Genomic DNA, 54811 nt, shown 5'->3' on the forward strand with positions numbered 1-54811 from the left:
CCGCCGGTTCCGACCGAGACCTGCGCGGGCGTGTAATCGAGCCCGTGGTCGCGTTTCATCTTGGCGCAGACCGCCTGTTTCAGCTCGATGATCCCGTCGGGGGCGGTGTATTTGGTCTTGCCTGCGGCAATAGCGGCGACGGCGGCGTCCTTGATGTTCTGCGGTGTGTCGAAGTCCGGCTCTCCCGCGCTGAGGCCGATCACGTCGCGTCCGGCGGCCTTGAGTTCGGCCGCCTTGGCCGTCATCGCGATGGTGGGCGAGGGTTTGACGCGAGACAATGTCGCAGACAGGAAACTCATGGGCGGCCTCGGTTTGTATCTTGTGCGCGACTGTCATAGGGTGCGCCCGAATTGGGATCAAGCGATATGGAAACGGCAAAGGAGCATGCAATGAGCGATGACAACAACTGGTTCGGACCGGATGCAGCTACCTTTGGGGACCGCGTTGCAGGCGCGCGCGAAGCCGCGGGCATGACACAAACGCAGCTGGCGCGTCGGCTGGGGGTCAAGAAGGCGACGATCATGGGGTGGGAGGACGATGTGTCAGAACCCCGTGCCAACAAGCTGTCAATGCTGGCGGGCATGTTGAACGTGTCGATCAAGTGGCTTTTGACCGGTGAAGGCGAGGGCGCGGATGTGCCGGGCGAACCGGTCGATGCCTCGTCTGATCTGGCGGAAGTTCTGGCGGATCTGCGCGCGTTGCGCGGCTCGATGCGGGAAAACGCCGAGCGCGCCGCGCGCCTGGAAAAACGCCTGCGTCAGTTGGCGGGGTCCGTTGAATGACCGAAACGCGCGAGAACCGCATCAGGCGGATGAAAATGCGCTCGATGCGGCGCGGGATCAAGGAGATGGACCTGATCCTGTCGGCCTATGCGGATCGCAACCTGCCCGGGATGGACGGTGTGGCGCTGGATCTGTACGACGCGCTGCTGCATGAGAACGATCAGGACCTGTATCAATGGGTCACGGGGCAGGTGCCCGCGCCCGAGAAATATGGCGCATTGATCGGCGATATCGCGCAAACCTTTCAAAAATAGCGAAATTTTACCTTAACCGATTCTTCGGCTTTGCGGGTGCATCCTGTTTGCGCAGTTTGGCGAGTCGGAGAACGGGATGAGTATCGAAAGAAAGTTTACGGTATCGGAACACAAAAGCTTCATGGGCATCTATCTGGAGGCGCTGGCGCTGGTCGAGCGGCTTCACCGGTTGCTGCTGGACGTGATCAAGGACGAGTTCGAGCGGGTCGGGATTCTGGAGATCAACGCGGTACAGGCGCTGCTTCTGTTCAATATCGGCGATCACGAGGTGACGGCGGGCGAATTGAAAAGCCGCGGCTACTATCAGGGCAGCAATGTCAGCTATAACCTGAAGAAGCTGGTCGAAATGGGATACATGCACCACCAGCGGTGCGAGATCGACCGGCGCTCGGTCCGGGTCAGGCTGACACAGAAGGGGCGCAACATCCGTGATATCGTGTCGGAACTTTTTGCAAGGCATGCCGAGGGGTTGCAATCCAAAGGCGTTCTGGGGGCGGATGGGGTGGAAAACATCACCTCGTCCCTGCGCCGGGTCGAGCGGTACTGGACGGATCAGATCCGGTATATTTATTGATCATCGGGCCGGAGCGATGACAGGGTCAGACCTTGGAGTTCGCGCATGAGCTTGCGGGCCATGGTGGCCTCGAAATCCTCGAACCCCAGGGCGGATTCGACAAAGGCATCCGGGCCCAGAATGACCCAGGCCTCGTAATAGGCGATCAGTTCACCGACCTGCAACAGCCGCTTGTCGTCGATACCGGGGTCGTCGGCGCCGATGACCAGACCATTGATGGTCAGATTAGCATCGGCAAGGCCGTCTTTCACCTCGCGCGGGTGGGGGCCGATATTGTGTTTGCCATCGCCGGACAGATCCAGCGTTCGTTTCCAGCATGTTTCCTGCTGTGCCAGCAGGTCGGCGCCGAACAGCATGGCCGCGCCGACCGCCGTGCCGCTGGGGGCGGATGCGCGGCGGGTTGCGGCAAGGGTTGCAGTGATGCGCGCCAGATCATCGGCGCTGATTATATCGGTCCAGCCCTGCAGCAGGCGTTGATGGCCGGCTTCGCTCCATTCATAGATGGCCAGGCGCACCGGGGCCGACGGGTGTGACAGCAGGGCTTGCGTCACGCGGGGATGCTGCAACGCCCTGGCCAGCCCGTCGAGTTGCAGCCGGTATTCGCGGCTGTCGACCGAACCGGACACGTCGAGGCCGAGCGCCAGCGCCTGCCGACATTGCGCGGTGGCCTGCGAGGTCAGCAACATGAAAAGGCAGGCGGCGACGCGCAGGATCACTCGGCAACCCCTGAATTTGCCTGGCTGACGATCAGGCCGGACACCTCGCGCTCGAGCTTGCGCCGCATGGCCCTTTCGAAATCGTCGAACCCGTTGGCGATTTCCAGAAAGGCGGAAGGCCCCTTGAGCACGTTTTCACGATAGAAGGGGATCAGTTCGGTTGCCGCCTCGTAAGCGCCGCTCATGATGACGAGGCCGTTGACCACGACATTCTGGAACGGGAAATGCCGATAGGCTTCGGTCGGGCCGTAGCCGTCATTGTTGATCCCGTCGCCTGACACGTCGATGGTCTGGCGCTGGCATTTCGGCGCCCGCTGCAACAGGACAGCGCCGAAGCTGAGGGCATGGCCCATCGCAGTTGGGAAGATGCCCCCGGTCCTTTCCGACGCGGCAAGTATGGACGAGGCGGCATAAAGGTCTTCGGCGCCTCGGATGATCCGCCAGTCCAGCAATACGCGCTGGTTGAACCGCCCGTTCCATTCAAAGACGGCAAGCGCCACCGGCAGCGGGGCAGAGAGAAACGCATGTTCGACCTCGGGCGCGAGCAGGGCGGCGGCCAGCCCGTTGCGTTGCAGGGCATATTCGGCCTCGTCAACCGAGGAGGACACGTCAATCGCCAGCACCAGCGCAAGGCGACAATCCTGCGCCCTGAGAGGGCTTGCCAGCAAGGCAAACCCCAGTATCGCCAGCCAGCGGATCACCAGTGTCCCGTGTTTTCCATGCTGGCCCACGGCTCGGCCGGGTCAAGAGCCGTACCGTTCTGCAGCAGTTCGACCGAGATATTGTCGGGCGAGCGGACAAAGGCCATGCGCCCGTCGCGGGGCGGGCGGTTGATGGTCACGCCGTTATCCTGCAGGTGCTGGCAGGCGGCATAGATGTCATCGACGCCATAGGCCAGATGCCCGAAATGGCGGCTGTCGCTGGGCAGGGCGTCGTCGCCATCCCAGTTGTAGGTCAGCTCGATCGGGGCGTCTTCCTGGCCCGGCGGCGCCATAAAGACCAGCGTGAAACGCCCGTTCTCGTTTTCATATCTCCGGGTCTCCTTCAGGCCGAGCAATTCGTAGAAGGCCATGGATTTTTCCAGATCCTTCACGCGCACCATGGTGTGCAGATAGGTCAGCGCCATCGCGGTCATCCTTTGTCAGAAAGTCATCGCGTCCAAGCTTAGCGCGTCACGCCCGTTAGTCGAGGGTTCGGGCGCGGGAAACTCAAAAAGATCGTGCGGTAAATTTCCCGGACGATTGTACCTTATGTCGCCTTTCCGGGGGGTGGGATATCGATATATAGTGGTGGACGACTCATTTCACGAAAGGACGTGTCGATGCCGCTTTCCCCAGATCAACTGTCCGAGATCGAGGCGCAGCGCGCGCAGACGCAGCCGACCCGCCGGGTGGTCGCGCCGGGAATGGAAGAGCGGTTGTATTCCGCGCATCCGGTTCTGGATCACGGTTTTGTCCGGGTCATCGACTATATGGGCGATGATGCCGCGATCTGTCAGGCCGCGCGGGTGTCGTACGGCAAGGGCACCAAGTCGGTGCAGAATGACGAAGGGCTGATCCGGTACCTGATGCGGCACTGGCACTCGACGCCGTTCGAGATGTGCGAGATCAAGTTGCATGTCAAACTGCCCGTCTTTGTTGCGCGGCAGTGGATCCGCCACCGCACCGCCAACGTGAACGAGTATTCAGCGCGCTATTCGATTCTGGACCGCGAGTTCTATATCCCCGCGCCCGAGCATGTTGCGGCGCAGTCCGAGGTCAACAACCAGGGCCGGGGCGACACGTTGCAGGGCGAAGAGGCGGCGCGTGTGCTGGAGATTCTCAAGGCCGACAGCGCCCGCTGCTATGACAATTACGAGGCGATGATCGGGCAGGACGGCCAGCAGGGGCTGGCGCGCGAACTGGCGCGGATGAACCTGCCTGCCAACGTCTATACCCAGTGGTACTGGAAGGTGGACCTGCACAACCTGTTCCATTTCCTGCGTTTGCGGGCGGATGCTCATGCGCAGTATGAAATCCGGGTCTATGCCGAAACCATGTGCCAGATCGTGGCCGACTGGGTGCCGTTCGCCTATAAGGCGTTCGAGGATTACCGTCTGGGCGCGGTCAACCTGTCGGCGCAGATGGTCGATAGCCTGCGCCGGATGCTGAAGGGTGAGGACGTCACGCAGGAAAACTCGGGCCTGTCGGCCCGCGAATGGCGCGAGTTCGAGGCCGTCATCCGGGGCGACCAGGCCAGCCCGACCTGACCAGAGGCAGGGCGTTGCCTGTCCGGAGGATCGAGGTGTTTTGGGGGAATGGTCAACGGCCGTCAATTCAGCCGTTGTCCTTTTCTGTTCGCGCCGCGCGATGCGCGGAAGGTCGTTACAACGCTTTCAAATCAGAAGCCATCTGACGGCCGTCGCGTCCGTCCTGAAGCTCGTACGAAACTTTCTGATTGTCAGCGAGCCCTGTCAGGCCCGATCGTTCTACGGCCGAGATATGAACAAACACATCTTTGCCCCCTTCATCGGGCGCAATAAATCCATAGCCTTTGGTTGTATTAAACCACTTCACGGTGCCAGTTGGCATTTCCCGTGTCTCCTTCTCCTTGGTCGTTGCCCCGGAATTTGGGGCGAGTTCGGTCCACCCACCGTCAACTTACCGGAATGCAAAGACAAACCGGCAAAAAAGGCGGGTTTCACCTTTCTCACAATTGCATCTCATTGTAAAAAATCAAGAACAACACTCCGGTCAAAACCGGATTGTCTATTTTTTCAGCAAACCCGGTTTTTGGGGGAAAAATGCGGCTATATGGCCTCAAAACCTGTGACACGTGCCGTAAGGCATTGAAATCAATTCCGGAAATGGAATTTATTGACGTGCGCTCCGACGGCGTGCCAGCGGAAGTCATGGCGCGGGCGTTGGCGGAGTTCGGCGATGTTTTGCTCAACACCCGGTCGACGACCTGGCGCGGGCTGGACGAAAACGAACGCGCGAAACCGCCTGCAGAGTTGCTGGCGGCGCATCCGACGCTGATGAAACGGCCGCTGATCGAGAGTGACGGCGCGTTATATCTGGGCTGGACGGATAAAACCCGCGCCGCCCTTGGCGTTTCCTGAGCGGCTGATTATCTGCGGGTCCAGGCAACCGGAGGAAAGATATGCGAAACGCCGCCATGGTGCTGGGTGTCGTCGCCGGACTGATCGGCATGATCGTCGGGTTTTTCGGCTATGGCTATGTCACGCTGATCGAGCAGTTCGGCGAAATCGAGGGCGTGGCCGAGCAGGTGCAGAACGTCACCCTGATCCAGACCGTTTCGATCCTGTCGCCGATGCTGGCCATTGCGGGCGGGGCCATGGCGCGGGCGCGGGCGTTATGGGGTGGGGTGTTGTTGTTGCTGTCGGCGGGCGGGATGTATCACGCCTTTGGCTTCAACGCCTTCACGATGTTTCCCATCGCTTTTGCCGGTCTGGCCGGGGTGCTTGGGCTCGCCGCTGGTAAGCCGGACGAACCCAAGGCGCATTTCTAGACGTCAGGAGAGGCGCAGCACACGGTCAAGCGAAAGCGGACCGGCGCCCTTGATCACAAGAACCAGCAACAGGAATGTCCACATCACGCGCTGGTCGATCAGCGTCACAGTGTTGTCGAACAGGCTGCCGAGCTTGACGCCGTGGCCGGTGACGTCGACGATGGTCTGCACCCAGATAAAGCCGATCATGCCGATGGCCGACAGGCGGGTCAGCAGGCCGAGTACGACCAGTGCGGGCAGGACGAATTCGGCAACCGTACCGGCAAAGATGACGAGACGCTGAAAGATGTTCATCTGGGTGACGTCATAAAGAACCGCCTCGGCGGCTTTGGGGAAGATCTGGCCGAAGGCGCCCGCCGAGGGCGAAAAGATCGATCCGTCGATCTTGAGCATGGCCGAATTCCAGTAATAGAACAGCAGGACTGCGGCGAAAACGATCCGCGCCAGTGTCGGTGTCAGCATGTCCGACGCGCGGTCGAGCTTGCCAGAGACACTGTTGTGAAGGGTAATCAGTGCAGCAGTCATCATGTCAGCCTTTCGGTAGTCAAAGAAGCGATGGCGTTGCCCTGCAGGAGCAGGGTCAATGTGGCGCCCAGATCAAAGTCATCTGCCTTTGACAGGGCGTATTCATGGGCCTGGCCGATGGAGTGTCCGGCCATAAGCATCTCGATCCAGTCCGCGCCACCTGGCGGCAGCAAGTGAGGGGCCGGGTCGAACTCGGTGCGGGTGATCAGGATGTCCTGCGCGCCGGGTTGCGGTTTCGGGGCGCCGTCTTGGGTGTTGAAGCGCCAGATATCGTGCACCGGCCAGGGAGAGCGGAGCAGGACCATCGACGGGGCGAAGGTCAGCCGTGCGGAAAGCAGTTTCTCGGTGTCGATGGCAAGCGCCTCGGGCGGGATGGGTGTGCTGTCGGCGGCGTGGTAGGAACGGCGCAACGCCAGTTCCAGCCGCGCCACATCGGGGAGGTAGCCCAGATGCGACAGTTGCTCCATCCCTGCAAGGAAATCCGGGAAGGCCTTGCCATAATGCATCATCAGCGGCGAGCTGGGGGGATGTCTGCGCAGGAAGATACCCGCCAGCCCATCCATGTTCTGTGCGCCCAGAAGCTTGGCGATGACGGGAAAGGCCTGGTGCATCGCCTCGGTCAGAGACACGGCCACGTTGTTGCGATAAACGCTGAACCGGCGGCCCGCAGGCTGGTTGTGCGCATCGCTGAGGCCCTCGGGAACCGGTTGGGCGGCATCAAGGATCGCGTCGTGGAAAGTGGTTTGCGAGACACTCATGCCGGTATCCGTTCGAGCGCGGCTTGTGCGCGTTCGGCCTCGGCCCGCAGAACCGGCCAGTCGGGTACGTCGGTGTCCCATTCGATCAGGACGGGTTTGGGCCCGGACCGATCCAGCACATAGTCCAGCAGCGCCCAGACCGGGTCGACCACCTCGCGCCCGTGGCTGTCGATCAGCAGGGGTCTGCCGTGGTCGTCGTGATCCTCGTCATGGCCGCCGAGGTGGATTTCGCCCACCTGTTCAAGCGGGTAGGCTTCAATGTAACCCTGCGGCGAGAAATCGAGATTGGTGGCCGAGACAAAGACGTTGTTGACGTCCAGTAACAGGCCACAACCGGTGCGCCGGCTGATCTCGCGCAGGAAATCCGGTTCGGTCCAGGTGCTTTCATCAAAGGCCAGATAACTGGAAGGGTTTTCCAGCAGCATCTTGCGCCCGACCGTCTCTTGCAGCTGATCGATATGTTCGCAGACCCGCGCCAGCGTCGCATCTGTATAGGGCAAGGGCAGTAGATCGTTCAGGAAATGGCTGTCATGGGTGGACCAGGCCAGATGCTCGGAAAAGCTGGCAGGGTTGAGCCAGCCGACGAGGTGTTTCAGGCGGGCCAGGTGATCTGGGTCCAGGGGGCCTTCACCGCCGATGGAAAGGCCGACACCATGGACCGAAATCGGGAATTGTTCGGACAGGTGACGCAGTTGCGCCAAAGGGCGGCCACCGTCGCCCATGTAGTTCTCGGCATGAATTTCCAGCCACGCCACGGGGGCGGCCGCATCAAGGATCTGGGCAAAATGCTGGGGCTTGTACCCGACGCCCGGCGCCGCCGGCAGGCGGTTCGATCTGAGCGCATCATCCAACATCAGCCCGTCTCCTGTCTGATTGGAAAAGGGCGAGCATTGTCCATACCCGCCCTTTGGTGTTCGGCGTAGATTTATGCCGGCAGGTCGCGGTTTAGCGCTTCGAGCGAGCCTTTGCGGGCGCTGCCGTCGGCCTGTGCGGGCAGGTCGATGCCTTCGCAGGTGCCGGCGTCGACCAGAGTCCAGGCGTTGCCCTGATAGTCAACGGTCGAAGTTCCGGCGCAGGTGGTGCCGGGGCCCGCGGCGCAGTCGTTCTGACCCGCCAGAGAAACGCCATAGCACTTTTCCTTGGCTTGCGCGCTTGCGGTGGTGGCTGCACCGGAGATTGCGGCGGCAACGGCGCTTGCGATGACCAGGGTTTTTGCGGTGTTCGACATCTCGATTTTCCTCTTGATGACTTGGTTGGTTTGTTCGTGACACTGACAAAGGTAGGGGCTGGGTGCGCACAGTTAAATTCACGACCCCGTGTCTCACAGCCCCGTCAGCGAGTGTAACGCCGGCTTTGAGTCTAGTACATTGTTTTTTAAGGGTAATATGAATTATATTGCCCTTCCGGCCCGAAAAAAAGACCGGAAGGGCGGGGAATGTTACAGAAGATCGGGGGGCGTTGCGGCCCGCGACAGGTCTTTTGTTACATCTTCAAGTGACTGAACACTTGTCTGTTTTTCGCCAAGGCGGCGGACCGAGACCGTGCGCTCTTCGACTTCGCGGTGTCCGACGGCCAGAATGACCGGGACCTTGCCGACCGAATGTTCGCGAACCTTGTAGTTGATCTTTTCGTTGCGGATGTCGGCCTCGGCGCGCACGCCAGCCTTTTGCAGCCCGGCCACGACCTCGTTCACGTAATCATCGGCCTCGGAGGTGATCGAGGCGACGACGACCTGGCGCGGGGCCAGCCAGAAGGGCAGCTTGCCGGCGTGTTCCTCGATCAGGATGCCGATGAAACGCTCGAACGAGCCCAGCGTCGCGCGGTGCAGCATGACGGGGCGATGCTTGGCGCCATCGGCGCCGATATAGGTTGCATCCAGCCGTTCGGGCAACACGAAATCCACCTGGAATGTGCCGCATTGCCAGTCGCGCCCGATGGCATCCGTCAGCACGAATTCCAGCTTGGGGCCATAAAACGCGCCTTCGCCGGGGTTCAGTTCGGGTTCGATTCCGGCAGCGCGGGTGGCGGACAGAAGCGCCGCCTCGGCCTTGTCCCAGACCTCGTCCGATCCGGCGCGGGTTTCGGGGCGGTCGGAGAATTTCACCGAGAAATCCTCGAACCCCAGATCCTTGTAGATCACGCTGAGGAAGCGGATGAATTCGGCGGTTTCCGCCTCGATCTGCTCTTCGGTCGAGAAGATATGGGCGTCATCCTGCGTGAATCCGCGCACCCGCATGATGCCGTGCAGCGCGCCTGAAGGTTCGTAGCGGTTGCACGATCCGAACTCGGCCATGCGCAGCGGCAGGTCGCGATAGGATTTCAGGCCCTGCTTGAAGATCTCGACATGGCAGGGGCAGTTCATCGGTTTGAGGGCATTCACGGCCTTTTCGCGGGCATGTTCCTCGTCGACTTCGACGATGAACATGTTTTCCTGATACTTGTCCCAGTGGCCCGAGCGTTCCCACAGCTTGCGGTCGACGACCTGCGGCGTGTTCACCTCGACATAGCCGCCGCGGCGCTGCTGGCGGCGCATGTAGTCCTGCAACTGGGTGTAGATGGTCCAGCCGTTGGGGTGCCAGAAGATCTGGCCCGGCGCCTCTTCCTGCATGTGAAACAGGTCCATCTCGCGGCCCAGTTTGCGATGGTCGCGCTTTGCGGCCTCTTCCAGCATGTGCAGATGCGCCTTGAGCTTTTCCTTGCCGGTGAAGGCCACGCCATAGATGCGCTGCAGCATGGCGCGGCTGGAGTCGCCCCGCCAATAGGCGCCCGCAATGGACATCAGCTTGAAGGCGTCGCCCGGCAACTGGCCGGTATGCTGCAGGTGCGGACCACGGCAGAGATCCTGCCAATGGCCGTGCCAGTACATGCGCAGCGGTTCGTTGCCGGGAATGGCCTCGATCAGCTCGACCTTGTAGGGTTCGTTATTGGCCTTGTAGAACTCGATCGCACGCTCACGGTCCCAGATCTCGGTGGTGACCGGGTCGCGCTTGTTGATGATTTCCTTCATCTTTTTTTCGATCAGGCCGAGGTCTTCGGGAGTGAAGGGCTCAGCCCGGTCGAAATCGTAATACCAGCCGTTCTCGATCACGGGGCCAATGGTGACCTTGGTTGCGGGCCAGATTTCCTGCACCGCACGCGCCATGACATGGGCGAGGTCGTGGCGGATCAGCTCGTTGGCCTGCGCCTCGTCCTTGAGGGTGTGGATGGCGATGTCGGCGTCGGTCTCGATGGGCCATTGCAGGTCCCAGTGCCGGCCGTTCACCGTGGCCGAGATGGCCTTTTTCGCGAGCGAAGTCGAAATGTCGGCGGCGACCTGCGCGGGCGTGACGCCTGCGTCATAGGATCGTGCATTGCCATCGGGAAAGGTTAGGGAGACTGACTGTGAGTCCAGGGCCATATCGGCTCTCCTCGTCGGTTTGGCGCCCACTGAACGCCCGGTTGCGGGTTATTTGCGTTCGGGTCGTTTGGCAGGTGCCGGTGCCTGTGTCAAGGGCGGGAGCGAGGGGCGCTGCCCCTCGCGCTCCCCGGGGTATTTTGGACCAGAAAGAAGGCAGGGGCGATTGCGCTTGCGGGACCCGCGTGCATGATGCGGGCGATGAAGGAGACTGTTTGATGACGGCAACGAATTTTCTGGAGACGGAGCAGGGACGGCGGCTGGCCTATCACAAGACTGAGGGCGCGGGGCCGGTGATCGTTTTCCTGGGGGGCCTCAAGTCGGATATGGAGGGCACCAAGGCAGTGCATCTGGAGGCCTGGGCGAAGGCGCGCGGGCAGGCCTATCTGCGGTTCGACTATTCCGGTCACGGGGAAAGCTCGGGTCACTTCGAGGAAGGCTGTATCGGCGATTGGCACGAGGATACGGTGGCGGCGGTTTCGGCGCTGACCGATGGGCCGCTGATCGTGGTCGGCTCATCCATGGGAGGGTGGCAGGCATTGTTGCTGGCGCGGGCATGCCCCGGACGGATTGCCGGGATGGTCACCATCGCGGCGGCGCCGGATTTCACCGAGGATGGCTGGTGGGCGTCGTTTACCGACGATCAGAAAGCGGCCCTGGCTGCGTCGGGTCGGGTGGAGTTGCCGTCGGATTACATGGAGCCTTACGTGGTCACCCGGCGAATGATCGAGGATGGGCGCAACCGGCTGGTGCTGCGCACGCGGCTGGATCTGCCTTTTCCGGTACGGTGCCTGCAGGGTACGGCGGACACGGCGGTGTCGACGGAAACGGCAGTCCGCCTGCTGGACCATGCGACCTGCGGGGACATGCGCCTGCTGCTGGTCAAGGATGCCGATCACCGGTTTTCGGACGGCCCATGCCTGGGTCTGATCGAGGCGGCGGTGCTGGATGTGATGGGAGCGGGGTGATGCGGGCGTTCGGGAAGTTTCTGGGACGCCTTTTGCTGGTTCTGTTGGCCGCTGCGGGGGTGCTGTGGTGGTTCGGGCCGTATGAAGAGGTCGATCTGTCCCCCCGGTTTGATCCGCGCAAGTTCGGCGAGGGGGTGCAGGTCTATTTCGAGAGTGTCGAAGCACAGTTTGACGACATCACTCCGGGCGTTGAAAAGCGGGTGATCTGGCAGCCGGGCGCGGAAGAGCAGCGTACGCCCTATTCGGTTCTGTACATTCACGGGTTTTCGGCCACTTCCGAGGAAATCCGCCCGGTGCCCGATCGGGTGGCAGAGGCGTTGGCGGCGAACCTGGTTTATACGCGTCTGCAAGGGCATGGGCGCGGCGGCGACGCCATGGCCGAAGGCACCGCATCGGGGTGGTTGCGCGACACCGCCGAGGCGCTGGCCGCGGCGCGGGCGGTGGGGGAGAAGGTGGTGGTGATCTCAACCTCGACCGGGGGCGCGCTGGCGGCGGCTGCGGCGGTGGATGCGGAGATGAGCGAGGGCATTGCCGCGCTGGTTTTCGTATCGCCGAATTTCGGGGTGAATGACCGCGCGGCTTGGGTGCCGACCCTGCCGGGCGCGCGCCTGTGGCTGCCGCTGGTGATGGGAGGGGAGCGGGGCGCGCCGGACCCTGATCCCGACATCAACACCTTTTGGGCCACGCATTATTCCTGGGAGGCGGTGGTGCCGATGTCGGCGCTGGTCAGGGCGGTCGTGGCGCTGGATTTCTCGGGGGTAACGATCCCGGCCTTGTTCTGGTATTCGCCCGACGATCAGGTGGTGCGGCCCGACATGACGCATCAGATCGCAGGGCGCTGGGGCGGGGCGGTGACCGAGCATCTGGTGACGATGGGGGACGGGGATGACCCGTCATCGCATGTGATTGCCGGTGATCTGGTGTCACCCGGCCAGACCGAGGCGGCGGTCAGCGGCATTTTGGACTGGCTGACGCAGCAGGGGATCGAGTGATGGAGCGGTGCGCGACCAGCTATCGGAGGGCATGATGCGCAAACCCGGCAGCATGTGGAGTCTTGAAACGCTGGGCCGGGTGCGTTTGTCGCGGCATTTTTTCATGCGGGATTTTCTGTATTCGGAAATCGGGAATTTCCACGAGCGGCAGAACATTCCCGACAATCCCGATCTGGCGATCGAGACGGGGCGGGCGTTTTGTGAGGCGCTGATGGACCCGCTGGAGGAAACCTTTGGCCGGGTGGCGGTGCGGTCGGGCTATCGCTCGGCGGCGCTCAACCGGTTCGGCAACGAGAATCGGCTGAACTGCGCGCGCAACGATCATCCGCTGGAATGCCATATCTGGGACCGGGGCGAAGGAGATGCCCGCATCGCCGGAGCTTCGGTGGTGATCCCTTGGTTTGCCGACCGTTTTGCGCAGGGGCGGGACTGGCGCGATCTGGCATGGTGGATGCATGACCATCTGGATTACTCCGAGATCTGGTTCTTTCCCAAGCTCTGTGCCTTCAATCTGGTGTGGCGGCCCAAACCGCTCAGGCGCATCGACAGCTATATCGCGCCGCGCGGGCGGTTGCTGGCGCCAGGGGCGGAACCGGGGGAGCCACGTGAATCGCGCCGCGCGCGATACGCGGATTTCCCCGAGTTTCGCGGCATTCGCTATCCGTAACGTTCCGCTTGCCTGATCGTGGGCAAGGTCTCATTCTGGGACCGTATGCGCCAGGTGAAGCGCTGTTTGCAAGGACGGTTCAGATGGTCGAGCCTTTGGTTCTCCTGCCCGGAATGATGTGCGATGCGCGCCTTTTCGAGGAACAGTTGCGGTGTTTCTCGCGCGAGCGGGCGGTGACGGTCGGGGCGATCACGCAAGGGGAAAGGGTTGAGGAGATCGCCTCGGGGTTGCTGGACCAGTTGCCGCGCCGGTTCGCTCTGGCGGGTCTCAGCATGGGTGGGATTGTCGCGATGGAAATCATTCGGCGCGCGCCGGACAGGGTGTCGCGGTTGTGCCTGATGGATACCGATGCCCTGTCGGATACACCGCAGATCGCGGCATCGCGCGAGCCGCTGATGGTTCGGGCCAAGGCCGGGCGGCTGGAAGACGTGATGCACGAGACCTTCCGGGCCGAGTTTCTGGCGCCGGGGCCGCGCAGGATGGATGTGCTGAACCGGTTCTACAGGATGGCGATGGATCTGGGGTCAGAGGTATTCGTGCGCCAGATGCGGGCCTTGCAGCGGCGACCGGACCAGCAGGGCACGTTGTGCAAGATCAAGGTGCCGACGCTGGTTCTGTGCGGGGCGCATGACGGGCTGACGCCGGTCATGCGCCATACGTTCATGTCGGAACTGATTCCGCATGCGGAACTGGCGATCATCGAAGAGGCGGGCCACTTGCCAACAATGGAGGCGCCGGACAAGGTGACGGGCGCCCTGAAACGCTGGCTGGGCAGGCCGCATCAGGGGTAGAGGGCAGCGCGTTCTTCTTTGCTCAGCACCGTGGACCGGGCCGAGGGATGTCCGGTGGCGATGTCGAAGAACGGGGTCTTGCGCCATCGGCCTGACAGCCGGGCCGAGATCGCTCTGCGCAAGACCGCCATAAGGGCGGGGCGCAGGTTTTCGTGCCGCCGAACGCCGTCGTTACCCAGAACATAGCCTTTGGAGATGACAGGCCCCAGACGCTCGGGCTCGCTCAGGCGCTTGACGCATATCCCGGCAAACGGGATTTTGGGCGACTTCATCGTGTTGCCAATGGGGCTGTTGCAGCAGCGCGCGTACCAGCGATATAACCCTTTCGGTCCCAGCTGCATAAGCGCGAGGTGTTCCTTGCCGCTGTCGATCACGACGGTATCCGGGCTGAGCTGGAAAATGTCGACCGGCCCGGGGGCCGGGTCGGGTTGCCCGAAATAAAGTTCCGCCGCGCGACAATCCGGGCAGAAGCAGGCGACGCGGGTGCCGGATGCCACACCAGCAGCGGTGATATGGCCGGTCAGCTTCCCGCAAGTACAGGCGAAAGAGAGCGGCGTGCCGCCATGGACCGGCACGGATCAGGCCGCGGAGTTCTTGTTCGCCGCTTTTTTGGCGCTGGCCGGGCGGCGGACGTTTTTCGTCATGAAGTCAATCACCAGCGGGCGAATGTTGTCACGCCAGCTGCGGCCGGCGAAGATGCCGTAATGGCCCGCGCCGGGTTCGATATGGCTGGCCTTTTTGCTGGCGGGTACACCAGTGCTGAGGTCGAGCGCGGCGATGCATTGGCCCGGGGCCGAAATGTCATCATCGGCCCCTTCGACAGACATGATGGCCACGTCGGTGATCTTGCCGAGATCCACCTTGTGCCCATCGACGATGAATTCGTTGCGCGCAATCTCGCGGTTCTTGAACACCCGTTCGACCGTCGACAGGTAGAATTCGGCAGTCATGTCCATCACGGCGAGATATTCGTCATAGAACCGGTTGTGCGCGTCGTGATCCGACGCCTCGTCACGCATCACGCGGTGGATCTGGTCCGAAAAGGCCTTGGAGTGACGCTCGGCGTTCATCGACATGAATGACGCGAGTTGCAGCAGGCCTGGATAAACCATGCGCCCGACGCCCTTGTACTTGAAGCCGACGCGCTGAATCATTGACTGTTCCAGCTGGCCCATGGTCACGCGTCGACCGAAGTCGGTGACTTCGGTCGGGGTTGCGTCTGGGTCCACCGGGCCGCCGATCAGGGTCAGCGTGCTGGGCTGCGCTTTTGGGTCAAGCTCGGCCAGATAGGCAGTGGCGGCCAGCGTCAGCGGCGCGGGCTGACAGACCGCGATGACATGGGTGTCCGCTCCAAGTGCGCGCATGAAATCAACGAGGTAGAGCGTGTAATCTTCGACATCGAACTTGCCCGCGGAAACTGGAATGTCACGCGCATTGTGCCAATCGGTGATGTAGACTTCGCAATTGACCAGCAGGCTTTTCACCGTCGAACGCAACAGCGTGGCATAGTGGCCTGACATGGGCGCGACCAGCAACACCTTGTGCGGTTGTTCCTCGCGCCCGTTGACCTTGAAGTGGATCAGGTCGCCAAAGGGGCGTTCAACGACCGTATCGATTTCGACAAGGTGATCCTTGCCGTCTTCACAGGTGAAGGTGCGAATGCCCCAATCGGGCTTGGCAACCATGCGCTGAAAGGTGCGTTCCGTGACTTCGCCCCAGGCCGCCATCCAGTTGAAGGCGGGGTTGGGGAACATGCTGAACAGTGGATAGGAGGCCATGGAATTGGCCGTGGCGCCAAGCCATTGGTTCGTGTTGCGGGCCGTTTCCATTAGGTCGTAGGTCATCATGTAGCGCATGAAACGGGCCTCCAGAGTCCCATTTTGAGAGTTCGGACCAATCGTCGCTTTGCCCCCAGCAACCTACGACGTTATTCTGCATAGCAGCGAGGTTAGGGGGATTTCCTTAAAATGACAACTACAGACGACAAGACGCCGGAACTGAGTGGCGAACATATTGAACAGCTTAAAGAAAACATGGCCAAGGTCGAAGAGCTGTCCAAGCGCCTTGTCGAGATCATGGCCGGGAAAAAACCGCATACCCCGGCGCTGGACGCCCCGAATCAAGAGCTTTTTGCAAAGGCAGCAACGGCTTATTGGGCCGAGGCTTGGCAGAATCCCGCCAAGTTGCTGGAACAACAGATCGAATATTGGGGTAAATCGGTGATGAATTTCGCCGCAGCGCAGCAGGCGATGGCAAAGGGCGCTGGGGTGTCAGAGGACGAGGGCCCGAAAGATCGGCGCTTTTCCAACCCTTTGTGGGACACGAACCCCTATTTCCGGCTGATCCGCCAGCAATACCAGACAAACGCCGAAGCGATTGCGCAGGCGGTCGCGTCGGTGGAGGATATCGACGACAAGGATCGCCGGCGTCTGAATTACTTCTCGAAGCAGATCATCGACATGATGGCGCCAACGAATTTCCTGGCAACCAACCCGGATGCGCTGGAAAAGGCCGTCGAGACCGAAGGGAAATCCCTGATCAAGGGGCTTGAAAACCTGGTCTCGGATCTTGAGGCCAACAATGGCGAGCTTGTTGTGCGGCTGGCGGATGAGAACGCGTTCGAGATCGGCGGCAATATTGCCACGACGCCGGGCGATGTCGTTTATCGCAACCGGATGATGGAACTGATCCAGTACAAGCCGGTCACCGAGACAGTGCACGAAACCCCCATCGTTCTGTTCCCACCCTGGATCAACAAGTTCTATATTCTTGACCTCAAGGCGCAGAACAGCCTGATCAAGTGGATCACCGAGCAGGGCTATACCCTGTTCGTGGTCAGCTGGGTCAACCCCGATTCCTCTTACGCCGACGTCGGGATGGAGGACTATATCCAGGACGGGTTCCTGACCGCCATCGAAGAGGTCAAGAAAATCTGCAATGTCAAGCAGGTCAATGCCGTGGGCTATTGCATCGCCGGCACGACGCTGAGCCTGACGCTGTCGCTGCTCAAGCAGCGCGGCGACAAGTCGGTGAAGTCGGCCACCTTCTTTACCGCGCTGACCGATTTCTCGGATCAGGGCGAGTTCACGCCGTTCCTGCAGGACGATTTCATCGACGGGATCGAGGATCAGGTGGCCAAGGACGGCGTTCTGCGGTCGTGGATCATGGCGCGCACCTTTTCCTATCTGCGCTCGAACGACCTGATCTATTCTCCGGCGATCCGCAGCTACATGATGGGGGAAACACCGCCCGCCTTCGACCTGCTGTACTGGAACGGCGACGGGGCCAACCTGCCGGGCAAGATGGCGATGCAATACCTGCGCGGGCTGTGCCAGCGCAACGAGTTCGTCACCGACGGGTTCGAACTGATGGGGCACAAGCTGCATGTGCGGGATGTGGATGTTCCGCTGATGGCGATCACGTGCGAGACCGACCACATTGCGGCGTGGAAGGATTGCTATCGCGGGGTGCAACAGATGGGGTCACGGTCAAAGACCTTCGTGGTTTCGGAGTCGGGCCATATCGCGGGCATCGTCAACCCGCCCAGCAAGAAGAAATACGGCCATTACACCAATCCCGACATGAAAGCTGATGCCGACACCTGGATGAAAGAAGCGGATTTCAATGAAGGCTCCTGGTGGCCAATGTGGGAAGCCTGGCTGAAGACGCGGTCGGGCAAGCAGGTTCCCGCGCGCGATACTGGCGATTCGGATCACCCGCGCCTGACCTCCGCCCCGGGAACCTACGTCGCGGTCAAGGCAAGCGACTGATTTCATTTTGAAACTAAATTTTTTCTGCATCGCAGCAAGAAAAAACTTGAAATGCTGCGATGCAGAAAGCATATTCCTCTCAAGCTGATGAACACCGGGGTGGGCCCGGACAGCAAAAGAGGATTAGGACAATGGCAAAGACCCAAGACTTTACCGCGATCATGAAAGACATGATGGGCGCATTCCCGGTTGACACCAAAGCCATGGAAGACGCGTTCAAATCGACCGCAAGCCTGAACGAAAAGCTGTCGGGCGTTGCCCTGGAAGCTGCAGGGAAGTCGGCTGAAATCTCGAACAAGTGGACCAAGGAAACCCTGGCCAAGCTGACCGAGATGTCGAAAGCCAAGGCAGAGCCGGCCGATTACGCAAAAGCCGCAACCGATTTCGCAAGCGCCTCGGCCGAAGTTGCCGCCGAGAACATGGCCGCTTTCGCTGAAATCGCCAAGAAAGTTCAGACCGAAACCGTCGAGCTGCTGATGGCCGCTGGCAAGGACATCACCGAAGATGCAACCGCCGCTGTCAAGAAGGCCACCAACGAGGTGACCGCTGCTGCCAAGAAAGCTTCGGCAGCCAAGTAAGCACGACCGCGAAATTGCACCCTCTCCTCCCAAATCGGTGCAATCGCTGAGGGCAGATCGCAAGATCTGCCCTTTCTTTTTGGGCATGTTGGCAAAGAGTGTTTGTCAGTTTCCAGTCCGAAACGGAGATGACAACATTGAACTGGGGCTGGTCCGGAACCACCGGACAAGAAGGCAATAGGATACTGTTGCCAGTCACCAGGTCTAAGTTGACGAATTTGCGAAAGTACTTGATTTCCAAGTCAAGGCCCTAGATTTTCCGACCGGAAATTCGCTGCGTAGGATTTGCCGTTTTCCGCAGAAAGAAAGCCCTCTGGATCTAGAAAGAAATGAACAGTCCATTGCACAAGACAACTGAAGAAATTCGCAACCACACCCTTCAACTATTTGCGGGTGTGTGTGGGGAACGAGACCGCCGTGGGAACGCAAAATTCTACAGAAAGGGAAGTGCACGAATTCTCGATGACTTTTTCTTTAGTTTTCTCGAGAAAGCGCGCATTCAGAATTTCATGGAATGTGGAGCGCATGAGGCGACGGCCTCACGCAAATTTCTGAATAATGGCGGGGCAAGAGCCATTACTATTGAAGCGAACCCTGATATTTTTGAACGCAAAACGCGAAACGTGAGCGAGCTTGGCGCAGAGGTTCTGAACGTAGGGCTTGCGGAAAAGGCTGGAACACTTGATTTTCATATCCCCGACAAGAATCTGGGGGCTGCATCATTTCGATCAAAGACGGATGGTGAAACAACAATCAAGGTTCAGACGACTACGATAGATGATTTGCGATTGAACCATGGGCTGAAAGGCAGTTTGGCGCTTTGGGTGGATGTTGAAGGATTTGCTTTCGAGGTTCTGAAGGGCGCAGAGAAAACGCTTGGAGATCCAGAAACCTTAATTCTCAAGGTTGAGATGGAACACCGTCCACGTTGGCGGGATCAGAGAACGTATCTTGAAGTTGCCTCTTTGCTCGAGGGGGAGGGCTTCGTCCCTATCGTTGGCGACATCGAATATGTTGACCAGTTCAATATCGTGTATGCCAGAAAAGATGTGGTCGCAGAGCACAGGGAATTGGTGGACTCTGTGCATAGTCGGATGCGTGATCTTGTCGAGCAGGCGCCAACCTGATCAATGGATTAGAATTCGGATCGGTATCGGCCGGTTGTGCTGATTGCCACCGATGGAATGCCAAAGACCGTAGCCTGCCGCTCGGAGGCTCCCTCGTTCACAACGTGGGGCTGCGGTTCTGGATCATCCAGTCTCCACCCGGTTTCGTCGGTCTTTCTTTTTCTTCTGCACTCGCATAACCTCTGCTGCATTGCATCATCCTTGGGAGGGAACGGGGTGGCTGAACAGGAAAAACCGCTGCTGATCAAACGCTATGCCAGCCGACGGCTTTATAACACGGAAACCAGCGACTACGTGACGCTGGAAGATATCGCCGGTTTCATCCGGAGCGGGCGCGAGGTTCAGATCGTCGATCTGAAAAGCGGTGATGACCTGACCCGTCAATATCTGCTTCAAATCATTGCCGAACATGAAAGCCGAGGCGAAAACGTTCTGCCGGTGGGGGTGCTCAACGATCTGGTGCGCAGCTACATGCTGCCCGGTGGGGGTATGATGCCGCAATTCCTGCAAAGCTCGTTCGAGATGCTGCGCGAAAGCCAGACCAAGATGATGGAGAACATGAACGCAATGAACCCGATGAGCAAGATTCCCGGGTTCGAGGCGATGCAGGCGCAGCAACAGGCGTTTCTGAAGGCGATGACGGGCGGTTTGTCCGGAAACTGGTCGGCGCCGGGAAAACCCGACGAGGAAGAGAAATCGGAAAAGGGCGAGGATCTGGACGAGATCAAGAAGCAGCTGGCCGAGTTGCAGAACAAGCTGTCAAAGCTGAGCTGATGGTCTATTCGGGAAGGCCCGCGCGGCGCAGGCCTTCCAACCATCTTTCCCAATCTTCTTGGTAGCGAACGGGAACGATCTGGCGCACTTGGGAAATCGTCAGACCTGGCATTTTTTCCAGCAACCGGACGACGGATGCCTGTGCCTCCTCCGTCAGCCCCAGCATGCCCAGCGCGGCCGCCTCCTGCCGCATCAGAGAGGCATAGGCGGGCGTGTCCTTCAATCCGGTGCGGGCGTTTTCGACGCAAATCTCGTATTGACCCGAGACATAGGCCGCAATCCCGTATCCTCCGCGCCAGAATGCGCGCAAGGGATCACGGGGCGAAAGAGCGATGGCACGTTCAAAGGCTGCACGCGACTCCTCGAATTGACCGCTCACACCATATAATGCGGCAAAGTTGCCGTAGCCGGTCGCAAGATTGGGGTTCAGCGTGACGGCGCGACCCAGATGGGTTTCGGCGTCTTCAAATTCGCGGGCGAATTGGTTGGCCATCCCGAGCAGCGCATGGGCATGCGCGTTGTTGCTGTCCAAATCGACGGCGATTTCCGCAGCGGACCTGGCGGATTGGATGGCGGCATTGGTGTCCCTGCGCCAGATATGCAGCATGGCGACCAGATCACACACAGCGATACCCGCATGCGCGTCGCCGAGATTGGGATCGGATGCGATGGCCTCGGTCAGCAGCTTGCGGGCAGTGTCGTTGTCGGATTGTGTGAACTTTCCCAGGTGCCAGCGGGCCTGAAGCACCTTGTCCCATGACGAGAGCTTGTCGGGCCGCTTGGCGCGAGCGCGCTGGGTTTCGGCCCCCAGCGTCTCAGGTGCGACCGCGGACACGATGGCCTGCGTGATCTCATCCTGAACCGCAAAGATGTCGTCGATGGCGCGGTCATAGCGATCGGCCCAGATATGCGCGCCGGTGGCGCCGTCGATCAACTGCGCGGTGACCCGCACGCGGTTGCCGGCCTTGCGCACACTGCCTTCGAGAAGGTAACGCACGCCAAGTTCGCGGCAGACCTGATCGACACGGATGGCCTGACCCTTGTAGGTAAAGGTGGTGTTGCGGGCGATGACGAAAAATTCGCGGAAATGCGACAGGGCGGTGATGATGTCTTCGGCGATGCCGTCCGAGAAATATTCCTGCTCGGGATCGGTCGACATGTTGTCGAAGGCGAGAACCGCAATGCCGGGATTGTCCGGTGCCGCGGCTTGTGGGCTGGGTGCTTTTGGCCGATCCGCAATCCAATGATGCACGCGCACCGGGTGGTCGATGTTTTTCAGGCTCTGCGGCCCGGCGTCCTGGAACGCGGCCTCGATGCGTTGGCCGATTCCCTGCCGGACGATGTCCGATATGCAGATGCCGCCGGGTTCGGCCAAGGTTTCAAGCCGGGCGGCAAGGTTGACGCCGTCGCCATAGATGTCGCCCGCCTCGTTGATGATGTCGCCAAGATTGACGCCGATGCGCAGGCGCAGGTCCTGCGCCGCATCTTCGCGCAACCGCGTCTGAACGGCGATGGCACAGGAAACGGCATCGGCGACACTGGCGAACTCGACCAGTGCGCCGTCGCCCATCAACTTGACGATCCGGCCCGAATGCTGCGTGACCAGAGGGTCGAACACGGTCTGGCGCAGTTTGATGAGCCGGGACAGGGTGCCTTGTTCGTCGCGCGCCATCAGCGCGGAAAAGCCAACCACATCAGCGGCGAGAATGGCGGCCAGTCGGCGCGGCATCAGATTCCTCCGGTTGGCGGGCAGGTTTGCCCACTACCGGGTATTCCAACAGAAAAACGGTAACTTGCCTACAACAAAGGTGGCGTGTCAGGTGCCGTAGACGGGAACGGGGTGCGTCGCCTCTGTCATCGCGGCCAGCAGGATGTCGGCAATTGCGTCCAGTTCGTCACGCGTCAGGCGCACCGGCAGGCGTACGTCGCAGGCCTGCATCAACATGGCGCGGGTCCGGGGCAACTCGACCTGTTCGGGCAGGAACTGCCAGTTCCAGAAGGCGCGGGCGTTGTCCTCGCTCAGGCCGAAAACCTGAACCTTGACACCGCGGGCCTCTGCCGCAGCCGCAAAAGCGCGAATTTCGTCTTCGGTCAGGCCGACAAGATTGAACTGGATCGAATCCGGGGCGCGGCGTTCGGGGGCCAGCGGTGCGGGGACGCGGATATGGGGCGAGGCCTGCAGGCGATCGGCCACATAATCGTGGTTGATCAGCCCGTGGAAGACGCGGCGCGCAAGTTCCGGCAGTTGCGGGCGGATCACCGCGGCGCTGAGATTGCTCATGCGCAGATTGTAGAGTGGCAGCTTGTTCTGCCAGCGGGCAAAGGCCTGTTCCAGCTCGGGCGAGTTGTCGCCACGCGGGCCTTTGTGCTTTTTCCAGTTGTGTTCATAGGCGCCCGACATGATGACGGCCTGTGCGATCAGATCGGCATCATCGGTGATCAGGATGCCGCCTTCGCCGGCGTTGATCATCTTGTAGGACTGAAACGAGAAACAGCCGACCTTGCCGATGGTGCCGACATTGCGATCCGCCCAGGTGGTGCCAAGCGAATGCGCCGCATCTTCGATCACCGGGATGCCGCGCGCGTCGCACAGCTCCATGATCCTGTCCATGTCCGAGGTATGGCCGCGCATGTGGCTGATGATGACCGCCTGCACGTTGTCCAGTTTGGCGGTGAAATCATTGATATCAATTCGATAATTACCGCCCACTTCACAGAGCACCGGAATGCAGTCGGCATGCACGACAGAGGACGGCACAGCGGCAAAGGTAAAGCCGGGGATCAGCACGCGAGCGTCGCGCGGCAGACCCAGCGCCTTGAGAGACAGGAACAGAGCGGCAGAGCAGGAAGATACCGCCAGCGCGTATTTCGCGCCCAGAAGTTCGGCAAACTCGGTTTCGAGCAGCGCCACGGGCGCGTCCTGCGGCGCGGTATAGCGGAACAGGTCACCGGATTGCAGCAGCGCGTCGATGGCGTCGCGGGCGGCGGTGGGGATGGGTTCGGCGTCGTGAACGTTGGGCGGCTGTATCATATTTAGCTTTCCTGAATTCTAACTTCTGAAAAAGTAAATTCAGGATACGGCAATGCCAAGGCTGATTTTGCCGTTTCGGCGAAATTTCACTCAACTGTCACGATTATGGCTCAGACGCCGAGACGGTCCCGCAGCGAGAACCAGGTCATGGCCAGAACCAGCAGCGGATTGCGAAGGGCGGGGCCGCCGGGGAAGGGCATGGCGGGCACGCGAGACATGGTGTCGAACCCCTTGGCCTGTCCCTGAATCGCCAACGCCATGAGTTGCCCGGCATGGGTCGCCGTGCCGACGCCGTGGCCGGAATAACCCGAGGCTGACAGGATGTTGGGGGCCAGGCGGGTCAGATAGGGCATGCGGCGCATGGTGATGGCCAGCGTGCCGCCCCAGGCATAGTCGATGCGGATATCGCGCAGATGCGGGAAGATTTCGACCATCGGCTTGCGCACCTTGGCGGCAATGTCGGATGGAAAGCGATAGCCATAACTTTCGCCGCCACCGAACAGAAGCCGGCCATCGCCGCTGAGACGGAAGTAGTTCACCACGAATTTGGTGTCGGCAACGGCCACATCGCGGGTCAGTACTTTCGCGGCATCCTCTCCCAGGGGCTCGGTCGCAGCGATGAAGTTGTTGATCGGCATCACGCGCGAGGCCACTTTCCGGTTCAGCGTACCCAGATAGCCGTTGCAGGCCAAAACCACATGCTCGGCCGTTATCGAGCCGTTGGCCGTGCGCACCCTGGCCGGGCGGGCCTCTTCGATATCCAGCACTTCGGTCTGTTCAAAGATGCGAACGCCCGCCGCTTGCGCCGCGCGGGCAAGCCCCAGCGCGAAATTCAACGGGTGCAGATGCGCCGCCCCCATGTCCAGATAGCCGCCCCGGTAGGCCGGGGACGGGCAGAGACCCTGTGCTGCCTCGGCGTCCAGTGCTTCGATCTGGTCATAGCCGTAGCGAGCGCGCAGGTGTTCGGCATGGTCGTGCAGGCCGCGCCGTTCGGCATCGCTGAACCCAAAAGTGGCAATGCCGGGTTTCAGATCGCAGTCGATATCGTGGCGGGCAATCAGATCCTTGACCAGCGTCTTGGCATCCTCGGCCAAATCCCACAGCCTGGCCGCGTCGTCGCCGCCCATAAGTTTTTCAAGATCTTCCTGATCCATCCGCTGCGCGCTGCCCAGTTGCCCGCCGTTGCGCCCCGAGGCGCCAAAGCCAACGCGATGCGCTTCGAGCAGCACGACATCGAACCCGGCCTCGGCCAGGTGCAGCGCGGCAGAGAGGCCGGTATAGCCACCGCCCACCACGCAGACATCCGCCCGCACATCGCCGCTCAGCGGCGGGCAGGGGGCCTGTGCATGCGCCGTTGCCGCGTACCAACTGGGCGGGAACTTTCCGCGCCGGTCATTGCTGTACAGCAGGTTCATCCCGCCCCCTGTCTTTTACTCGTTTCCCATCTGGAAATGCGCGACCGCGCCGCCCGGTTCAGACGTTGAGCAGAAGGTGCTCGCGCTCCCACGGCGAAATCACCTGCAGGAACTCCTCGTATTCCGCCCGCTTCACGATGCCATAGACGCGCGCGAATTCCGGGCCCAGCACCTCGTGCAGCTTTTCGGCCTCGTCGAAGAGATCCAGTGCATTGCCCATGACCTGCGGGATGTCGCCATCGCCCTCATAGGCGTCGCCATAGAATTGGCGGCGCGGGCGTTCCTGTTCGATCAGGCCCAGATACCCGCAGGCCAGCGACAGCGCGATGCCCAGATAAGGGTTGCAATCCATCCCGGCAATGCGGTTTTCGATGCGGCGGCTTTCGGGCCCCGACAGGGGCACGCGGATGCCGGTGGTGCGGTTGTCGCGGCCCCATTCCAGGTTGATGGGGGCGGCGTGATCCTTCACATAGCGCCGGTACGAGTTCACATAGGGCGCCATCACCGCCAGACCGGCCGGCATGTGGTTCTGCAGACCGGCGATGAAGTGATAGAAGGCGTCGGTTTCGCCCCCTTGCGGTCCCGAGAACAGGTTCTGCCCGGTTTCGATATCCACGATCGAATGGTGGATATGCATCGCCGATCCCGGCTCATCCTCGATCGGCTTGGCCATGAAGGTGGCAAAGCAGTCGTGACGCAGCGCGGCTTCGCGGATCAGGCGCTTGAAGTAGAACACCTCGTCGGCCAGTTTCACGGGGTTGCCGTGGCGCAGGTTGATCTCGAGCTGACCGGCGCCGCCTTCCTGGGTGATGCCGTCGATTTCGAACCCCTGTGCCTCGGCGAAGTCATAGATATCGTCGATCACGGGGCCGAATTCGTCGACCGCGGTCATCGAATAGGCCTGTCGCGCCGCCGCCGGGCGGCCGGAGCGGCCCATCATCGGCTCGATTTCCTTGGCGGGGTCGATGTTACGTGCCACCAGATAGAATTCCATCTCGGGCGCGACGATCGGTTTCCAGCCCTTGTCGAGATAAAGCTGCACCACCCGTTTCAGCACGTTGCGCGGGCTGAACGGAATCGGGTCGCCGTCGCGGTCATAGGCGTCGTGGATCACCTGCAGCGTCCAGTCGCCCGTCCAGGGCGCGGCCGTGGCGGTGGACATGTCCGGTTTGAGGATCATGTCGCGTTCGATGAACCCGTCCTCGCCCGCAGCTTCGCCCCAGTCGCCGGTGATGGTCTGGTAGAAGATGCTGTCAGGCAGGTGGAAATAGGTTTGGCGTGCGAATTTCGATGCGGGTACCGCCTTGCCGCGGGCAATGCCGGGCAGGTCCGAGATGATACATTCGACTTCGTCCAGCCGCCGCCCTTCGAGAAAATCGCGGGCGGATTGCGGTAAGTTGTCAGTCCAATCGGCCATCAGGCCCTCTCTTTCCTCAAAAAATCGGCCATGAAGCGTCCGATGGCCTTGCTGTCGTTTGGTCCGTCCTGCCGGTTCGCTGCCTCGAGCAGCAGATCGTCGGGCACCACACCCTTGCCGCGTGTGCGCATCAGGCCATGCAGGAAGTCGTTGTCATATTCGGGGTGTGGCTGAACCGTCCAGATGGTGTCGCCATAGGCCACCACCGCGTTGCGGCAAAACTGGTTGCTGCCCAGCACGGTTGCCCCTTCGGGAAGTTCCGTCACCTGATCCTGATGCCAGGCGTTCAGGGTGACGGTATCCCCGTTCAGATCATAGTCGGTGCGCCCGACGGCCCAGCCGCCCTTGAATTTTTCAACCTTGCCGCCAAGCGCCTGCGCAATGATCTGATGGCCGAAGCAGACGCCGATCAGCGGCTGCCCCTGTTGCCGGATTTCCCGGATCAGGGTCTCGAGTTTCGGAATCCATGGAAGATCCTCGTAAGCCCCGTGGCGAGAACCGGTGATCACCCAGCCATCGGCATCGCCGGGGCCTTGTGGAAAGACGCCGTCGACGACCGCGTAGGTTACAAACTCGAACCCGTTGCCGCCCAGAAGCGCGCGGAACATGGCGTCATAATCGCCCGTGCTGTCGATGAGCATGTCCGGGGCATGGCCGGTTTGAAGAATGCCGATTTTCATGAGTCACCAAATTTGATCAAATTAAACCTAGCCGATCTGAGCTGACCCGACAAGGGGGGTCAGACGGCCTCCAGATAGCTGAGCCAGTGCGACTCGGCGGGGCGGTCCGCGAAGCGGAGGATTTCCTGACGCTTTGTCATCGCCATGAAGCGGATCAGATCCGCTGACAGGATACGGGCGATCATCGGGTCGGTTTCGAAAGCTGAAACCGCCGCAGACCAATCCGACGCGAGTTGGGGCAGCCCTTCTATCTTGTAGGCGTTGCCCGAGATCGGGGCGGGCGGGGTCAGGGAATCCTCGATGCCGACAAGGGCTGCGCCAAGCACAACGGATAGCATCAGGTAAGGGTTGATGTCGCCACCTGCGACCCGATGCTCGATCCTGCGCGCCACCGGTGCGCCGCCGGGGATACGGATGGCGGCAGTGCGGTTTTCGTAAGCCCAGCAAGCCCCTGTCGGTGCGTGTGCGCCGGGAACCAGTCGGTCATAGGAGTTGCCGTGGGGCGCGAAGATCAGCGAACTGCCCGGCATTGCGGCGAGGCATCCCGCGACTGCGGAAAGCAATTCCGGGGTGCCTTCGGATCCGCCGTTGTCGAAGATGTTTTTGCCCACCGCGTCAAGAACGGAGAAATGCACATGCATTCCGTTACCTGCGTCATCGGCATAGGGTTTTGCCATGAAGGTGGCGGCAAATCCGTGCTTGCGCGCAAGGCCGCGCACCAACGCCTTGAATAGCCACGTATCATCGGCACAGCGCATGGCGGCCTGGTGGTTCAGGTTGATCTCGAACTGGCCAATGCCGCTTTCGGAAATGGCGGTTTGCGCGGGAATGCCCATCGCTTCGCAACCGTCGTAAAGCTCGGTAAAGAAGGCGTCGAATGCATCCATTTCGGCCATCGACAGCACGGATTCGTTGACCAGACGCCGCTTTGTGATCGGGTTGCGCGGCGGTCTTGGGCTTTCCCCCGACGCGTCCAGCAGAGTGAATTCAAGCTCGGTCGCCGCAACCACGGACCATCCCCGCCGGGCATAGCGGTCGAGAACGGCGGCAAGGGCATGGCGCGGATCGCCGGCAAACGGGGTGCCATTGTCGTGAAACAGGCACATCGGGACCAGCGCGGTGGGTGTTTCGAGCCAGGGCATCGGCACCGGGCCGCGATCAGTTGGCAACAAGGTGCCGTCCGCGTCGCCGGATTCGAAGACCAGGGGGCTGTCGTCAATGTCCGATCCCCACAGATCGACGTTGAGCGCCGAATACGGCATCCGCACTGCGCCCTTGTCGAGCTTGCCCGCGTAACCGGGCGGAACGCGCTTGCCACGCATCTGACCGTTCAGATCGCAAGCCGCGACGCGGAAAGTGTGCAGGGTGCTCAGGTCCATGGGTATCTCCATTGCTCTTGGCAAGAGATGTAGCCGAGCAAAAATGACTTGTCACGACATTTGATCAAATTATTTCCAGCTCTGAAACCGACCGGCGGGCGGTTGTTAGGAACTGGTTCAGGATCCGCAACAACTTTGGCCGTCCTGGATGGGCGGGCAGGGGACAGTGCCGTAGGAACAGAACACGCAGCAGTCGCCCGGCTTTGGCTTCAACAGGGTCTCGCAGGACGTGCACTCATAGAACCACTGGCAACTGTCTGTCGGCATGACTTCATCCTGCGCATGGCCGCAAATCGGGCAGGTGAGGGTGCTTTGAAGAACGAGATCGGTCATACGGGCCTCGGAACCAAGAAACGCCGGGCAGGCAGGCGTCGGGACGGAATCTGGTTCCCTCGGTCTGGATTGTCCAATCGCGATTGTGCGAGGGATTGCAGATCGAGTGCCTCCCAGGCGCGCCGTCCGAGTTGCGTTGAGGGGCGCTGCCCCTCAACAAGACATTCAATAAACGCGCTCAATGCGTTCTGTTGCTATTGCAACTGTTTGGCGTTGCATTCCCTTGCCATTTCGATGGCCTTGTAGGTTCCAGTCAGATCGACGGTGAATCCGAACTCTTTTTCAGGGAACACCGCCATGACCTTTTCCTTGGCTACCGCATCGACAAAGCCGGGATCGTCGGTCAGGACATATCCGCCGGAATACCCCTTGGTTATGTTCCCGCGCATGCCGGTGGCTTCTCCGACATAAAGGTTGTCGCCAAGAAGGATGGCAACGCCCTCTTTCTCGCCTTTCTTGATTTTGGTTTCGGCCTTGGTGAACACACCGACATATGCGACTCCGCGGTCGTCGGTCAGGCCCATCTGGACTACGTTCTCGGCCTCGTCGACGGCTTCGATCAGGCAGGATTTCTTTTCGTTGTCGATGAAGACCTTCCATCCCTCGACTTCGCCATATCGCTCAAATGTGTCGGCCAAAGCACTCAAAGGCGCCAATGCGCCAAATGCCAGGGCAATTGTTGTTGTACGAAAACTCAATGATTTTCCTCCATGTTCCGGCGCCCGGTTGTCAGATAACGAAAGCCCTGACCTTGCCGGAGCGCCCCGGGGGCAATGATCGCCACGCCAGCCCGGGTTTTGTCAAACGGAAATCTCCATGCCGAGATATCCGAACTTGATCTATGTCATGCAGTTCTTGGAATATGAATTATATTCTGATAGCAGAATGTGAAATCCGAAAGGAAACGCCATGCCTTTGAACTGGAAAACCGGAGGGCTTTTGCTGGGACTGGTCTTTTTTGCCGCCGTCCTGCTGGTCAAGCCCATCGGTGTTTCGACGCAATTCGTGATCCTTGACGGGATTGTGGCGGATATCGTCAATCCGGAACTCGTCACCCAAACGGACGAGGGGTACACCTCGACCAACGCCTATCTGGCGAAATCGGGTGGCAAATACGCCAAATCGGTTGCCAATCCGCTCAACTATTCCTTTGTCTTCGTGATCGCCATGATGATCGGCGGGTTCCTGTCTGTGCTGGCACGCGGCGGTCTGAGCGCGTCCGAACGCACCATGCCCGCCCTCTGGCGCGCCAATTTCGGGGACAGCCCGGTCAAACGCTATGCCGCCGCGTTCCTGGGCGGTTTCGTCGTTCTGTACGGCGCGCGCCTGGCGGGGGGATGCACATCCGGCCACATGATGTCGGGGATGATGCAGACGGCGCTCAGCGGTTACATCTTTGCCGCCGGAGCCTTTGCCGCCGCCATACCCGTTTCGATCATGATGTTCAGAAAGGAGGTCTGACCATGACTTCGATTCTTCTTGCCCTGCTGATCGGCGCCGCCTTTGGAGTGGTGCTTGATCGGGTGGGGGCCGCGAACCCCTCTTATATCAATGCGATGCTGAACCTGACCAATCTCAACCTTGCCAAGGCGATCCTGCTGGCGATCGGCACCGGTTCGGTCCTGATGTTTGGCGGCCAGATGCTGGGTCTGGTCGATGTGGGGCATATGTCGGTCAAGTCGGCCTATGTCGGCGTGTTTATTGGCGGTCTTTTGCTGGGCGCGGGCTGGGCGTTTTCGGGGTATTGCCCGGGCACCGGCGTTGTCGCCGCAGCATCCGGACGCAAGGATGCGCTGTTTTTCATTGCCGGCGGGTTGCTGGGCGCCGCAGCCTATATGGTGACGTATCCAGCATGGAAAGCCTCGGGTCTGTTAAGCGACATCGCCGGCGGCAAGGTCACGTTGGGCACGGTTCCGGGATCGAAGTTCGATGGGTTGACGGGGCTGCCCGGGGATGTTCTGGGCATCGCGCTTGGCCTGGTTTTCATCCTTGTGGCCTTTATCCTGCCTGAGCGGCTGGTCGGACAGGCGGCCGAGACCCAACCCGCCGAATAAGCGCCTACAGAATACGCGTGGCGACTCGCGCTATCATTCCCGCCACGTGTGTGCGGCCCGGCGTTCCGTGTTCCCGCCGGGCCGCTTTTCATTGCCCGATTCCTCCCTATGTTGGACGCAAGGACCCTGGGAGGAGCAGATGGACCGATTCGACAACAGTCCCGAAACCGCATTGCGCTGGCACCGGAAGGGTACCGGCGCGGCATTGGCGACCGTGGTCGAGACCTGGGGCAGCGCGCCCCGCCGGGTCGGAGCGCAACTGGCCATCGGTGGTGACGGGCGTATCGAGGGATCGGTTTCGGGCGGCTGCGTCGAGGGCGCGGTGATCGTCGAGGCGTTGGAGGCCATCGACGAGGGCGAGGCCCGCCTTCTGGAGTTCGGCGTCAGCGACGAAGACGCCTTTGCCGTCGGCCTGGCCTGTGGAGGCACCATCCGCGTGCTGGTGGAGCCGGTCGGATCGGTTCTGCCCGAGGTGATGCTGGCAGAACTCGTAACCGCGCGGGCCGGGCGTCAGCCGCTGGCCTATGAGGTCAACCTGGCCACCGGCCATCGGGAGTTGAAGCGCGGCGCCTATGCCGAGCGCATGCGCATGGATCGGTCGGGCTTTGAAGAGGACGGCCAGACCTTTGTGGCCGTGCACAACCCGCCCTTGCGCCTGATCGTCGTCGGTGCTGTCCATATCGCGCAGGCGCTGGTGCCGATGGCCCGCATCGCGGGTTATGACCCGGTGATCATCGACCCGCGCGAGGCGTTTGCGTCGGCCAAACGGTTTCCGGGCGAGACGATCCTCACAGACTGGCCGGACGAGGCGGTTGCAAAGCTCGGGCTGGATGCGCGCACGGCACTGGTGCTGCTGACCCATGATCCCAAACTGGATGATCCCGCGTTGAAGGCGGCCTTGCGGGCGGACGTTTTCTATGTCGGCGCGCTCGGGTCGAGCCGCACCCAAGGCAAGCGGGTGGAGCGGATGAAGGCCGCAGGTTTCAATGACGCGGATATCGCGCGCATTCACGGGCCTGTCGGTCTGGATATCGGTGCCGCGGGGCCGGCGGAAATCGCCGTTTCGGTCCTGGCCGAGATGACGGCCGTGCTGCGGGGCAAGGCGTGAAATTCGGTCCGATCCCCGTCGCGCAAGCCAAAGGCGCGATCCTCGCGCATTCGGTGAAGGCCGGTGAACGCAAGCTGCGCAAGGGCATCACGCTGGGCGCGGATCATCTGGAGGATTTGTCCCGGGCGGGTGTCGTCGAGGTGATCGTGGCGCGGATGGAACCCGGCGATTGCCACGAAAACGAGGCGGCACAAACCCTGGCCGCAGCCCTGGTGCCCGATCCCGAAAAGGCCAACGTTCGTGTGACGGAGCCGTTCACCGGTCGGGTCAACATTCTGGCCGACGGTCCCGGTGTGGTCGTGCTGGATGTTGCGGCCATCGAGAAGTTCAATCAGGTGCATCCGATGATCACCGTCGCCACTGTGCCGCAATATCAGCAGATGGACGCGGGCGGCATGGTGGCGACGATCAAGGTGATTTCCTATGCCGTGCCGGGCATCGATGTCGAACGGGCTGCATCGCTGGCGCAAGGTGCGATCCGGCTGGTTCGGCCAGTGCATGCCTCTGCCGGTCTGGTGGTCACCGACATTCCCGGCGGCCCGCCGAACGACAAGGGCATCGCATCGGTCCGCGCCCGAATCGAGACGCTGGGCATGGAACTGGCGGATATCCGGACCGTGCCGCACACGATGCAGGATCTTGCTGAGGCGCTTGCCGTGGTGCGTGGGGACATCGTCTTGATCCTCACCGGCTCGGCTACTTCGGACCCGCATGATGTTGCGCCGGACGCGGTGCGCGCCGCCGGGGGGCAAGTCGACCGGTTCGGCATGCCGGTCGATCCGGGCAACCTGCTGTTTTTGGGGCTGATTGGCGCGCGCCCGGTGATCGGCCTGCCGGGGTGCGCGCGCTCTCCGGCGTTGAACGGAGCCGACTGGGTGCTGTCGCGCGTGGCTTGCGGAATCCAAACCACTGGTGCGGATATCGCCGCCATGGGCGTGGGTGGTTTGCTCAAGGAAATCCCCACGCGTCCGCAGCCGCGCGCAGGCAAAGCAAAGTGACGCAACGGCACTTTTGGCACCGTTCCAAGCTGGCTTAGATGGTGCAGGCCAGGCGCGAAGCTTGCCCGGAAAATTGACAAATATTTTTGTTCTCAAAAGAAATTTGCCGTGTTTAACTCCGAAACAAGGGAGAAAAAATCAAAAGGGAGGATCTCATGACACAGGTCACCATGACCGTGAACGGCAAGTCCGTGAGCGGTGATGTCGAAGGCCGGACGTTGTTGTCCAGCTTTCTGCGCGATCACCTGTCGCTGACCGGAACCCATGTCGGATGTGACACCGCGCAATGCGGCGCCTGCGTGGTTCACGTCAACGGCGAGGCGGTCAAATCCTGCAACATGCTGGCGCTCGAGGCCGACGGGGCCGATGTCGGCACCATCGAGGGGCAGGCCAATGCCGACGGCTCGCTTAACGTGATCCAGCAGGCATTTCAGGATCACCACGGTTTGCAATGCGGCTTTTGCACACCCGGCATGGTGATGAGCGCATCGGCGCTGCTCAAGGACAATCCCAAACCGACCGAGGCGGAAATCCGCAAATACCTCGAAGGCAACCTGTGCCGCTGCACCGGCTACCACAACATCGTCAAGGCGATCATGGCCGCGTCCGGGCAGGACGTCGGTTCCATCGCCGCCGAATGATGCCGCTGCGGGCGTGACGACGACGCCCGTGGGAGAGGAGAGGGTGCGCAACCGCACCCGTTTATGGGAGGAGAACAAGCAATGCCCAAAGACAGTGGCATCGGAGCCAGTTCCAAGCGCCGCGAGGACGTGCGCTTTCTGACCGGAGCGGGCAATTACACCGACGACATCAATGTGCGGGGACAGGCCTATGTCTATTTCCTGCGCTCTGATATCGCACATGGAAAGATCAACAGCATCGACACCACGGACGCCGCGGCGATGCCGGGCGTGGTGCGCGTGTTCACCGGCGCCGATTTCGAAGGTGTGGGGGGCATACCCTGCGGCTGGCAGGTCAGCGACCGGCATGGAAACCCCATGCAGGAACCGCCGCACCCGATCCTGGCACAGGGCAAGGTCCGGCACGTGGGCGATCCCATCGCGGCGGTCGTGGCCGACAGCCAGGAACAGGCCCGCGACGCGGCCGAGGCCATCGTCTTTGACATCGAAGAACTGCCCGCGGTGATCGATATGAAGGCGGCGGCACAGGGCGGCGCCACCAAGGTTCACGACGATCTGACTTCGAACATCTGCTATGACTGGGTGATCGGCGAAACCGACGACGCCAAGGTGAACGAGGCATTTGCCAACGCCGCCCATGTCACCACGCTGGAACTGACCAACAACCGACTGGTCGCCAACCCGATGGAGCCGCGCGTTGCCGTGGCCGAGTACAGCCGGGGAACGGACGAATACACGCTCTACACCACCTCGCAGAACCCGCATGTGATCCGGCTTTTGATGTGCGCTTTTGTGCTGGGTCTGCCCGAGCACAAGGTCCGTGTCGTGGCCCCGGATGTGGGGGGCGGTTTCGGCTCAAAGATCTTCCACTATGCCGAAGAAGCGTTCTGCACTTTTGCGGCCAAGGCCTGCAACCGCCCGGTCAAATGGACCGCCAGCCGGTCCGAGGCCTTCCTGTCGGATGCGCAGGGCCGTGACCACGTCACCAAGATCGAACTGGCGCTGGATGCGGATAACAATTTCGTCGGGTTGCGCACGGATACCTATGCCAATCTCGGCGCGTATCTGTCGACGTTCTCCAGTTCGGTGCCCACCTATCTGCATGGCACGCTGATGGCGGGCAATTACACGACGCCGGTCATTCAGATCAACGTCAAGGGTATGTTCACCAATACCGTGCCGGTCGATGCTTATCGCGGCGCAGGTCGCCCCGAGGCGACGTTCCAGCTGGAACGGGTGATCGACAAGGCCGCGCGCGAATTGGGGGTCGATCCCATCGCGCTGCGCCGGCAGAACTTCATCACCCAGTTCCCCTATGACACGCCGGTGGCGCTGACTTATGACACCGGCAATTATCACGGCACGATGGACAAGCTTGAGGCCGCCGCCGACATCGCCGGTTTCGCCGCCCGCCGCGCGGAAAGCGAGGCCAATGGCAAGCTGCGCGGGCTGGGCATCAATTGCTATATCGAGGCTTGTGGCATCGCGCCGTCGAACATCGTGGGCATGCTGGGCGCGCGGGCAGGGCTTTATGACGCCGCGACAGTACGGGTGAACGCCACCGGCTCGATCAGCGTCATGGTAGGCGCCCACAGTCACGGGCAGGGGCACGAAACCTCGTTCCCGCAGATCGTGGCCGAGATGATCGGTATCGACGAGTCGATGATTGAAATCGTGCATGGCGACACCTCCAAGATCCCCTTCGGAATGGGGACCTATGGCTCGCGCTCGCTGGCGGTCTGTGGCTCTGCCATGGTGCGGGCGACCGAGAAGGTCATCAACAAGGCCAAGAAGATCGCGGCCCATCTGATGGAAGCCTCGGACGCGGATATCGAGCTCAAGGACGGCCAGTTCACGGTCGCGGGTACCGACAAGTCGGTGGCCTGGGGTGATGTCACGCTGACGGCCTATGTGCCGCACAACTATCCGCTGGAAGACCTTGAACCGGGGCTGGAGGAAACTGCGTTCTACGATCCGGCGAACTTCACCTATCCGGCGGGCGCCTATGCCTGCGAGGTCGAGGTCGATCCGGATACCGGCCAGGTTTCGATCCAGCGCTTCACCGCGGCGGACGATTTCGGCAATATCATCAACCCGATGATCGTTGACGGCCAGGTTCATGGCGGACTGGGCCAGGGGATCGGCCAGGCGCTGTTGGAAAACTGCGTCTATGACGAAAACGGTCAGCTGCTCAGCGCATCTTTCATGGACTATGCCATGCCGCGCGCCGATGACGTGCCGTTCTATGCGGTTGATCATTCCAGCCAGACGCCGTGCACCCACAACCCGCTGGGCGTAAAAGGCTGTGGCGAGGCCGGGGCCATCGGCTCGCCGCCTGCGGTGGTGAATGCGGTGATCGATGCGCTGCATTCGGCGGGCAAGCAGGTCGGTCATATCGACATGCCGGTCAGCCCGTCGCGCGTCTGGACCGCGATGCATGGTTGATCTGATCAGGGCGGACCGGGGGCCAGCCCCCGGACCCCCGAAGTATTTGGGAAAAGATGAAGCAGAAGCCCTGGGCTTTGAGACTTCAGGAGGACGAAATGTACAGTTTCGAATTTGAAAAACCCTCGACGATTGCCGAAGCGGTATCTGCGCTGGCTTCCGAGGAGGCGCAGGCGCTGGGTGGCGGGCAGACTTTGATCCCGACGCTCAAGCAGCGTCTGGCGGCCCCTGCCAGGCTGGTCAGCCTGAGCGGGATCTCCGAGATGCAGGGCGTGTGCGTCGAAGATGACGGCTCATTGGCGATCGGCGGTGCCACGACACATGCCACTGTGGCGCGGGAGGCGGCGGACAAATATCCGGCGCTGGCCGATCTGGCCGGCCATATCGGTGATCCGGCGGTGCGCAATCGCGGCACGATCGGCGGTTCGCTGGCCAACAATGACCCTGCGGCCTGTTATCCGGCGGCAGCGCTTGGATCGGGCGCGACCATCGTCACCAACGGGCGCCGGATTGCGGCGGATGATTTCTTTGAAGGCATGTTCACCACCACCCTGGCGGATGGCGAGATCATCACCTCGGTCCGGTTTCCGGTGCCGCAGACGGCAAGCTATCAGAAGTTCCTGCAACCTGCCTCGCGCTTTGCGCTTGTGGGGGTCTTTGTCGCCCGTTTCGCGGATGGCGTGAGGGTGGCCGTGACAGGAGCCAGCGAGAACGGCGTGTTTCGTTGGACCGAGGCGGAACAGGCGCTGAACAAGGAGTTCCGCGCGGACGCCCTGATGGATCTCAGGATCAATCACCTGAACATGATCGGGGACCTGCACGGCAGCAAGGAATACCGCGCGCATCTGGTCGGTGTCATGGCGCGGCGCGCGGTTCAGGCTGCGGGCTGAGCTCAACTCCGGGCATGACCTGCCACAAACGCAGGTTCACGCCCCACGGACGCGCGGAGGTTTCGGGGCTTTCCAATAGGCTCCGGTATCTTCGCGCATCGCCTCGTAGTCCGAGATGCGTTTGCGCGCCTCGTGCCCGCCTGCGGCGACGAGATGGCCGAGCAGGCATTCCAGCACCACCATCGCCCCGGCGAAGCAGCCGAAATGATGTTGCGACCGGGTGCTGACCGGAAACACGATGTCGGGATCGATCTTGGGGGCGATGATGTCGCTGTCGGAAACCAGAATGATCCGCGCCCCCCGTCCCCGTGCGAATCTCAGCGACTTGATGGTCTCGGCGGAATAGGGGGCCACCGTGACGGCCAGCAGGCAGTCGTCCTCATCCGCATCCAGCAGATCGTCCACCGCCGATCCCATGTGACGCGGGACCAGTTGCAACCCCGGCAGCGCCATGCGCCCGACATAGTGAAAATAATAGGCCAGCGCGTAACTGACCCGCGTCGCCGTGACAAAGCAGCGGCGCGACCGGGTCATGAAGTCGACGGCTGTTTCCACCTTGGCCGGGTCCATCTGCCGCAGCGATCGGGACACCACGTTGATCTCGTTGCGGGCCAGACCGGCCTGAACCTTTGCGATACCGTCACCCTGCGCCAGACTGTCCAGCCAATCGATGCCAAGCCGTTCCTCGCCTTCGGTGACAAGAGCGTTGCGGAACGGCGCGCGAAAGTCTTCGAACCCGTCAAAGCCCATGCGGTCGGAAAGCCGAACCAGCGAGTTCGAGCTGACACCGACCTTGTCCGCCGTCAGCCGGATCGGATCAATCCCGAAATCGCCGGGGTGGTCAATGATGTATTTCGCTACGGCCTGCAGTTGCGGCGGCAGGGTGTCAATTTCCGTCCTGAGGCGGTCGATGATTTGCAGGTGTGATTGAGTCGGCATGACAAAACAAAAACATATGTTCTTATTTTTTCAAGTTGAAAACGTCGGCGGCTCCTTTCATGTAAACCACGATGCCTTCTTACCGGATGAACGTCTTGGAAAATGCCCGCACAACGCCTCAGGAAAAAAAGCGAGATCCCTACCTGCTGGTCGCGATGAACGGTGCGCGCCGAACTCATGCGGACCATCCGGCAGTTCCGCTGAGCCTTGATGAGATCGTGGCGAGCGCAGGTGCCTGTCACGCGGCCGGGGCGCAGGGGGTGCATCTGCATGTGCGCGATGATGAAGGCCGCCATTCGCTGGACGCCGGGCGCTATCGCGAGGTCATCGAGGAGCTTCGGCGAAAGGTCCCCACCATGGACATCCAGATCACCACCGAATCCGCCGGCCTTTATGATGTTCCCGAGCAACTGCATTGCCTGACACAGGTGCAGCCCGAATGGGCCTCGGTCTCGGTGCGTGAAGTTGCGCGCGCGCCGGACCTCGCAGACAGGATTTACGGGGCCTGCGCTGAACAGGACACGCGTGTTCAGCATATTGTCTATGACAAAAAGGATGCCGCACTGCTGGATCTCTGGCAGGCCAGGGGAACCGTGCGTCCGGAACAAGTGGATCGGTTGTTCGTTCTGGGCCGTTACACGGCGGGTCAGAAATCATGCCCGGACGATTTGAAGCCTTTCCTGCCAACGGGTGCGCCGTGGATGGTCTGTGCCTTTGGGCCCGATGAACACACCTGCCTGATCGAAGCGGCCCGACGCGGGGGCGATCTGAGGGTTGGATTTGAAAACAGCCTGACCGATTCTGAAAACACCCCCTGGGCCGACAACGCCGCTTCGGTTGCGGCCCTTGTTCAAGCGCTCGAAAGGAGCCGGATATGAGCCATGTATTCCCCCGCCACACCAAATCGGTTTTGCCTGTCGCCGTGGGCGGTGACGGCTGTTACCTGATCGACGCGGCGGGCAAACGCTATTTGGACTGCGGAGACGCCGCGGTATCCTGCCTTGGACATTCGAACCAGAACGTGATCCGCGCGGTTCAGGAACAGGTGGAAAAGCTGGCTTTTGCCCATACGGGCTTCATGACTTCGGACCCGGCTGAACGGCTGGCGGATTTGCTCATCGAACATGCGCCGGGAGATCTTGACCGGGTCTATTTCGTCTCGGGCGGGTCCGAGGCGACCGAGGCCGCAATCAAGCTGGCGCGACAGTATTTCCTGGAAACCGGACAGCCAGAGCGCCGCCGCGTGATCGCCCGTCGGCAAAGCTATCACGGCAACACGTTGGGGGCGCTTTCGGCAGGGGGCAACGCCTGGCGTCGGGCACAGTTCGCGCCGCTGTTGATCGAGATGAGCCACATCCCGGCCTGCTACGAATACGCTGAAAAGCCCGAGGGCGAGAGCAGTTTTGACTATGGTCAGCGGGTCGCGAGCGAGCTGGAGGCCGAAATCCTGCGCCTTGGGCCGGAAACCGTTATGGCTTTCATGGCGGAACCCGTCGTTGGCGCAACCCTTGGGGCGGTGCCTGCGGTCGAGGGGTATTTCAAACGCATCCGCGAGATCTGCGATCAGTATGGTGTGCTGCTGATTCTCGACGAGGTGATGTGCGGTATGGGGCGCACCGGGCACCTGTTCGCCTGTGACCATGAGGGCACAGCACCGGATATCCTGTGCATCGCCAAGGGGTTGGGGGCCGGGTATCAGCCGATCGGTGCAATGCTTTGCAGCAAGACGATCTATGCCGCGATCCGCGACGGGTCGGGGTTTTTCCAGCATGGGCATACCTATGTCGGTCATCCCGTGGCAACCGCCGCCGCCCTGGAGGTGGTGACCGAGTTGACCTCGAAAGACCTGCCAGCGCGGGCGGGCGTCATGGGGGAAAAAATGCAGTCGGCGCTGGAAGCGGCATTTGGTCAGCACCCGCATGTCGGCGACATTCGAGGGCGGGGGCTGTTTCTCGGCATCGAACTGGTGCGCGATCGCGACAGCAAGGAGCCGTTCGATCCGTCCTTGGGGATCGCGGGCAAGGTGAAAAAGGCAGCCCTTGAAAGCGGGCTGATCTGTTATCCCATGTCCGGCACGCGTGACGGGAAAAACGGTGATCACATCCTGCTGGCGCCACCTTTCATCATTGAAGACGCGCAAATCGGTGAACTGGTTGAAAAGCTATCCATCGCTCTCGCCGAAGCAGTGCCCGGCTGAATGGCGTAAGTCGCAAAAGGCTTGAAATGGAAAACCCCGCCAGACGCTTTCTGACGGGGTCGAAACAACGAATATCAGTCGGGTTATTTCTGCGGCAGCGGGCCGATCATCATGATCATCTGACGGCCTTCCATCTTCGGCATGTTCTCAATCTTGCCGATTTCCTTGATGTCCTCGGCCACCCGTTCCAGCAGCTCACGGCCCAGATTCTGGTGGGCCATTTCACGGCCGCGGAAGCGAAGGGTGATCTTGACCTTGTCGCCGTTTTCCAGAAACTTCACGACGTTCCGCATCTTCACATCGTAATCATGCGTATCGGTGTTGGGACGGAACTTGATCTCCTTCACCTCGATGATTTTCTGTTTCTTGCGGGCTTCGCTCTCGCGTTTCTGCTGTTCGTACTTGTATTTGCCAAAGTCCATGATCTTGCAGACCGGCGGCGTGGCGTTCGGCGAGATCTCGACCAGGTCGAGACCGGCTTCTTCGGCCATTTGCAGGGCTTTTGCGGGATGAACCACCCCGACATTTTCGCCGTCAGCGCCGATCAGGCGGATTTCGGGGGCACGGATCTTTTCGTTCACGCGCGGGCCGGTTTCGCGTTGCGGCGGCGCGTTGTGAGGTCTGCGGGCTATGGGTTCATTCCTTTGCTGATTGCAGAATAACGAGGCCGGAATTTAGACCGGCGCGTCAGCCGTTTCAAGCGGCTTCGCGCCGGCAAAGGCGGAAATATCGTCTATATGTCACAATGATACTGTGAAGAGTCCCGACAAATCGGGGGTTCTCGCCGTCTTACCCGACAAAGGCCTTTTCGATCACGAACTCTTTGGGTTCGGAATTCGCGCCCTCGCGCAGGCCGAACTCTTCGAGGATCGCCTTGATGTCGTGGTTGAACGCCAGCGAGCCACAGACCATCGCACGATCCGTTTCGGGCTTGATGCCGCCGTCGATGCCCAGATCGGCAAACACCGTGCCATCTTTCAACAGGTTGGTGATGCGGCCCATCTTGGGGCTCTCTTCGCGCGTGGTGGTGGGGTAATAGCGGATCTTGTTCCCAAAGCCTTCGCCGATCAGTTCGGCCAGCATTTCGTCCTGCTTGATGCTTTCGATCAACTGGCGGCCATATTCCAGTTCGGCCACGTCGCGGCAGGTGTGGGTGATGATCACCTCGTCGTAATCCTCGTAGGTCTGCGGCTCGCGCAGCAGCGAGGCGAACGGGGCAAAACCGGTGCCGGTGGCAAAGAACCAGATTCGCTTGCCGGGCAGCAGCGCGTCATGCACCAGCGTGCCCACGGGCTTGGGCCGCAGGATGATCTGGTCGCCGGGCTTGATATGCTGCAGCTTCGAGGTCAGCGGGCCATCCTGGACCTTGATCGAGTAAAACTCCAGTTCTTCGTCCCATGACGGCGAGGCAATCGAATAGGCGCGCAGCAGCGGTTTGCCGTTGTCACCCAGCAGGCCGATCATCACGAACTCGCCCGAGCGGAACCGCAGCGATCGAGGGCGCGACACCTTGAACGAGAACAGGCGGTCGGTCCAGTGTTTCACATCCAGAACGGTCTGGGCGTCGGGCAGGACGGGGGCTTTGACTGCGGTGGCTTCGGTCACGGATTTCATCTCTGTCATCGTTTCACTACCGGCCTGCTAGACCGGCGCCTCTCCATATTCTTTGATATACGTCATGAAAAGGGGAAAGTCTCCCCTTTTGTTAGTGTACAAATGATTGTGATGATCAGCCGCGCAGGCGGGACTGATAGTTGTGAGACTGCCAGTCGGCACGGGCCAGCCACTGATCCTCGGGCTGGCGGTTGGCAAGATTATGGTCGATCTCGACTTCATCAAATCCGCTGCGCCGTGCCATCGCATACTGGTCTGCCAGTACATGCCCCTTGGCGCGCAACCGGCCCGCATAGCCTTTCAGGCGCAGGGTGCGGGCAATGGTAAAGCCGCGGCCGTCGGCGAAGGAGGGGAAATCCACCCGCACCATCCGGGTGTTGCCCAAACGGTCGTACAGCTCGTCCGGGTCGGTATCCGAACTTACATCGAGTGCCACTACATCGTTTGCGGCATCGTCGAGGGTGACAAAGCCGTCGGTCCAGTCATCTGGGGCAAAGCCCTCATCGGTCACGATTACATTCATTTCGTCTCTCCAACGCGGACCATCTTGCCATCTACAAAATGGATGCCGCATTCTTCCTTGTTCTGATCGCGCCAGCGTCCGGCGCGGGGGTCTTCGCCTTGCTTGACGACTGATGTACAGGGCGCACAACCGATCGACGGATAGCCCTTGGCCACCAGCGGGTGCCGGGGCAGGTTGTTTTCTTCCATATAGGCGCGCACATCCTCGGGCGCCCAATGGGCCAGCGGGTTGACCTTGATCCGTCCGGTACCGTCCTCGACCTCGAAGAAATCGAGCGTCGCGCGCGTGCCCGACTGGAACCGTTTGCGCCCGGTGATCCAGCCGTCATAGCCCGCAAGCGCCCGTTGCAGAGGAATGGTCTTGCGCAGTGTGCAGCAGGCATCGGTATCCCGCAGACGCAGAGCGCCGTAAGGGTCGGAACGATCCAGATCCTCTTGATCCGCGCGTATGATCCGCACATTGCGCAGGCCCAGCCTTTCGCTGACCTCCTGCTGATAGATCAGCGTTTCGGTGAACAGCATCAGCGTATCGACAAACAGCACCGGTGTGGCCTTGTCGATCACCGCCGCCATGTGCAGCAGCACAACCGATTCCGCGCCAAAGCTGGATACCAGGACGATCTCGCCAGCCTCATCCAGTGCGCCATGCATGACGTCATGGGCGCTGTGGTGACGGAACCGGGCATTGAGCGCATCGACCTTTTCGGTCAGCGCGCTGCGATCCTTGCCCAGTTCGGTCTGGATCTCGTCAAGCGGCATTGGCCCGAGCCTCGGGGTAGAGGGCAGCCTTGAACGGTGCCATGCCCAGACGGCGGTAAGCCTGCAGGAAGCTTTCGTCGGCCCCGTCGCGCAGGTCGAGATAGGCGTAAACCAGACGTTCCACTGCCGGAACTATCTCGTCATAGGCAAAACCGGGTCCGACCCGCTCGCCAATCGCGGCGGTTTCGGTTGCGTCGCCGCCCAGCGTGATCTGGTAGTTTTCCACGCCCGCGCGGTCGAGGCCCAGAATTCCGATATGACCGACATGGTGGTGACCACAGGCGTTGATGCAGCCCGAGATCTTGATCTTCAGTTCGCCGATGTCGTTTTCCAGCTTCAGTTCTTCGAACCGGGTTGCAATCTGTTGTGCGACCGGGATCGACCGCGCCGTCGCCAGCGCGCAATAATCCATACCGGGGCAGGCGATAATGTCACTGATCAGGCCGATATTGGCGGTGGCCAGTTCGTATTCCTTCAGCTTCGCATGGATCGTGGGCAGGTCCGACTTGTGAACATGCGGCAGGATCACGTTCTGCTCGTGGCTGATGCGCAACTCGTCATAGGCGAACTCTTCGGCCAGATCGGCCATCACGCGCATCTGCTCGGCAGTTGCGTCACCCGGCGTCTGGCCATGCTTCTTGATCGAGATCGTGACAATCGCGTGGTCCGCGTTTTTGTGCGGCGCGATGTTGGTATCGACCCACGAGCGGAAAACCGGGTCGTTGGTATAGGCGCTTTCAAACGACGCGACCGAAGCTTGGCGGAAGGCAGGCGGCGCAAAGTGGCCCTTGATCTCTTCCAGCAGGTTCATATCCGCGCCTTTGAACTGCGGGCGCACCTTCAGAAATCGTTCGTTGACCTTGGCGCGGATAGCGTCGATGCCATGCTCGTGCACGGTGATCTTGATGCGCGCCTTGTACTTGTTGTCGCGGCGGCCGATCTGGTTCCACACGGAAACGGTGGCTTCAAGATAGGCCAGCAGATCATCAAAGGCGACGAACTCGGACAATTCCTTGCCGATCATGGGTGTCCGACCCAGACCACCGCCGACGATGACACGGGCGCCCAGTACCCCGTCACGTTCGACCAGTTGCAGGCCGATGTCATGCGCCTTGATCACGGCGCGGTCGTTTTCGGACCCGGTGATGGCAATCTTGAACTTGCGCGGCATGAACTGGAATTCCGGGTGGTCGGTCGACCACTGACGCAGAAGCTCCGCATACGGGCGTGGATCAGCGACCTCATCTGCGGCGGCACCCGCAAAGTGGTCGGCGGTCACGTTTCGGATGGTGTTGCCGCTGGTCTGAATGGCGTGCATGCCAACTTCGGCCAGCGCATCCAGCATGTCCGGCACGTCCTTCAGCTTGGGCCAGTTATACTGGATGTTCTGCCGCGTGGTGAAATGGCCATAGCCCTTGTCCCACTTCTCGGCCAGCAGGGCCAGTTGCCGCATTTGCGCGCTGTTGAGCGTGCCATAGGGTACCGCGACACGCAGCATATAGGCGTGCAACTGCAGATAGAGGCCATTCATCAGGCGCAGCGGCTTGAACTCATCCTCGGTCAACGACCCGTCAATGCGGCGCTCGACCTGGGCGCGGAACTGGGCGTTGCGTTCGGCGAGGAAGGCGTGATCAAACTCGGAGTAGCGATACATGGTTTGCTGTCCTTGTTGCAGCCCCGAACCCGGGGCCTAGATGGGGAGAAGGGACCTGTTTCAGGTCCGGGGCTGCGGGGAAGATTCCTGTTTGCCGTGGGCATAGTTGGACGGACCAGTCCGGCGGAAATCTTCCCGGAAATGCGTTGGCTCGGGGCCGTTCGCACCCGGCAGAGCATCGGCCAGATAAACCCCGACCACCTTGCCGGTTTGCTGTTCGGCATCGAGCAGGCGCAATTGCGCGTGGGCTTCGTCGGTGATCAGCTCTGCTTCGGACAACTCGCGCGACCAGCGGTCGTCCTCGGTCAGATAAACGACGTCGCCTTCCAGCAGATCATTGGCGGTGACGATTTTGGGCGTGAATGCGCGGGCCATCAGGTAAACTCCTTGTTAAAAATCCGTCACGTCCCGACCCGCGACAAGCGGTCGGGGGGCTGTCAAAATCAGGGTGTCCAAGTTGGCGTACGTCGTGGGCATTGGTAGTCCGTGCGATGTGTTTGACTTGCTCTGCAATATAGGAAATATTCCCGATAATTCGCCATACGGGCGAATAAATAAGGACGCATGTTCCGGTTTTATAAGAAAACGGAACATTGGTTTCGAATATGGGGAAAAACAGGAATGACGATGCGCCTGGACGACACGGATCGAAAAATTTTGGCCGAGCTGCAACGCGATGCCAGCCAGTCTCTGGACGAAATCGCCAGCCGCGTGGGCAGTTCCAAGACCCCGGTCTGGAATCGAATCCGCAAGCTCAAAAGCGCGGGCGTGATCGGGCAGCAGACGGTTTTGCTGGATGCCGAGGCGCTGGGGTTCGAAGCCACGTTCTTTGTACTCATCCGCACCTCCGAGCATGAGGCCGAATGGCAGAAACGGTTTCTGCAAGCCTTGCGAGATCGCCCCGAAGTGCAGGAGGCCCACCGCCTGGCGGGCGACATCGACTATATCCTCAAGGTCAGGGTGAAAAACGCCCGCGCTTATGACGCTTTCTATCAGGCGTTGATTTCGGAAGTGCGCGTGCACAACGTCACCGCGTTGTTGTCGATGGAAGAGATCAAGTCCACCACGATGCTGCCGCTTGACGCGCTGTCAGATGGCTGAGGTCGCCAACTAACACCGGACCATCAGCGACTCGAGTCCGTGGAAATGATAGCTGTTGGAATACCTTGGCTTTCCAACAAGGTGCAGGCCGGGGCAGCGTTCGAACAGGATCGGCAGCGCGATCCGCATTTCCAGCCGCGCCAGTGGTGCGCCGACGCAGAAATGCAGGCCTGCGCCAAAGCTGGTGTTGGTCTGGATCTGCCGCGACGGATCGAACAGTTCGGGCTGCTGCCACATCGCCGGGTCGTGGTTCGCGGCGCCCAGCAGCAGCGCCACCTGATCGCCACGTTGGAACCGATGGCCGCAGACTTCGACCGGTTCATAGGCATAGCGCGTGAACATATGCAGCGGCGGATCGAACCGCAGTATTTCCTCGACCGTTCGGTCGATCGCGCCTGGCGCAAGAACCGTCGGATCGGTTCCGGTTTCCAGCAAAGCTTTCACACCGTTGCCAAGTGCGTGAACCGTTGCCTCATGGCCGGCATTCAGCAACAGTATGCAGGTCGCGATCAATTCGTCGGTCGACAGCCGCTCGCCCTCTTCCTCGGCGGAGATGAGCCGCGTGATCAGATCGTCGCGTGGGTCCGAGCGGCGTTGCCCGACATAGTCCCGCAGAAAATCGGTGAACTCCTGCGCCGCTCGCGCCGCCGTCTCTTCCGTTTCCCGTGTCCGGCTGGCCTGGTACATCGCCACCATCGCGTGCGACCAATGCAGCAGCTGTGGCGCCATAGCTTCGGGTACCCCCAGCAGGCGGCAGATGGTGATAACCGGCACCTGGGTGCAATAGGCCTGCAACAAATCGAAAGGCCCATCTGGAAACCTGTCCGCCAGATCATGACACAGCGCTTCGATGTCGGGGGCCAGCGCCGCGATCGCGCGCGAGGTAAAGGCCCGCAGAACCAGCGCCCGCAGGCGGGTATGCCGGGGCGGCTCGGCCTCCAGCAGGCTGTGCGCCTCGACGGCCAGCCAGGGCGCAAGATGTGACGGACCCTCGGTGGCGAGTTCGACAGGAATCTCGCGCCCGAACCGCCGGTCGCGCAACAGGCCGTGAACAAGGTCATAACTCAGCGCAGCGGGCTTGCCATAGTCGGCCCAGTATACAAGCGGCCCCTCGGCCCGTGCGGCCTGATAGACCGGATAGGGGTTCTGGACAAAACCGGGTTCGGTCGGGTTCTGGTGCAGCGTCTTCATCGGCTGCACACTTGCCATGAGGCGCTGTGAATGCAAGACCCTAGAACATGCAAAGAGTCCTGATCATTCTTGGTTTCCTGTGCGCCGTCGGGCTGCTGTCCGTCGGGGTCTGGACATATGGGTATCGTCAGGCATTGTCTCAGCTCAGTGAAAAGGCCGAAGCTGATCTTGAACTTGCCGCTGACCGGCTGACCGCGCAAATGCAGGTCTATCAGGAACTGGCGGTATTGATGGCCGATCACCCCGTCTTGCGAAGGCTCGAAACGCCAGCGCAACAACAGGCGGCGCAGGCCATGCTGCTGGATGTGGCCGACAAGACCGCCGCGGAAAACATGATGTATATTGATCGGAATGGGCGGGTGCTGGCCGCGGCGCAGCCGGTCGAGCAAGACAGCATGGCCGAGCACCCCGCCTTCAAGCGCGCCATGCAGGGTGCGCTGGGCAGTGCGCATGGGTTTCTGCCGGCCAGCGGCGACAGGTTCTATACCTATGTCGCACCTGCCTTCGGCCCTTCGGGGCAGGTCGAGGGCGCGCTGATGGTCGATGCCGATGTGCAGGATGTCGAGCAGACCTGGCGTGGCAGCACCGAGACGGTGTTCTTCATCGACGCGGACGGGATCGTCTTTATTTCAAACCGGTCCGACCTGCTGTTCTGGCGTCGCGACGACGGGCAACCGGGGCTGACACCACCGGGAGGAGAGCCTGTCGATTTCGCCTCCACGCGGGTTGGCGGGCATGAGATATGGAAGCTGAACTGGGCCCGCTATCTGCCCGGTCGCGCCTTGCATCTGACGCTTGATCTGCCTGTGATCGACATGACCGCCGAAGTGCTGGTGGATGTGGGGCCGGCCCGACGACTGGCGACGTTGCAGGCGGCGGCGGTGGCGGCCATCTGCCTGGCGTTCGGCGCGATGCTTTATCTTGCCACCGAACGCCGCCGGACGCTGGCAGAGGCAAATCTGGTTCTGGAAAGCCGGGTGGCGCAACGTACCCGTGCGCTGACGGCGGCCAACACCGCCCTGCGCCGCGAGGTTGTCGAGCGGCAAGAGGCCGAGGCCGCGCTGAAGCGCGCCCAGGCGGATCTGGTGCAGGCGGGCAAGCTCAGCGCTCTGGGGCAGATGTCGGCGGGGATCAGCCACGAGCTCAACCAGCCGCTGATGGCAATTCAGCAGTTTGCCGACAATGGCGCGGCGTTTCTGGAACGTGGCAAGGATGAGCGGGCCAGTGAAAATCTGGGCCGCATCTCGCAGATGGCGGCGCGCATGGCGCGGATCATCAAGAATCTGCGCGCCTTTGCCCGCAACGAAAGCGAGCCGATGGGCAAGGTCGATCTGGTGCAGGTGCTGAACACCGCCGTTGAACTGACCGAGGCTCGCCTGCGGGCTGACGCCGTGACGCTGGACTGGCAGCCGCCCGACGCACCGGTTCTGGCCTGGGGCGGCGAGGTGCGGTTGGTGCAGGTTTTCGTCAATCTCATCAACAACGCCGCCGACGCCATGTCCGAGCATCCAGACAAGCACATCTCGATCACCTTTGCGACCGGCGACCGGCTTTCGGTTTCGGTGCGCGATACCGGTCCGGGCATCAAGGACCCGGAACGGATATTCGAGCCATTCTACACCACCAAGGCGGTCGGTACCTCAGAAGGCATGGGGCTGGGCCTGTCGATTTCGTATGGTTTGGTGCAGAGTTTCGGCGGTGAGATCAAAGGCGCGAATACGCCGGATGGCGCCGAATTCACGGTCGAACTGGACCATTATCGCGAGGAACAGGCCGCATGATCCGCAAGGTTCTTTTGGTGGATGACGATGCGGCGGTGCGCGAGGCGCTGGGTCAGACGCTGGAGCTGGCGGATTACGAAGCTATAACAGCCAGTTCCTTTGTTGCCGCCAAGGATCATATCCGCCCGGATTTTCCCGGTGTGATCCTGTCCGATATCCGCATGCCCGGGCGCGACGGGTTTCACCTGTTGGGATATGCGCAAGGCATCGACCCGGACTTGCCGGTGATCCTGCTGACCGGCGAGGGCGACATTCCGATGGCGGTTCAGGCGATGGGGCAGGGGGCATTCGACTTTCTCGAAAAACCCTGCGCTTCTGCCGATCTTCTGGACGTTCTGGAACGGGCTTTCGATATCAGGTCGGCCGTACTGGAAGACCGGGCGCTGAAACGGCAACTGGAAAGCGGCGACCCGGCGGCGCGGATGCTCTTTGGCGTGTCGGCCCAGGCCGAAGCGCTGCGGGAAAAGGTTCGCAGCGTTGCGCCAACAAGGGCCGAGGTGCTGGTAACCGGCCCGCCGGGCAGCGGCATTTCAAAGGTGGCCGAAGTCATTCACCTGATGTCGCCCTCGGCTCAGGGACCTTTCGTGAAGCGGCCCGCCTCCGGTCTGGATGCCGAGGAGTTTTCCCGGCTTTGCAATGATGCGGCTGGCGGGTCGATTTATCTTGACGAGGTTTCCGCCATGCCCGAAGCGACCCAATACGCCGTTCTGGAACGGCTGGAGCAGGGGGCGGGACTGCGCGTTCTGGCCGGAACCACCAGCGATCTGGCCAATCTTGCCGCCGGCGGCAAGTTCAATCCGGACCTGTTCTATCGCCTTGATGTGATGCGCGTTCGCATTCCGTCGCTGTCCGAACGTCCCGAAGATATCCCGGTGATTTTTCGCCACTATGTCGGGCAGGCCGCCGAACAGGCCGGCATCCCGGAACCTGAAATCAGCCAGGATCATCTGGCCGGGTTGATGGCGCAGGACTGGCCAGGCAATGCGCGCTCGCTCATGTCGGCGGCCATGCGGTTTGTTCTGGGAATGCCCGAAGATGTCGCGCAGGCATCTGACCTTGGGCTGACGGAACAGATGGCAAGGGTGGAACGCAGCCTTTTGACGGCGGCACTTGGACGGCACAACGGCAGGGCGGCCGAAGCGGCGAAGGCGCTGAAACTTCCAAGAAAGACATTTTACGACAAGCTCGCCAAATATGGCATTCGTCCCGACGCTTACCGCCGCTGACGGCGTCGGAAAATGGTCCGACACACCTGCCGGGGAAGACTGTCCAAGTCGACCCTTGGCGTATTCCCGACTTGACTGAACCGCAGACCTGCCCGTTACTGAAGGTCAAGGGAGGCCAGAATGGGAAAAAAGTCAAAGTCCGAATTGGCGGCCGAAGCCAAGGAAGTGTCCGGCATCATCGCGGCAGCCCGAAAGATCAGGCACAACTTTGCCCTGTTTCATGGGCCGGACGACCTGATCTTCAAAGCGCATAAGTCCAAGAACAAGTCCGCGCTCAGAAAGATGGCCAAGGACGATGGCGCCGGTGCAAAAGGCGCCGTGGGCGCGCTCGAAGTTGACGGGAAGATTGCCGACCTGATTGTCGAAGACCCCGACTCGACGCCAGCGAACTTTGCCAAGACCTTTCGCAAATATCTCAGCGCTCGTGGCATCAAGATGAAAGTGCGCTTGCTGTCCGAGACGGGCGATGTCATCGACGACGGCGACGAAGAGGACACAGGCAAACCGGATGCGCCCGCAGAACTTGGCGACGACATCGAGAAGGTGCTGGAAAAGATCGCCAGCCATTTCGATGCAATGAAGGTGCCCCTGGTGCGCAGCCTGAATTCCGCGCCTCCCGATCATCGCGAAAAGATGGCCAAGGTGGCTGCCCTCTATAAAAAGGCAATGACCGCAAAAAGCCCGGATAACGCGGTCAAGGCGCTGACTGCGTTGCGGAAACTGGTCATGTCCACACCGTCGGCGGTGCGGCTGTCCGACTGCCTGAAATCCGCTGGCGAGGATCCGAAGGAACTCGGAAAACTGGACGGGATGGTCAAATCCTGCGCGGCACGCGTCAAGGCTGAACCGGAATTCATGGATCAGGCCTTTCCCGAAATGCGTGACATGCGAAAGGCATTGAAAGGTGCGCTGTCCAGGAAACCACCACCCGACAACGCGACCGAACTTCAGGCGATCAAAGACGAGATGGATGCGCTGTTTTTCGATCACGTGGACAAGCCGCCCAAGGCGCATGGCCCAGAATGCCATGGGCCGGGATTGTCGATCCAAAACCAGGAAGACCGGATATTAAAGAAAAAGAACCCGCGCACCGGAAAAAAGTTCAAGGGCAAACCGGTTCACAAGGCCTCGAACTTCACCGACAAGGGCGCCTATGTCGACAGCCAGATGGCCTTGCGGACACAGGCGTTGGCGCATATCGAAACCAACAAGATTTCGCCACCGCCGAAAGGGGCTCAACCCGTCAGGTTGGTACCGCCGATGGAAGCAAAGCTGGTTGATGTCCTTGGCGCGCAATGGAAAAACTACGTTCAAGGGGTCAAGCGCAAGAAGAAGAAAGGTCAGCCCGACACCTGCATAGACGCAACCTGGGGTCCCAACAGCACGTGCAAGGCGATCTATGACCTTTTGGACGACGGAACCTTGCGATTGGTGACGCTTTATCCCAATCCGGTCGCATGACGGGGCGGACAGGAAGACCGGCAATGAAACCTGAAGACGGAGACTCAAGACATGGCTGACCGCGATCCCATGCAGGTACTGAATGACATGGCCGGTGGGTATCTGAATCCCCAGGCCTACGACCTGGAGGACCTGAAGGCGTTTCTTGAAGAGGCGCACAATGCCGAAGCTGCACAAAAGTTCAAATCCGCCCTGGCCGAGACCGTGAACGGAAATGGCATGAGCCGAGCGGCATGGGAACAAACGACGGACGACGAGTTCGATGATGACGAGGAATGGCAAGCCTATCTGGCGTCTGTTCAGGCGTTCCTGTTCAACGGTGGACCCTATCCCTTTCCCGATGACGACGAAGAATGAATTCAAGACAGGCAAGCGCATGGAATTCAGATCGTGACCATCGATCCCGAGATCTGTCAGTGGTGATCGAACGCAATCTCCGGTCACGCTCAGGATAATGTTTGGCGGCACAGTTGGGCCGCACTTCCGCAACAAGCGAATCAAGTTGTGCGAAATCCCGCACTAGGGCCGCCGAGAGAGTGCGGATTTCCGCACACGATTCGCCTCGCCCACAACGACATCCCGCGGACGGGCTATTTACCCTGTTGTAAAAAATAGAAAAAAATAAGAAGGGGGCAAGGTTTCACAAATCGTTGAGCCAAGCTTCATGATTCGCTTCACTCCCTCACAGCGGCGTCTGTCCGGCGTCCGACAGAGATTTTACTGAACTTCGGGAGGAGTAGAGAAATGAAATTCCTGACTACCGCAGCCACCGCCCTGGCGCTGTCCGTCACCGCCACCGCAGGTTTTGCCGCCTGTGATGACGGTGAAATCGTGGTCAAATTTGCCCACGTCACCAACACCGACAAGCACCCCAAGGGGATTGCAGCCTCGCTGCTGGCCGATCGGGTGAACGAAGAGATGAATGGCGTCATGTGCATGGAGGTGTTCCCCAACTCGACGCTCTACAATGACGATCAGGTCCTCGAAGCGATGCTGCAGGGCAACGTCCAACTGGCGGCCCCCTCGCTGTCCAAGTTCGAAGCCTTCACCAAGCAATTCCAGATTTTCGATCTGCCTTTCATGTTCAAGAACATCGAGGCCGTCGACGCATTCCAGAAATCCGACACCGGTCAGGCGATGAAAGAGTCGATGACACGCCGCGGATTGCTGGGACTGGAATTCTGGCATAACGGCATGAAACAGATGTCGGCCAAGAAACCTCTGATGACGCCGCAAGACGCCCAGGGTCTCAAGTTCCGCGTACAGCCCTCGGACGTGATCGTTGCCCAGATGGAAGCGCTGGGTGCCTCGCCGCAGCCGATGGCCTTTTCCGAAGTCTATGGCGCGCTGCAGACCGGCGTTGTCGACGGGCAGGAAAACACCTGGTCAAACATCTATGGCCAGAAGTTCTTTGAGGTTCAGGACGGTATCACCGAAACCAACCATGGCATCATCGACTATCTGGTCGTGACGTCGGTGGACTGGATCGACAGCCTTGATCCGGCGGTGCGCGAGCAGTTCACGACGATCCTGAGTGAAGTGTCTGATGAGCGCAACTCCGCCGTGGGCGAAGTTGATGCAAGCGCCCGCCAGTCGGTTCTGGATGCCGGTGGCGTGATCCGTGAACTGACGCCCGAACAGCGTCAGGACTGGGTCGACACGATGAAACCTGTCTGGGACAAGTTCGAGGCCGGGATCGGCGCCGACAACATTGCCAAGGCGCAGGAATTCAACGCCTCAAGCTGATGCGACGATCTGGGCGGCCCGCGATGCGGGCTGCCCTTCCTGACGCTTCGAACGAAACGCATCTTGCTCCCGGAGAGAGATCATGTCCCGTCCGTCGCATGACACGGCTGGCCAGTCGGTTTCCACACTTGGCCGCGTGATCAACAACATCGAGGAGACCGGCATCGCGGTCATTCTCGGGCTGATGACAATACTGACCTTCATCAACGTGGTGCTGCGCTACGTGTTCAACAGTTCCCTGATCTGGGGACTTGAAGTCGTCCTGATCCTGTTCGCCTGGCTGGTGATCTTCGGTATCAGTTACTGCGTGAAAATCACCGCGCATCTTGGCGTCGATGTGGTCATCAACCTTCTGAAACCTGGTGGGCGGCGCATTCTGGCGCTGGTTTCAGGCGCTTGCTGCATTGCTTATGCGATGCTTTTGCTCAAAGGGTCGTGGGATTACTGGGCGCCGTTTGCGGCATTGCAGCCAACCGAAGGCCGCTGGTTCCCGCTTGGCTTTACCGAAGGCGTTCGGGACCGGGCATTCTATGTAACCGATCAGGTTCCGATGCTGGGAATCTTCCGCTGGCTGGAACCATTGATCAACTATGGCGATACCTACGAAAAGCTGCCGCGGGTCATCCCCTATTTCATTCTGCCTTTCGGGTCGGCGCTGCTGCTGTTGCGGTTCGTGCAGGCGTTCATTGGCGTTGCCACGGGAGCCCGTGAAAGTCTGATCGTCAGTCACGAAGCTGAAGACGCCGTGGCCGAAGCCGCAGCACAGAACAAGGAATAAACCGATGGATGTTGTCATTCTGTTTGCAATGGTCATTGGTTTTTTGCTGATTGGCGTGCCGATCGCGATTTCGCTGGGCCTCAGCTCGATCATCTTTCTTCTGGCCTTCTCCGATACGTCGCTGGCCTCGATTGCGCAAAGCCTCTATCAGGCGATGGCGGGGCACTACACGCTGTTGGCAATCCCTTTCTTCATCCTTGCGTCCAGCTTCATGTCTACCGGCGGCGTGGCCAAACGCATCATCCGCTTCTCAATCGCCTGTGTCGGGCATCTGCGCGGCGGATTGGCGATTGCGGGCGTGTTTGCCTGTATGCTGTTTGCGGCGCTGTCCGGGTCCTCGCCGGCTACCGTTGTTGCCATCGGCACTATCGTGATCGCGGCCATGAGGCAGGCCGGGTATACCCGCGAATTTGCTGCGGGCGTGATCTGTAACGCCGGTACGCTGGGCATCCTGATCCCGCCCTCGATTGTCATGGTGGTCTATGCTTCGGCCACCGATGTCAGCGTGGGGCGGATGTTCCTTGCCGGGGTCATCCCAGGCGTTCTCGCCGGTCTGATGCTGATGGTCACCATCTATATCATGGCAGTCCTGCGCGGCATGCCCAAGGGCGAATGGCAGGGATGGGGAGAGGTCTGGGCATCCTTCCGCGACGCGTTCTGGGGATTGATGCTGATCGTCATCATCATGGTGGGTATCTACGGCATCCCCGGCGTCACCGGCGCGATCTTCACGCCTACCGAAGCTGCAGCCGTCGCGTCTGTCTATGCCTTCATCATTGCGATGTTCGTCTATCGTGACATCGGCCCGCTGCGCCCGCGCGAGGCACGCAGTCTTTCCGCTGCGGCGGTGACCGAGGGACTGCCCGAGCCAAAGCCGCTGTCGCTTTTGGACAAGCCTCAAGCCCTGGTCACGGCGTTCTTCCACAGCGACACCAAGCACACGCTGTTCGATGCGGCCAAGCTGACCGTCACGCTGATGTTCATCATCGCGAACGCGCTGATCCTCAAGCATGTGCTGACGGATGAACAGATACCTCAGGCCATCGCGGGGTCGATGCTGAACGCTGGTTTCGGCCCGGTGATGTTCCTGGTGATCGTCAACGTGATCCTGCTGATCGGCGGTCAGTTCATGGAGCCCTCTGGCCTGATCGTCATCGTGGCGCCGCTGGTCTTTCCGATTGCCATCGAACTGGGCATCGACCCGATCCATCTGGGCATCATCATGGTGGTCAACATGGAAATCGGCATGATCACGCCGCCAGTGGGCCTGA

The 54811-nt window shown here is 60.7% G+C and carries 59 protein-coding genes (2 of these 59 running past the window's edge); 31 read left to right on the forward strand and 28 right to left on the reverse strand.

Annotated elements, in window-relative coordinates; translation table 11 throughout:
- On the reverse strand, positions 1-299 hold the 5' portion of the coding sequence (locus AC2FMY_RS04850; protein WP_496748340.1) for a pyridoxal phosphate-dependent aminotransferase. Its footprint begins 904 nt before the window's first position; only the first 299 of its 1203 coding nucleotides appear in the window; it begins with the start codon at positions 297-299; its stop codon lies beyond the left edge, outside the window.
- 90 nt (positions 300-389) lie between these two features.
- Here AC2FMY_RS04850 and AC2FMY_RS04855 point away from each other — a divergent pair, with 90 nt between their 5' ends.
- From AC2FMY_RS04855 to AC2FMY_RS04865, 3 genes are all read left to right on the forward strand, one after another.
- Entirely contained in the window at positions 390-782 is a 393-nt protein-coding gene (locus AC2FMY_RS04855) for a helix-turn-helix domain-containing protein (protein ID WP_480749614.1), read from the forward strand.
- Positions 779-1036: a succinate dehydrogenase assembly factor 2 gene (locus tag AC2FMY_RS04860; protein ID WP_480749615.1), complete on the forward strand. Its 258-nt coding sequence runs from the start codon at positions 779-781 to the stop codon at positions 1034-1036. Before AC2FMY_RS04855 ends, AC2FMY_RS04860 begins: the two co-directional genes overlap by 4 nt.
- 76 nt (positions 1037-1112) lie before the next feature.
- Positions 1113-1610 (forward strand): MarR family winged helix-turn-helix transcriptional regulator, encoded by a 498-nt coding sequence (locus AC2FMY_RS04865; RefSeq protein WP_480749616.1) that lies wholly within the window; start codon positions 1113-1115, stop codon positions 1608-1610.
- Here the strand turns inward: AC2FMY_RS04865 and AC2FMY_RS04870 are convergent.
- Genes AC2FMY_RS04870 through AC2FMY_RS04880 form a run of 3 tightly spaced genes read right to left on the reverse strand, consistent with a single transcriptional unit; the run spans position 1604 to position 3452 of the window.
- The gene (locus tag AC2FMY_RS04870) at positions 1604-2326 is read right to left on the reverse strand and encodes a DUF1194 domain-containing protein (protein ID WP_496748341.1); all 723 of its coding nucleotides are present in this window, start codon (positions 2324-2326) and stop codon (positions 1604-1606) included. The two genes, AC2FMY_RS04865 and AC2FMY_RS04870, sit on opposite strands and share 7 nt — an antisense overlap.
- Entirely contained in the window at positions 2323-3027 is a 705-nt protein-coding gene (locus tag AC2FMY_RS04875) for a DUF1194 domain-containing protein (RefSeq protein WP_496748342.1), read from the reverse strand. Before AC2FMY_RS04875 ends, AC2FMY_RS04870 begins: the two co-directional genes overlap by 4 nt.
- On the reverse strand, positions 3024-3452 hold the full coding sequence (locus AC2FMY_RS04880) for a VOC family protein (RefSeq protein ID WP_496748343.1): 429 nt from the start codon (positions 3450-3452) through the stop codon (positions 3024-3026). Before AC2FMY_RS04880 ends, AC2FMY_RS04875 begins: the two co-directional genes overlap by 4 nt.
- A gap of 195 nt (positions 3453-3647) precedes the next feature.
- Here AC2FMY_RS04880 and thyX point away from each other — a divergent pair, with 195 nt between their 5' ends.
- On the forward strand, positions 3648-4574 hold the full coding sequence (thyX, locus tag AC2FMY_RS04885) for an FAD-dependent thymidylate synthase (RefSeq protein WP_496807061.1): 927 nt from the start codon (positions 3648-3650) through the stop codon (positions 4572-4574).
- Positions 4575-4689: 115 nt separating this feature from the next.
- Here thyX and AC2FMY_RS04890 read toward each other — a convergent pair whose 3' ends face one another.
- Positions 4690-4896 carry a cold-shock protein gene (locus tag AC2FMY_RS04890; protein WP_480749621.1) on the reverse strand — a complete coding sequence of 69 codons (207 nt, stop codon included), beginning with the start codon at positions 4894-4896 and terminating at the stop codon, positions 4690-4692.
- Positions 4897-5108: 212 nt separating this feature from the next.
- Here AC2FMY_RS04890 and AC2FMY_RS04895 point away from each other — a divergent pair, with 212 nt between their 5' ends.
- A complete protein-coding gene (locus AC2FMY_RS04895) occupies positions 5109-5426 on the forward strand; it encodes an ArsC/Spx/MgsR family protein (protein WP_496807062.1) in 318 nt (105 codons plus the stop codon).
- A 41-nt stretch (positions 5427-5467) separates the two neighbouring features.
- On the forward strand, positions 5468-5836 hold the full coding sequence (locus tag AC2FMY_RS04900) for a hypothetical protein (RefSeq protein WP_480749623.1): 369 nt from the start codon (positions 5468-5470) through the stop codon (positions 5834-5836).
- A gap of 3 nt (positions 5837-5839) precedes the next feature.
- Here AC2FMY_RS04900 and AC2FMY_RS04905 read toward each other — a convergent pair whose 3' ends face one another.
- The 5 genes from AC2FMY_RS04905 to thrS all read right to left on the reverse strand — a co-directional run bounded on the left by AC2FMY_RS04905 (position 5840) and on the right by thrS (position 10516).
- A complete protein-coding gene (locus AC2FMY_RS04905) occupies positions 5840-6361 on the reverse strand; it encodes a DoxX family protein (RefSeq protein ID WP_480749624.1) in 522 nt (173 codons plus the stop codon).
- A complete protein-coding gene (locus AC2FMY_RS04910; RefSeq protein WP_480749625.1) occupies positions 6361-7119 on the reverse strand; it encodes an HvfC/BufC family peptide modification chaperone in 759 nt (252 codons plus the stop codon). The genes AC2FMY_RS04905 and AC2FMY_RS04910 overlap by 1 nt, the downstream gene beginning before the upstream one ends.
- Entirely contained in the window at positions 7116-7973 is an 858-nt protein-coding gene (bufB, locus tag AC2FMY_RS04915) for an MNIO family bufferin maturase (protein WP_480749626.1), read from the reverse strand. Before bufB ends, AC2FMY_RS04910 begins: the two co-directional genes overlap by 4 nt.
- A 71-nt stretch (positions 7974-8044) precedes the next feature.
- Positions 8045-8347 (reverse strand): BufA1 family periplasmic bufferin-type metallophore, encoded by a 303-nt coding sequence (locus tag AC2FMY_RS04920; protein WP_496748348.1) that lies wholly within the window; start codon positions 8345-8347, stop codon positions 8045-8047.
- 210 nt (positions 8348-8557) lie between these two features.
- Positions 8558-10516 (reverse strand): threonine--tRNA ligase, encoded by a 1959-nt coding sequence (gene thrS / locus AC2FMY_RS04925; RefSeq protein WP_496807063.1) that lies wholly within the window; start codon positions 10514-10516, stop codon positions 8558-8560.
- 215 nt (positions 10517-10731) lie between these two features.
- Between thrS and AC2FMY_RS04930 the strand changes: the two genes are divergently transcribed.
- The 4 genes from AC2FMY_RS04930 to AC2FMY_RS04945 all read left to right on the forward strand — a co-directional run bounded on the left by AC2FMY_RS04930 (position 10732) and on the right by AC2FMY_RS04945 (position 13931).
- Positions 10732-11481 (forward strand): alpha/beta hydrolase, encoded by a 750-nt coding sequence (locus AC2FMY_RS04930; RefSeq protein WP_496745903.1) that lies wholly within the window; start codon positions 10732-10734, stop codon positions 11479-11481.
- Positions 11481-12473, forward strand: coding sequence for an alpha/beta hydrolase (locus AC2FMY_RS04935; protein WP_496807064.1), 993 nt, complete (start codon positions 11481-11483; stop codon positions 12471-12473). Before AC2FMY_RS04930 ends, AC2FMY_RS04935 begins: the two co-directional genes overlap by 1 nt.
- Before the next feature lie 52 nt (positions 12474-12525).
- Complete coding sequence (locus AC2FMY_RS04940) at positions 12526-13140, forward strand: hypothetical protein (protein ID WP_496807123.1); 615 nt, start codon at positions 12526-12528, stop codon at positions 13138-13140.
- A gap of 83 nt (positions 13141-13223) precedes the next feature.
- Complete coding sequence (locus AC2FMY_RS04945) at positions 13224-13931, forward strand: alpha/beta fold hydrolase (RefSeq protein WP_496807065.1); 708 nt, start codon at positions 13224-13226, stop codon at positions 13929-13931.
- Here the strand turns inward: AC2FMY_RS04945 and AC2FMY_RS04950 are convergent.
- Both AC2FMY_RS04950 and phaZ read right to left on the reverse strand, forming a co-directional pair.
- Positions 13922-14506, reverse strand: coding sequence for a DUF6151 family protein (locus tag AC2FMY_RS04950; RefSeq protein ID WP_496807066.1), 585 nt, complete (start codon positions 14504-14506; stop codon positions 13922-13924). The genes AC2FMY_RS04945 and AC2FMY_RS04950 overlap by 10 nt on opposite strands.
- 3 nt (positions 14507-14509) lie before the next feature.
- Positions 14510-15787, reverse strand: coding sequence for a polyhydroxyalkanoate depolymerase (gene phaZ, locus AC2FMY_RS04955; RefSeq protein ID WP_496745908.1), 1278 nt, complete (start codon positions 15785-15787; stop codon positions 14510-14512).
- A 111-nt stretch (positions 15788-15898) separates the two neighbouring features.
- Between phaZ and AC2FMY_RS04960 the strand changes: the two genes are divergently transcribed.
- The 4 genes from AC2FMY_RS04960 to phaR all read left to right on the forward strand — a co-directional run bounded on the left by AC2FMY_RS04960 (position 15899) and on the right by phaR (position 20180).
- On the forward strand, positions 15899-17701 hold the full coding sequence (locus AC2FMY_RS04960) for a PHA/PHB synthase family protein (protein ID WP_480749635.1): 1803 nt from the start codon (positions 15899-15901) through the stop codon (positions 17699-17701).
- Between the two features lie 131 nt (positions 17702-17832).
- Positions 17833-18279 (forward strand): phasin family protein, encoded by a 447-nt coding sequence (locus AC2FMY_RS04965; protein ID WP_480749636.1) that lies wholly within the window; start codon positions 17833-17835, stop codon positions 18277-18279.
- A gap of 329 nt (positions 18280-18608) precedes the next feature.
- Complete coding sequence (locus tag AC2FMY_RS04970) at positions 18609-19406, forward strand: FkbM family methyltransferase (protein WP_496807067.1); 798 nt, start codon at positions 18609-18611, stop codon at positions 19404-19406.
- Between the two features lie 216 nt (positions 19407-19622).
- On the forward strand, positions 19623-20180 hold the full coding sequence (phaR, locus tag AC2FMY_RS04975) for a polyhydroxyalkanoate synthesis repressor PhaR (RefSeq protein WP_480749638.1): 558 nt from the start codon (positions 19623-19625) through the stop codon (positions 20178-20180).
- Between the two features lie 4 nt (positions 20181-20184).
- Here the strand turns inward: phaR and AC2FMY_RS04980 are convergent, their stop codons facing one another.
- From AC2FMY_RS04980 to AC2FMY_RS05015, 8 genes are all read right to left on the reverse strand, one after another.
- The gene (locus AC2FMY_RS04980; RefSeq protein ID WP_496807068.1) at positions 20185-21909 is read right to left on the reverse strand and encodes an adenylate/guanylate cyclase domain-containing protein; all 1725 of its coding nucleotides are present in this window, start codon (positions 21907-21909) and stop codon (positions 20185-20187) included.
- Positions 21910-21996: 87 nt separating this feature from the next.
- Positions 21997-23211, reverse strand: coding sequence for a DegT/DnrJ/EryC1/StrS family aminotransferase (locus AC2FMY_RS04985; protein WP_480749640.1), 1215 nt, complete (start codon positions 23209-23211; stop codon positions 21997-21999).
- 110 nt (positions 23212-23321) lie between these two features.
- A complete protein-coding gene (locus tag AC2FMY_RS04990) occupies positions 23322-24626 on the reverse strand; it encodes an NAD(P)/FAD-dependent oxidoreductase (protein WP_496807069.1) in 1305 nt (434 codons plus the stop codon).
- 58 nt (positions 24627-24684) lie between these two features.
- Positions 24685-26043 (reverse strand): glutamine synthetase family protein, encoded by a 1359-nt coding sequence (locus tag AC2FMY_RS04995; protein WP_496745920.1) that lies wholly within the window; start codon positions 26041-26043, stop codon positions 24685-24687.
- Positions 26043-26723 (reverse strand): type 1 glutamine amidotransferase, encoded by a 681-nt coding sequence (locus AC2FMY_RS05000; RefSeq protein WP_496745921.1) that lies wholly within the window; start codon positions 26721-26723, stop codon positions 26043-26045. Before AC2FMY_RS05000 ends, AC2FMY_RS04995 begins: the two co-directional genes overlap by 1 nt.
- A 59-nt stretch (positions 26724-26782) precedes the next feature.
- Complete coding sequence (locus tag AC2FMY_RS05005; RefSeq protein ID WP_496807070.1) at positions 26783-28102, reverse strand: glutamine synthetase family protein; 1320 nt, start codon at positions 28100-28102, stop codon at positions 26783-26785.
- A 117-nt stretch (positions 28103-28219) separates the two neighbouring features.
- On the reverse strand, positions 28220-28435 hold the full coding sequence (locus tag AC2FMY_RS05010) for a GDCCVxC domain-containing (seleno)protein (protein WP_480749645.1): 216 nt from the start codon (positions 28433-28435) through the stop codon (positions 28220-28222).
- Between the two features lie 194 nt (positions 28436-28629).
- The gene (locus AC2FMY_RS05015; RefSeq protein ID WP_496745925.1) at positions 28630-29133 is read right to left on the reverse strand and encodes a hypothetical protein; all 504 of its coding nucleotides are present in this window, start codon (positions 29131-29133) and stop codon (positions 28630-28632) included.
- Positions 29134-29344: 211 nt separating this feature from the next.
- Here AC2FMY_RS05015 and AC2FMY_RS05020 point away from each other — a divergent pair, with 211 nt between their 5' ends.
- From AC2FMY_RS05020 to AC2FMY_RS05050, 7 genes are all read left to right on the forward strand, one after another.
- Positions 29345-29896 carry a YeeE/YedE thiosulfate transporter family protein gene (locus tag AC2FMY_RS05020; protein ID WP_480749647.1) on the forward strand — a complete coding sequence of 184 codons (552 nt, stop codon included), beginning with the start codon at positions 29345-29347 and terminating at the stop codon, positions 29894-29896.
- A 2-nt stretch (positions 29897-29898) separates the two neighbouring features.
- Positions 29899-30489: a DUF6691 family protein gene (locus tag AC2FMY_RS05025; RefSeq protein ID WP_496745927.1), complete on the forward strand. Its 591-nt coding sequence runs from the start codon at positions 29899-29901 to the stop codon at positions 30487-30489.
- A 139-nt stretch (positions 30490-30628) separates the two neighbouring features.
- On the forward strand, positions 30629-31597 hold the full coding sequence (locus tag AC2FMY_RS05030; RefSeq protein WP_496745929.1) for an XdhC family protein: 969 nt from the start codon (positions 30629-30631) through the stop codon (positions 31595-31597).
- On the forward strand, positions 31594-32595 hold the full coding sequence (locus tag AC2FMY_RS05035; RefSeq protein ID WP_496807071.1) for a molybdopterin-binding protein: 1002 nt from the start codon (positions 31594-31596) through the stop codon (positions 32593-32595). The genes AC2FMY_RS05030 and AC2FMY_RS05035 overlap by 4 nt, the downstream gene beginning before the upstream one ends.
- Positions 32596-32750: 155 nt before the next feature.
- Entirely contained in the window at positions 32751-33236 is a 486-nt protein-coding gene (locus AC2FMY_RS05040) for a (2Fe-2S)-binding protein (protein ID WP_496745933.1), read from the forward strand.
- Between the two features lie 81 nt (positions 33237-33317).
- Positions 33318-35681, forward strand: coding sequence for a xanthine dehydrogenase family protein molybdopterin-binding subunit (locus AC2FMY_RS05045; protein WP_496807072.1), 2364 nt, complete (start codon positions 33318-33320; stop codon positions 35679-35681).
- A 98-nt stretch (positions 35682-35779) separates the two neighbouring features.
- On the forward strand, positions 35780-36571 hold the full coding sequence (locus tag AC2FMY_RS05050) for an FAD binding domain-containing protein (RefSeq protein ID WP_480749653.1): 792 nt from the start codon (positions 35780-35782) through the stop codon (positions 36569-36571).
- A gap of 36 nt (positions 36572-36607) precedes the next feature.
- Here AC2FMY_RS05050 and AC2FMY_RS05055 read toward each other — a convergent pair whose 3' ends face one another.
- Positions 36608-37510, reverse strand: coding sequence for a MurR/RpiR family transcriptional regulator (locus tag AC2FMY_RS05055; RefSeq protein WP_496807073.1), 903 nt, complete (start codon positions 37508-37510; stop codon positions 36608-36610).
- A 71-nt stretch (positions 37511-37581) separates the two neighbouring features.
- Here AC2FMY_RS05055 and AC2FMY_RS05060 point away from each other — a divergent pair, with 71 nt between their 5' ends.
- Positions 37582-38388, forward strand: a complete 807-nt coding sequence (locus tag AC2FMY_RS05060) for a beta-keto acid cleavage family enzyme (protein WP_496807074.1) — start codon at positions 37582-37584, stop codon at positions 38386-38388.
- Entirely contained in the window at positions 38385-39707 is a 1323-nt protein-coding gene (locus AC2FMY_RS05065) for an aspartate aminotransferase family protein (RefSeq protein WP_496807075.1), read from the forward strand. Before AC2FMY_RS05060 ends, AC2FMY_RS05065 begins: the two co-directional genes overlap by 4 nt.
- 83 nt (positions 39708-39790) lie before the next feature.
- Here AC2FMY_RS05065 and infC read toward each other — a convergent pair whose 3' ends face one another.
- The 6 genes from infC to AC2FMY_RS05095 all read right to left on the reverse strand — a co-directional run bounded on the left by infC (position 39791) and on the right by AC2FMY_RS05095 (position 44631).
- Positions 39791-40288 (reverse strand): translation initiation factor IF-3, encoded by a 498-nt coding sequence (gene infC / locus AC2FMY_RS05070; protein ID WP_480749657.1) that lies wholly within the window; start codon positions 40286-40288, stop codon positions 39791-39793.
- A 208-nt stretch (positions 40289-40496) separates the two neighbouring features.
- Entirely contained in the window at positions 40497-41330 is an 834-nt protein-coding gene (locus tag AC2FMY_RS05075) for a ferredoxin--NADP reductase (protein ID WP_496745943.1), read from the reverse strand.
- 106 nt (positions 41331-41436) lie between these two features.
- Complete coding sequence (locus AC2FMY_RS05080; protein WP_496745945.1) at positions 41437-41844, reverse strand: DUF934 domain-containing protein; 408 nt, start codon at positions 41842-41844, stop codon at positions 41437-41439.
- Positions 41841-42602, reverse strand: coding sequence for a phosphoadenylyl-sulfate reductase (locus tag AC2FMY_RS05085; protein WP_496745947.1), 762 nt, complete (start codon positions 42600-42602; stop codon positions 41841-41843). Before AC2FMY_RS05085 ends, AC2FMY_RS05080 begins: the two co-directional genes overlap by 4 nt.
- A complete protein-coding gene (locus AC2FMY_RS05090) occupies positions 42592-44256 on the reverse strand; it encodes a nitrite/sulfite reductase (protein WP_496745949.1) in 1665 nt (554 codons plus the stop codon). Before AC2FMY_RS05090 ends, AC2FMY_RS05085 begins: the two co-directional genes overlap by 11 nt.
- A 60-nt stretch (positions 44257-44316) precedes the next feature.
- On the reverse strand, positions 44317-44631 hold the full coding sequence (locus tag AC2FMY_RS05095; RefSeq protein WP_480749662.1) for a DUF2849 domain-containing protein: 315 nt from the start codon (positions 44629-44631) through the stop codon (positions 44317-44319).
- 246 nt (positions 44632-44877) lie between these two features.
- On the opposite strand from AC2FMY_RS05095, the gene AC2FMY_RS05100 reads away from it, so the two are divergent.
- On the forward strand, positions 44878-45357 hold the full coding sequence (locus AC2FMY_RS05100) for an Lrp/AsnC family transcriptional regulator (RefSeq protein WP_480749663.1): 480 nt from the start codon (positions 44878-44880) through the stop codon (positions 45355-45357).
- Positions 45358-45366: 9 nt separating this feature from the next.
- Here AC2FMY_RS05100 and AC2FMY_RS05105 read toward each other — a convergent pair whose 3' ends face one another.
- Complete coding sequence (locus AC2FMY_RS05105; protein WP_496745964.1) at positions 45367-46548, reverse strand: cytochrome P450; 1182 nt, start codon at positions 46546-46548, stop codon at positions 45367-45369.
- A gap of 47 nt (positions 46549-46595) precedes the next feature.
- On the opposite strand from AC2FMY_RS05105, the gene AC2FMY_RS05110 reads away from it, so the two are divergent.
- From AC2FMY_RS05110 to AC2FMY_RS05140, 7 genes are all read left to right on the forward strand, one after another.
- On the forward strand, positions 46596-48329 hold the full coding sequence (locus AC2FMY_RS05110) for a sensor histidine kinase (RefSeq protein ID WP_496745952.1): 1734 nt from the start codon (positions 46596-46598) through the stop codon (positions 48327-48329).
- Positions 48326-49555 (forward strand): sigma-54-dependent transcriptional regulator, encoded by a 1230-nt coding sequence (locus AC2FMY_RS05115; protein ID WP_480749665.1) that lies wholly within the window; start codon positions 48326-48328, stop codon positions 49553-49555. The genes AC2FMY_RS05110 and AC2FMY_RS05115 overlap by 4 nt, the downstream gene beginning before the upstream one ends.
- 120 nt (positions 49556-49675) lie before the next feature.
- Positions 49676-51016 (forward strand): hypothetical protein, encoded by a 1341-nt coding sequence (locus tag AC2FMY_RS05120; protein WP_496745954.1) that lies wholly within the window; start codon positions 49676-49678, stop codon positions 51014-51016.
- Between the two features lie 51 nt (positions 51017-51067).
- A complete protein-coding gene (locus AC2FMY_RS05125) occupies positions 51068-51373 on the forward strand; it encodes a hypothetical protein (protein WP_480749667.1) in 306 nt (101 codons plus the stop codon).
- A gap of 387 nt (positions 51374-51760) precedes the next feature.
- Positions 51761-52762 (forward strand): DctP family TRAP transporter solute-binding subunit, encoded by a 1002-nt coding sequence (locus tag AC2FMY_RS05130; RefSeq protein ID WP_480749668.1) that lies wholly within the window; start codon positions 51761-51763, stop codon positions 52760-52762.
- Between the two features lie 82 nt (positions 52763-52844).
- A complete protein-coding gene (locus AC2FMY_RS05135) occupies positions 52845-53540 on the forward strand; it encodes a TRAP transporter small permease (RefSeq protein WP_496745957.1) in 696 nt (231 codons plus the stop codon).
- 4 nt (positions 53541-53544) lie between these two features.
- A protein-coding gene (locus tag AC2FMY_RS05140; protein WP_496745959.1) for a TRAP transporter large permease crosses the window boundary here: on the forward strand, positions 53545-54811 show its 5' portion. It continues 170 nt past the right edge of the window; 1267 of the gene's 1437 nt are visible here — the first part of the coding sequence; the start codon lies at positions 53545-53547; its stop codon lies beyond the right edge, outside the window.

It is taken from the genome of Ruegeria sp. YKSE079 (assembly GCF_059612845.1).

Excerpts from the sequence above, each read along its gene's own strand:
- AC2FMY_RS04855 (WP_480749614.1), top strand. The coding sequence starts at position 390 with ATGAGCGATGACAACAACTGGTTCGGACCGGATGCAGCTACCTTTGGG.
- AC2FMY_RS04860 (WP_480749615.1), top strand. The coding sequence starts at position 779 with ATGACCGAAACGCGCGAGAACCGCATCAGGCGGATGAAAATGCGCTCG.
- AC2FMY_RS04865 (WP_480749616.1), top strand. The coding sequence starts at position 1,113 with ATGAGTATCGAAAGAAAGTTTACGGTATCGGAACACAAAAGCTTCATG.
- AC2FMY_RS04880 (WP_496748343.1), bottom strand. The coding sequence starts at position 3,452 with ATGGCGCTGACCTATCTGCACACCATGGTGCGCGTGAAGGATCTGGAA.
- thyX (WP_496807061.1), top strand. The coding sequence starts at position 3,648 with ATGCCGCTTTCCCCAGATCAACTGTCCGAGATCGAGGCGCAGCGCGCG.
- AC2FMY_RS04890 (WP_480749621.1), bottom strand. The coding sequence starts at position 4,896 with ATGCCAACTGGCACCGTGAAGTGGTTTAATACAACCAAAGGCTATGGA.
- AC2FMY_RS04895 (WP_496807062.1), top strand. The coding sequence starts at position 5,109 with ATGCGGCTATATGGCCTCAAAACCTGTGACACGTGCCGTAAGGCATTG.
- AC2FMY_RS04900 (WP_480749623.1), top strand. The coding sequence starts at position 5,468 with ATGCGAAACGCCGCCATGGTGCTGGGTGTCGTCGCCGGACTGATCGGC.
- AC2FMY_RS04905 (WP_480749624.1), bottom strand. The coding sequence starts at position 6,361 with ATGACTGCTGCACTGATTACCCTTCACAACAGTGTCTCTGGCAAGCTC.
- AC2FMY_RS04910 (WP_480749625.1), bottom strand. The coding sequence starts at position 7,119 with ATGAGTGTCTCGCAAACCACTTTCCACGACGCGATCCTTGATGCCGCC.
- bufB (WP_480749626.1), bottom strand. The coding sequence starts at position 7,973 with ATGTTGGATGATGCGCTCAGATCGAACCGCCTGCCGGCGGCGCCGGGC.
- AC2FMY_RS04920 (WP_496748348.1), bottom strand. The coding sequence starts at position 8,347 with ATGTCGAACACCGCAAAAACCCTGGTCATCGCAAGCGCCGTTGCCGCC.
- thrS (WP_496807063.1), bottom strand. The coding sequence starts at position 10,516 with ATGGCCCTGGACTCACAGTCAGTCTCCCTAACCTTTCCCGATGGCAAT.
- AC2FMY_RS04930 (WP_496745903.1), top strand. The coding sequence starts at position 10,732 with ATGACGGCAACGAATTTTCTGGAGACGGAGCAGGGACGGCGGCTGGCC.
- AC2FMY_RS04935 (WP_496807064.1), top strand. The coding sequence starts at position 11,481 with ATGCGGGCGTTCGGGAAGTTTCTGGGACGCCTTTTGCTGGTTCTGTTG.
- AC2FMY_RS04940 (WP_496807123.1), top strand. The coding sequence starts at position 12,526 with ATGTGGAGTCTTGAAACGCTGGGCCGGGTGCGTTTGTCGCGGCATTTT.
- AC2FMY_RS04945 (WP_496807065.1), top strand. The coding sequence starts at position 13,224 with ATGGTCGAGCCTTTGGTTCTCCTGCCCGGAATGATGTGCGATGCGCGC.
- phaZ (WP_496745908.1), bottom strand. The coding sequence starts at position 15,787 with ATGCGCTACATGATGACCTACGACCTAATGGAAACGGCCCGCAACACG.
- AC2FMY_RS04960 (WP_480749635.1), top strand. The coding sequence starts at position 15,899 with ATGACAACTACAGACGACAAGACGCCGGAACTGAGTGGCGAACATATT.
- AC2FMY_RS04965 (WP_480749636.1), top strand. The coding sequence starts at position 17,833 with ATGGCAAAGACCCAAGACTTTACCGCGATCATGAAAGACATGATGGGC.
- AC2FMY_RS04970 (WP_496807067.1), top strand. The coding sequence starts at position 18,609 with ATGAACAGTCCATTGCACAAGACAACTGAAGAAATTCGCAACCACACC.
- AC2FMY_RS04980 (WP_496807068.1), bottom strand. The coding sequence starts at position 21,909 with ATGCCGCGCCGACTGGCCGCCATTCTCGCCGCTGATGTGGTTGGCTTT.
- AC2FMY_RS04985 (WP_480749640.1), bottom strand. The coding sequence starts at position 23,211 with ATGATACAGCCGCCCAACGTTCACGACGCCGAACCCATCCCCACCGCC.
- AC2FMY_RS04990 (WP_496807069.1), bottom strand. The coding sequence starts at position 24,626 with ATGAACCTGCTGTACAGCAATGACCGGCGCGGAAAGTTCCCGCCCAGT.
- AC2FMY_RS04995 (WP_496745920.1), bottom strand. The coding sequence starts at position 26,043 with ATGGCCGATTGGACTGACAACTTACCGCAATCCGCCCGCGATTTTCTC.
- AC2FMY_RS05000 (WP_496745921.1), bottom strand. The coding sequence starts at position 26,723 with ATGAAAATCGGCATTCTTCAAACCGGCCATGCCCCGGACATGCTCATC.
- AC2FMY_RS05005 (WP_496807070.1), bottom strand. The coding sequence starts at position 28,102 with ATGGACCTGAGCACCCTGCACACTTTCCGCGTCGCGGCTTGCGATCTG.
- AC2FMY_RS05010 (WP_480749645.1), bottom strand. The coding sequence starts at position 28,435 with ATGACCGATCTCGTTCTTCAAAGCACCCTCACCTGCCCGATTTGCGGC.
- AC2FMY_RS05020 (WP_480749647.1), top strand. The coding sequence starts at position 29,345 with ATGCCTTTGAACTGGAAAACCGGAGGGCTTTTGCTGGGACTGGTCTTT.
- AC2FMY_RS05025 (WP_496745927.1), top strand. The coding sequence starts at position 29,899 with ATGACTTCGATTCTTCTTGCCCTGCTGATCGGCGCCGCCTTTGGAGTG.
- AC2FMY_RS05030 (WP_496745929.1), top strand. The coding sequence starts at position 30,629 with ATGGACCGATTCGACAACAGTCCCGAAACCGCATTGCGCTGGCACCGG.
- AC2FMY_RS05040 (WP_496745933.1), top strand. The coding sequence starts at position 32,751 with ATGACACAGGTCACCATGACCGTGAACGGCAAGTCCGTGAGCGGTGAT.
- AC2FMY_RS05045 (WP_496807072.1), top strand. The coding sequence starts at position 33,318 with ATGCCCAAAGACAGTGGCATCGGAGCCAGTTCCAAGCGCCGCGAGGAC.
- AC2FMY_RS05050 (WP_480749653.1), top strand. The coding sequence starts at position 35,780 with ATGTACAGTTTCGAATTTGAAAAACCCTCGACGATTGCCGAAGCGGTA.
- AC2FMY_RS05055 (WP_496807073.1), bottom strand. The coding sequence starts at position 37,510 with ATGCCGACTCAATCACACCTGCAAATCATCGACCGCCTCAGGACGGAA.
- AC2FMY_RS05060 (WP_496807074.1), top strand. The coding sequence starts at position 37,582 with ATGCCTTCTTACCGGATGAACGTCTTGGAAAATGCCCGCACAACGCCT.
- AC2FMY_RS05065 (WP_496807075.1), top strand. The coding sequence starts at position 38,385 with ATGAGCCATGTATTCCCCCGCCACACCAAATCGGTTTTGCCTGTCGCC.
- AC2FMY_RS05075 (WP_496745943.1), bottom strand. The coding sequence starts at position 41,330 with ATGACAGAGATGAAATCCGTGACCGAAGCCACCGCAGTCAAAGCCCCC.
- AC2FMY_RS05080 (WP_496745945.1), bottom strand. The coding sequence starts at position 41,844 with ATGAATGTAATCGTGACCGATGAGGGCTTTGCCCCAGATGACTGGACC.
- AC2FMY_RS05085 (WP_496745947.1), bottom strand. The coding sequence starts at position 42,602 with ATGCCGCTTGACGAGATCCAGACCGAACTGGGCAAGGATCGCAGCGCG.
- AC2FMY_RS05090 (WP_496745949.1), bottom strand. The coding sequence starts at position 44,256 with ATGTATCGCTACTCCGAGTTTGATCACGCCTTCCTCGCCGAACGCAAC.
- AC2FMY_RS05095 (WP_480749662.1), bottom strand. The coding sequence starts at position 44,631 with ATGGCCCGCGCATTCACGCCCAAAATCGTCACCGCCAATGATCTGCTG.
- AC2FMY_RS05100 (WP_480749663.1), top strand. The coding sequence starts at position 44,878 with ATGACGATGCGCCTGGACGACACGGATCGAAAAATTTTGGCCGAGCTG.
- AC2FMY_RS05105 (WP_496745964.1), bottom strand. The coding sequence starts at position 46,548 with ATGAAGACGCTGCACCAGAACCCGACCGAACCCGGTTTTGTCCAGAAC.
- AC2FMY_RS05110 (WP_496745952.1), top strand. The coding sequence starts at position 46,596 with ATGCAAAGAGTCCTGATCATTCTTGGTTTCCTGTGCGCCGTCGGGCTG.
- AC2FMY_RS05115 (WP_480749665.1), top strand. The coding sequence starts at position 48,326 with ATGATCCGCAAGGTTCTTTTGGTGGATGACGATGCGGCGGTGCGCGAG.
- AC2FMY_RS05120 (WP_496745954.1), top strand. The coding sequence starts at position 49,676 with ATGGGAAAAAAGTCAAAGTCCGAATTGGCGGCCGAAGCCAAGGAAGTG.
- AC2FMY_RS05125 (WP_480749667.1), top strand. The coding sequence starts at position 51,068 with ATGGCTGACCGCGATCCCATGCAGGTACTGAATGACATGGCCGGTGGG.
- AC2FMY_RS05130 (WP_480749668.1), top strand. The coding sequence starts at position 51,761 with ATGAAATTCCTGACTACCGCAGCCACCGCCCTGGCGCTGTCCGTCACC.
- AC2FMY_RS05135 (WP_496745957.1), top strand. The coding sequence starts at position 52,845 with ATGTCCCGTCCGTCGCATGACACGGCTGGCCAGTCGGTTTCCACACTT.